At 63.2% G+C, this 55,701-nt stretch carries 56 protein-coding genes, 1 tRNA gene, 2 pseudogenes and 1 riboswitch (2 of these 60 running past the window's edge); of the genes and pseudogenes, 39 read left to right on the top strand and 20 right to left on the bottom strand.

The genetic code is table 11. The features are described 5' to 3' along the window. The 10 genes from rplO to bfr all read left to right on the top strand — a co-directional run. Positions 1-256, top strand: partial view of a 50S ribosomal protein L15 gene (rplO, locus tag R9B85_RS15030; protein ID WP_003257107.1) — the 3' portion only. Its footprint begins 179 nt before the window's first position; only the last 256 of its 435 coding nucleotides appear in the window; its start codon lies beyond the left edge, outside the window; it ends in the stop codon at positions 254-256. Then, positions 257-1,588: a preprotein translocase subunit SecY gene (gene secY, locus R9B85_RS15035; protein WP_003257108.1), complete on the top strand. Its 1,332-nt coding sequence runs from the start codon at positions 257-259 to the stop codon at positions 1,586-1,588. A gap of 28 nt (positions 1,589-1,616) precedes the next feature. After that, on the top strand, positions 1,617-1,733 hold the full coding sequence (gene rpmJ, locus R9B85_RS15040) for a 50S ribosomal protein L36 (RefSeq protein ID WP_002555468.1): 117 nt from the start codon (positions 1,617-1,619) through the stop codon (positions 1,731-1,733). A 131-nt stretch (positions 1,734-1,864) separates the two neighbouring features. Beyond that, positions 1,865-2,221: a 30S ribosomal protein S13 gene (gene rpsM / locus R9B85_RS15045; protein ID WP_003257112.1), complete on the top strand. Its 357-nt coding sequence runs from the start codon at positions 1,865-1,867 to the stop codon at positions 2,219-2,221. A gap of 18 nt (positions 2,222-2,239) precedes the next feature. Further along, positions 2,240-2,629 (top strand): 30S ribosomal protein S11, encoded by a 390-nt coding sequence (rpsK, locus tag R9B85_RS15050; protein ID WP_003255454.1) that lies wholly within the window; start codon positions 2,240-2,242, stop codon positions 2,627-2,629. 15 nt (positions 2,630-2,644) lie between these two features. Continuing rightward, positions 2,645-3,265: a 30S ribosomal protein S4 gene (gene rpsD, locus R9B85_RS15055; RefSeq protein WP_003257114.1), complete on the top strand. Its 621-nt coding sequence runs from the start codon at positions 2,645-2,647 to the stop codon at positions 3,263-3,265. 22 nt (positions 3,266-3,287) lie between these two features. Then, positions 3,288-4,289 carry a DNA-directed RNA polymerase subunit alpha gene (locus R9B85_RS15060; RefSeq protein ID WP_003255452.1) on the top strand — a complete coding sequence of 334 codons (1,002 nt, stop codon included), beginning with the start codon at positions 3,288-3,290 and terminating at the stop codon, positions 4,287-4,289. Between the two features lie 42 nt (positions 4,290-4,331). Then, a complete protein-coding gene (gene rplQ / locus R9B85_RS15065; RefSeq protein WP_003255451.1) occupies positions 4,332-4,718 on the top strand; it encodes a 50S ribosomal protein L17 in 387 nt (128 codons plus the stop codon). 172 nt (positions 4,719-4,890) lie between these two features. Beyond that, positions 4,891-6,330 (top strand): catalase, encoded by a 1,440-nt coding sequence (locus R9B85_RS15070; RefSeq protein ID WP_215521455.1) that lies wholly within the window; start codon positions 4,891-4,893, stop codon positions 6,328-6,330. 163 nt (positions 6,331-6,493) lie between these two features. After that, a complete protein-coding gene (bfr, locus tag R9B85_RS15075; protein WP_003257116.1) occupies positions 6,494-6,958 on the top strand; it encodes a bacterioferritin in 465 nt (154 codons plus the stop codon). 135 nt (positions 6,959-7,093) lie between these two features. Here bfr and uvrA read toward each other — a convergent pair whose 3' ends face one another. Next, positions 7,094-9,928 carry an excinuclease ABC subunit UvrA gene (uvrA, locus tag R9B85_RS15080; protein WP_166674209.1) on the bottom strand — a complete coding sequence of 945 codons (2,835 nt, stop codon included), beginning with the start codon at positions 9,926-9,928 and terminating at the stop codon, positions 7,094-7,096. 129 nt (positions 9,929-10,057) lie between these two features. On the opposite strand from uvrA, the gene R9B85_RS15085 reads away from it, so the two are divergent. Both R9B85_RS15085 and R9B85_RS15090 read left to right on the top strand, forming a co-directional pair. Continuing rightward, on the top strand, positions 10,058-11,452 hold the full coding sequence (locus R9B85_RS15085) for an MFS transporter (RefSeq protein ID WP_112254067.1): 1,395 nt from the start codon (positions 10,058-10,060) through the stop codon (positions 11,450-11,452). A gap of 9 nt (positions 11,453-11,461) precedes the next feature. Beyond that, the gene (locus R9B85_RS15090; RefSeq protein WP_003255446.1) at positions 11,462-12,007 is read left to right on the top strand and encodes a single-stranded DNA-binding protein; all 546 of its coding nucleotides are present in this window, start codon (positions 11,462-11,464) and stop codon (positions 12,005-12,007) included. 323 nt (positions 12,008-12,330) lie between these two features. Here R9B85_RS15090 and R9B85_RS15095 read toward each other — a convergent pair whose 3' ends face one another. Next, positions 12,331-13,725 (bottom strand): PLP-dependent aminotransferase family protein, encoded by a 1,395-nt coding sequence (locus R9B85_RS15095; protein ID WP_112254069.1) that lies wholly within the window; start codon positions 13,723-13,725, stop codon positions 12,331-12,333. Between the two features lie 316 nt (positions 13,726-14,041). On the opposite strand from R9B85_RS15095, the gene R9B85_RS15100 reads away from it, so the two are divergent. The 9 genes from R9B85_RS15100 (at position 14,042) to R9B85_RS15140 (ending at position 25,088) form a co-directional block, all read left to right on the top strand. After that, positions 14,042-14,827: a sulfite exporter TauE/SafE family protein gene (locus R9B85_RS15100; RefSeq protein ID WP_112254070.1), complete on the top strand. Its 786-nt coding sequence runs from the start codon at positions 14,042-14,044 to the stop codon at positions 14,825-14,827. Between the two features lie 22 nt (positions 14,828-14,849). Next, positions 14,850-15,611: an SDR family NAD(P)-dependent oxidoreductase gene (locus tag R9B85_RS15105; protein ID WP_112254071.1), complete on the top strand. Its 762-nt coding sequence runs from the start codon at positions 14,850-14,852 to the stop codon at positions 15,609-15,611. Between the two features lie 271 nt (positions 15,612-15,882). Then, the gene (fdnG, locus tag R9B85_RS15110) at positions 15,883-18,951 is read left to right on the top strand and encodes a formate dehydrogenase-N subunit alpha (protein ID WP_207879399.1); all 3,069 of its coding nucleotides are present in this window, start codon (positions 15,883-15,885) and stop codon (positions 18,949-18,951) included. Continuing rightward, a complete protein-coding gene (gene fdxH, locus R9B85_RS15115; protein WP_112254073.1) occupies positions 18,951-19,901 on the top strand; it encodes a formate dehydrogenase subunit beta in 951 nt (316 codons plus the stop codon). Before fdnG ends, fdxH begins: the two co-directional genes overlap by 1 nt. Continuing rightward, a complete protein-coding gene (locus tag R9B85_RS15120) occupies positions 19,898-20,554 on the top strand; it encodes a formate dehydrogenase subunit gamma (RefSeq protein ID WP_112254074.1) in 657 nt (218 codons plus the stop codon). The genes fdxH and R9B85_RS15120 overlap by 4 nt, the downstream gene beginning before the upstream one ends. Positions 20,555-20,558: 4 nt before the next feature. Beyond that, positions 20,559-21,479, top strand: a complete 921-nt coding sequence (gene fdhE / locus R9B85_RS15125; RefSeq protein ID WP_112254075.1) for a formate dehydrogenase accessory protein FdhE — start codon at positions 20,559-20,561, stop codon at positions 21,477-21,479. A gap of 160 nt (positions 21,480-21,639) precedes the next feature. Further along, complete coding sequence (gene selA / locus R9B85_RS15130; protein WP_207879702.1) at positions 21,640-23,067, top strand: L-seryl-tRNA(Sec) selenium transferase; 1,428 nt, start codon at positions 21,640-21,642, stop codon at positions 23,065-23,067. After that, complete coding sequence (gene selB / locus R9B85_RS15135; protein ID WP_423770334.1) at positions 23,064-24,986, top strand: selenocysteine-specific translation elongation factor; 1,923 nt, start codon at positions 23,064-23,066, stop codon at positions 24,984-24,986. The genes selA and selB overlap by 4 nt, the downstream gene beginning before the upstream one ends. Before the next feature lie 6 nt (positions 24,987-24,992). Further along, positions 24,993-25,088: transfer RNA gene (locus tag R9B85_RS15140), tRNA-Sec, on the top strand. Positions 25,089-25,213: 125 nt separating this feature from the next. Here the strand turns inward: R9B85_RS15140 and R9B85_RS15145 are convergent. Then, positions 25,214-26,203: an asparaginase gene (locus R9B85_RS15145; protein WP_207879698.1), complete on the bottom strand. Its 990-nt coding sequence runs from the start codon at positions 26,201-26,203 to the stop codon at positions 25,214-25,216. 71 nt (positions 26,204-26,274) lie between these two features. Next, positions 26,275-27,717, bottom strand: coding sequence for an alanine/glycine:cation symporter family protein (locus R9B85_RS15150; RefSeq protein WP_112254079.1), 1,443 nt, complete (start codon positions 27,715-27,717; stop codon positions 26,275-26,277). A gap of 179 nt (positions 27,718-27,896) precedes the next feature. Here R9B85_RS15150 and R9B85_RS15155 point away from each other — a divergent pair, with 179 nt between their 5' ends. After that, entirely contained in the window at positions 27,897-28,706 is an 810-nt protein-coding gene (locus R9B85_RS15155; RefSeq protein ID WP_112254080.1) for a helix-turn-helix domain-containing protein, read from the top strand. A gap of 7 nt (positions 28,707-28,713) precedes the next feature. On the opposite strand, the gene R9B85_RS15160 is transcribed toward R9B85_RS15155, so the two are convergent. Further along, a complete protein-coding gene (locus R9B85_RS15160) occupies positions 28,714-29,508 on the bottom strand; it encodes a TSUP family transporter (protein WP_215521451.1) in 795 nt (264 codons plus the stop codon). A 17-nt stretch (positions 29,509-29,525) separates the two neighbouring features. Next, positions 29,526-30,203, bottom strand: a pseudogene (locus R9B85_RS15165) (hypothetical protein). Positions 30,204-30,465: 262 nt separating this feature from the next. Here R9B85_RS15165 and R9B85_RS15170 point away from each other — a divergent pair. Together R9B85_RS15170 and R9B85_RS15175 are read left to right on the top strand one after the other, a co-directional pair. Next, positions 30,466-31,350, top strand: a complete 885-nt coding sequence (locus tag R9B85_RS15170) for a sugar nucleotide-binding protein (RefSeq protein WP_024086179.1) — start codon at positions 30,466-30,468, stop codon at positions 31,348-31,350. Further along, positions 31,343-32,275, top strand: coding sequence for an NAD-dependent epimerase/dehydratase family protein (locus R9B85_RS15175; protein WP_207879696.1), 933 nt, complete (start codon positions 31,343-31,345; stop codon positions 32,273-32,275). The genes R9B85_RS15170 and R9B85_RS15175 overlap by 8 nt, the downstream gene beginning before the upstream one ends. A 116-nt stretch (positions 32,276-32,391) precedes the next feature. Here the strand turns inward: R9B85_RS15175 and R9B85_RS15180 are convergent, their stop codons facing one another. Further along, positions 32,392-32,835: a winged helix-turn-helix transcriptional regulator gene (locus tag R9B85_RS15180; protein ID WP_112254082.1), complete on the bottom strand. Its 444-nt coding sequence runs from the start codon at positions 32,833-32,835 to the stop codon at positions 32,392-32,394. 103 nt (positions 32,836-32,938) lie between these two features. On the opposite strand from R9B85_RS15180, the gene R9B85_RS15185 reads away from it, so the two are divergent. Next, entirely contained in the window at positions 32,939-34,144 is a 1,206-nt protein-coding gene (locus R9B85_RS15185) for an MFS transporter (RefSeq protein WP_423770335.1), read from the top strand. Here the strand turns inward: R9B85_RS15185 and R9B85_RS15190 are convergent. From R9B85_RS15190 to R9B85_RS15210, 5 genes are all read right to left on the bottom strand, one after another. Continuing rightward, a complete protein-coding gene (locus tag R9B85_RS15190) occupies positions 34,132-34,815 on the bottom strand; it encodes an OmpW/AlkL family protein (RefSeq protein WP_112254084.1) in 684 nt (227 codons plus the stop codon). The genes R9B85_RS15185 and R9B85_RS15190 overlap by 13 nt on opposite strands. 109 nt (positions 34,816-34,924) lie before the next feature. Then, the gene (locus R9B85_RS15195; protein WP_112254085.1) at positions 34,925-35,407 is read right to left on the bottom strand and encodes a DUF3299 domain-containing protein; all 483 of its coding nucleotides are present in this window, start codon (positions 35,405-35,407) and stop codon (positions 34,925-34,927) included. Positions 35,408-35,569: 162 nt separating this feature from the next. Next, positions 35,570-36,835, bottom strand: a complete 1,266-nt coding sequence (locus tag R9B85_RS15200) for an ABC transporter permease (RefSeq protein WP_112254086.1) — start codon at positions 36,833-36,835, stop codon at positions 35,570-35,572. Then, on the bottom strand, positions 36,835-37,545 hold the full coding sequence (locus R9B85_RS15205; protein WP_112254087.1) for an ABC transporter ATP-binding protein: 711 nt from the start codon (positions 37,543-37,545) through the stop codon (positions 36,835-36,837). Before R9B85_RS15205 ends, R9B85_RS15200 begins: the two co-directional genes overlap by 1 nt. Beyond that, positions 37,546-38,124, bottom strand: a complete 579-nt coding sequence (locus R9B85_RS15210) for a DUF2796 domain-containing protein (RefSeq protein ID WP_112254088.1) — start codon at positions 38,122-38,124, stop codon at positions 37,546-37,548. A 130-nt stretch (positions 38,125-38,254) separates the two neighbouring features. On the opposite strand from R9B85_RS15210, the gene R9B85_RS15215 reads away from it, so the two are divergent. Beyond that, positions 38,255-38,599, top strand: coding sequence for a hypothetical protein (locus R9B85_RS15215; protein ID WP_112254089.1), 345 nt, complete (start codon positions 38,255-38,257; stop codon positions 38,597-38,599). 136 nt (positions 38,600-38,735) lie between these two features. On the opposite strand, the gene trxA is transcribed toward R9B85_RS15215, so the two are convergent. From trxA to R9B85_RS15230, 3 genes are read right to left on the bottom strand one after another with little or no spacing between them, the layout of a single operon-like run. Continuing rightward, a complete protein-coding gene (trxA, locus tag R9B85_RS15220) occupies positions 38,736-39,608 on the bottom strand; it encodes a thioredoxin (protein ID WP_112254090.1) in 873 nt (290 codons plus the stop codon). A gap of 31 nt (positions 39,609-39,639) precedes the next feature. Continuing rightward, positions 39,640-40,296 carry a class I SAM-dependent methyltransferase gene (locus R9B85_RS15225; protein ID WP_243432469.1) on the bottom strand — a complete coding sequence of 219 codons (657 nt, stop codon included), beginning with the start codon at positions 40,294-40,296 and terminating at the stop codon, positions 39,640-39,642. A gap of 15 nt (positions 40,297-40,311) precedes the next feature. Further along, a complete protein-coding gene (locus R9B85_RS15230) occupies positions 40,312-40,764 on the bottom strand; it encodes a YbaY family lipoprotein (protein ID WP_112254092.1) in 453 nt (150 codons plus the stop codon). A 106-nt stretch (positions 40,765-40,870) separates the two neighbouring features. On the opposite strand from R9B85_RS15230, the gene nrdR reads away from it, so the two are divergent. The 12 genes from nrdR (at position 40,871) to R9B85_RS15290 (ending at position 49,704) form a co-directional block, all read left to right on the top strand. Further along, on the top strand, positions 40,871-41,335 hold the full coding sequence (nrdR, locus tag R9B85_RS15235) for a transcriptional regulator NrdR (protein ID WP_003255402.1): 465 nt from the start codon (positions 40,871-40,873) through the stop codon (positions 41,333-41,335). Between the two features lie 2 nt (positions 41,336-41,337). Beyond that, positions 41,338-42,468 carry a bifunctional diaminohydroxyphosphoribosylaminopyrimidine deaminase/5-amino-6-(5-phosphoribosylamino)uracil reductase RibD gene (gene ribD, locus R9B85_RS15240; RefSeq protein ID WP_423770336.1) on the top strand — a complete coding sequence of 377 codons (1,131 nt, stop codon included), beginning with the start codon at positions 41,338-41,340 and terminating at the stop codon, positions 42,466-42,468. A gap of 42 nt (positions 42,469-42,510) precedes the next feature. Next, a complete protein-coding gene (locus tag R9B85_RS15245) occupies positions 42,511-43,176 on the top strand; it encodes a riboflavin synthase (protein ID WP_112254094.1) in 666 nt (221 codons plus the stop codon). A gap of 18 nt (positions 43,177-43,194) precedes the next feature. Then, positions 43,195-44,286, top strand: coding sequence for a bifunctional 3,4-dihydroxy-2-butanone-4-phosphate synthase/GTP cyclohydrolase II (gene ribBA / locus R9B85_RS15250; RefSeq protein WP_021783930.1), 1,092 nt, complete (start codon positions 43,195-43,197; stop codon positions 44,284-44,286). A 91-nt stretch (positions 44,287-44,377) separates the two neighbouring features. After that, entirely contained in the window at positions 44,378-44,854 is a 477-nt protein-coding gene (gene ribE, locus R9B85_RS15255) for a 6,7-dimethyl-8-ribityllumazine synthase (protein ID WP_003255395.1), read from the top strand. Then, a complete protein-coding gene (nusB, locus tag R9B85_RS15260; RefSeq protein ID WP_013970674.1) occupies positions 44,851-45,351 on the top strand; it encodes a transcription antitermination factor NusB in 501 nt (166 codons plus the stop codon). The genes ribE and nusB overlap by 4 nt, the downstream gene beginning before the upstream one ends. Before the next feature lie 18 nt (positions 45,352-45,369). Continuing rightward, positions 45,370-46,338, top strand: a complete 969-nt coding sequence (thiL, locus tag R9B85_RS15265; RefSeq protein WP_112254095.1) for a thiamine-phosphate kinase — start codon at positions 45,370-45,372, stop codon at positions 46,336-46,338. Beyond that, positions 46,335-46,838 carry a phosphatidylglycerophosphatase A family protein gene (locus R9B85_RS15270; RefSeq protein WP_004376077.1) on the top strand — a complete coding sequence of 168 codons (504 nt, stop codon included), beginning with the start codon at positions 46,335-46,337 and terminating at the stop codon, positions 46,836-46,838. The genes thiL and R9B85_RS15270 overlap by 4 nt, the downstream gene beginning before the upstream one ends. Before the next feature lie 16 nt (positions 46,839-46,854). Next, complete coding sequence (locus tag R9B85_RS15275; RefSeq protein ID WP_112254096.1) at positions 46,855-47,598, top strand: substrate-binding periplasmic protein; 744 nt, start codon at positions 46,855-46,857, stop codon at positions 47,596-47,598. A 260-nt stretch (positions 47,599-47,858) separates the two neighbouring features. After that, entirely contained in the window at positions 47,859-48,476 is a 618-nt protein-coding gene (gene ribA / locus R9B85_RS15280; RefSeq protein ID WP_003260612.1) for a GTP cyclohydrolase II, read from the top strand. Further along, the gene (locus R9B85_RS15285) at positions 48,473-48,892 is read left to right on the top strand and encodes an MFS transporter (RefSeq protein WP_075044459.1); all 420 of its coding nucleotides are present in this window, start codon (positions 48,473-48,475) and stop codon (positions 48,890-48,892) included. The genes ribA and R9B85_RS15285 overlap by 4 nt, the downstream gene beginning before the upstream one ends. After that, positions 48,892-49,704 (top strand): cobalamin-binding protein, encoded by an 813-nt coding sequence (locus R9B85_RS15290; protein ID WP_207879689.1) that lies wholly within the window; start codon positions 48,892-48,894, stop codon positions 49,702-49,704. The genes R9B85_RS15285 and R9B85_RS15290 overlap by 1 nt, the downstream gene beginning before the upstream one ends. Before the next feature lie 130 nt (positions 49,705-49,834). On the opposite strand, the gene dxs is transcribed toward R9B85_RS15290, so the two are convergent. The 4 genes from dxs to ribB form a co-directional block, all read right to left on the bottom strand. Next, complete coding sequence (gene dxs, locus R9B85_RS15295; protein ID WP_112254099.1) at positions 49,835-51,730, bottom strand: 1-deoxy-D-xylulose-5-phosphate synthase; 1,896 nt, start codon at positions 51,728-51,730, stop codon at positions 49,835-49,837. Between the two features lie 208 nt (positions 51,731-51,938). Then, a complete protein-coding gene (gene ispA / locus R9B85_RS15300) occupies positions 51,939-52,826 on the bottom strand; it encodes a (2E,6E)-farnesyl diphosphate synthase (protein WP_112254100.1) in 888 nt (295 codons plus the stop codon). Beyond that, positions 52,823-53,065: an exodeoxyribonuclease VII small subunit gene (locus R9B85_RS15305; protein WP_003255380.1), complete on the bottom strand. Its 243-nt coding sequence runs from the start codon at positions 53,063-53,065 to the stop codon at positions 52,823-52,825. Before R9B85_RS15305 ends, ispA begins: the two co-directional genes overlap by 4 nt. Before the next feature lie 207 nt (positions 53,066-53,272). Further along, positions 53,273-53,923 carry a 3,4-dihydroxy-2-butanone-4-phosphate synthase gene (ribB, locus tag R9B85_RS15310; protein ID WP_112254101.1) on the bottom strand — a complete coding sequence of 217 codons (651 nt, stop codon included), beginning with the start codon at positions 53,921-53,923 and terminating at the stop codon, positions 53,273-53,275. 80 nt (positions 53,924-54,003) lie between these two features. After that, a riboswitch (FMN riboswitch) is annotated at positions 54,004-54,145 on the bottom strand. Positions 54,146-54,236: 91 nt separating this feature from the next. Here ribB and R9B85_RS15315 point away from each other — a divergent pair. Next, positions 54,237-54,970, top strand: a pseudogene (locus R9B85_RS15315) (RtcB family protein). A 47-nt stretch (positions 54,971-55,017) separates the two neighbouring features. Here R9B85_RS15315 and R9B85_RS15320 read toward each other — a convergent pair. Then, positions 55,018-55,701, bottom strand: the 3' portion of a protein-coding gene (locus tag R9B85_RS15320; RefSeq protein WP_112254102.1) for an alpha/beta hydrolase. The gene runs 207 nt beyond the window's last position; the window shows 684 of its 891 coding nt (coding positions 208-891); its start codon lies off the right edge, out of view — the gene reads right to left on this strand; it ends in the stop codon at positions 55,018-55,020.

A 55,701-nucleotide genomic window follows, 5' to 3' on the forward strand; every position in this document is an offset into this window, starting at 1 on the left:
TCTGCCGAAGTTCGGCTTCGTTTCCCTGAAAGCCATGGACCGCGCCGAAGTGCGTCTGTCCGAGCTGGCCAAGGTGGAAGGCGACGTGATCTCCGTGCAATCCCTGAAGGATGCCAACGTGATCGGCCAGAACGTACAGCGCGTGAAAATCATGCTGTCTGGCGAAGTCACTCGCGCAGTCACCATCAAGGGTATCGCAGCCACCAAGGGTGCGCGTGCGGCTATCGAAGCAGCTGGCGGCAAGTTCGAGGAATAAATGGCTAAGCAAGGTGCTCTCTCTTCGCTCGGTAAGGGCGGGATGTCGGAACTCTGGGCTCGTCTGCGCTTTCTGTTCATGGCGATCATCGTCTATCGGATAGGTGCGCATATCCCGGTTCCTGGCATCAATCCAGACCGTCTGGCGGATCTGTTTCGGCAGAATGAGGGGACCATTCTTAGCTTGTTCAACATGTTTTCCGGTGGCGCGCTCGAGCGCATGAGCATCTTTGCACTGGGGATCATGCCGTACATCTCGGCATCGATCATCATGCAGCTGATGACGGCGGTCAGCCCGCAACTGGAGCAGTTGAAGAAGGAAGGTGAAGCTGGCCGTCGCAAGATCAGCCAGTACACCCGCTACGGCACCGTTATCCTGGCACTGGTTCAAGCCATTGGCATGTCCATTGGCCTGGCCAACCAGGGCGTGGCGTTTTCTGTAGGGCTGGGCTTCCATGTCGTCGCCGTCTCCACCTTCGTGGCGGGCGCGATGTTCATGATGTGGCTGGGCGAGCAGATCACCGAGCGCGGTGTGGGCAACGGTATCTCGATGTTGATCTTCGCAGGTATCGTTGCCGGTCTTCCGAGAGCAATCGGGCAGTCTTTCGAGTCTGCGCGCACAGGCGATATCAACATTTTCGCCCTGGTCGCTATCGGTTTGCTGGCAGTAGCGATTATCGGTTTCGTGGTGTTCATTGAGCGTGGTCAGCGTCGTATCGCCGTTCACTACGCCAAGCGTCAGCAGGGCCGCAAGGTCTTCGCTGCGCAGACCAGCCACCTGCCGCTTAAGGTGAACATGGCGGGGGTTATCCCGGCCATTTTCGCGAGCAGCATTCTGCTGTTCCCGGCTTCGCTGGGTGCCTGGTTCGGTCAGTCCGAAGGTATGGGCTGGCTGCAGGACATCTCGCAGTCGATCGCTCCTGGTCAGCCGTTGAACATTCTGCTGTTTAGTGCAGGGATCATTTTCTTCTGCTTCTTCTACACAGCGTTGATGTTCAACCCGAAAGACGTAGCGGAAAACCTGAAGAAGTCCGGTGCCTTTATTCCGGGTATCCGTCCTGGTGAGCAGTCGGCGCGCTACATTGATGGCGTTCTGACCCGTCTGACCATGTTCGGTGCTCTTTACATGATGGCCGTCTGCCTTCTGCCCCAGTTCCTGGTGGTGGCAGCAAATGTGCCGTTCTACCTTGGCGGGACCTCGTTGCTGATTGTGGTAGTGGTTGTGATGGACTTCATGTCCCAAGTACAATCGCACCTCGTTTCGCACCAGTACGAATCCCTGATGAAGAAAGCCAACCTGAAAGGCTACGGTGGCAGCGGTCTGCTGCGCTGATACGCCCCTAAGGTTCGAGGAGTCGGTAATGAAAGTTCGTGCATCGGTGAAAAAGCTGTGCCGTAACTGCAAGATCATCCGTCGCGAAGGCGTCGTACGAGTGATCTGCAGCGCGGAACCGCGTCACAAACAGCGCCAAGGCTGAGTGTGATCTGCGCTTCAAACCCAGCAGCTAGTGTGCTGCTGGGTTGATTATTCGTTTCTACAGCGATATTATCTCGCGCCCTATTTCTTGGCTTCCGGGGCGTAGGTAGCTGTCAATTGGAGTCCCACTGAATGGCCCGTATTGCAGGCGTCAACATTCCAGATAACAAGCATGCTGTTATCTCGCTGACCTACATCTATGGTGTCGGTCGCACTACTGCACAGAAGATCTGTGCAGACGCTGGTGTAAACCCAGCCGCTAAGATCAAGGATCTGAGCGACGAGCAAATCGAAACCCTGCGTGGCGAAGTCGCGAAGTTCACCACCGAAGGTGACCTGCGTCGTGACATCAACATGAAGATCAAGCGCTTGATGGACCTGGGTTGCTACCGCGGCCTGCGTCATCGTAAAGGTCTGCCGGTTCGCGGTCAGCGCACCAAGACCAACGCACGCACCCGTAAGGGCCCGCGTAAGCCGATCCGCAAGTAATCGCCCAGGAATATAGACATGGCAAAACCTGCTGCTCGTCCTCGTAAGAAAGTCAAAAAGACAGTGGTTGATGGCATCGCCCACATCCATGCCTCTTTCAACAACACCATCGTGACCATCACCGACCGTCAGGGCAACGCTTTGTCCTGGGCGACCTCCGGTGGTTCGGGTTTCCGTGGTTCGCGCAAATCCACCCCGTTCGCAGCCCAGATCGCTGCTGAGCGTGCTGGTCAAGCTGCGCTGGAATACGGTCTGAAGAACCTCGACGTTAACGTCAAGGGTCCAGGTCCAGGTCGTGAGTCCGCCGTTCGTGCACTGAACAGCTGCGGCTACAAGATCGCCAGCATCACCGACGTGACGCCAATCCCGCATAACGGGTGCCGTCCGCCGAAGAAGCGTCGCGTGTAATCAGGAGACAGATAAATGGCACGTTACATTGGTCCAAAATGCAAACTGTCTCGTCGTGAAGGCACTGACCTGTTCCTGAAGAGCGGCGTTCGCGCTCTGGAATCGAAGTGCAACATCGAAGCAGCCCCAGGTATCCACGGCCAGCGCCGTGGCCGTCAGTCCGACTACGGTACCCAGCTGCGCGAGAAGCAAAAAGTTCGTCGTATCTACGGTGTTCTGGAGCGTCAGTTCCGCGGTTACTACCAGGCTGCAGCCTCGAAAAAAGGCGCAACCGGTGAGAACCTGCTGCAACTGCTCGAGTGCCGTCTGGATAACGTCGTCTACCGTATGGGCTTCGGCTCGACTCGTTCCGAGTCCCGTCAGCTGGTTTCGCACAAAGCGATCAGCGTCAACGGTAAGACTGTAAACATTCCATCCTACCAAGTTCGTCCGGGTGACGTGGTCGCGGTTCGTGAGAAGTCGCTGAACCAGCTGCGCATTGTTCAAGCCCTTGAACTGTGCGCCCAGCGTGGCCGCGTTGAGTGGGTTGACGTGGATGCTGCTAAAAAGTCGGGCGTTTTCAAGAACGTTCCTGCTCGCAGCGACCTGTCTGCCGACATCAACGAGAACCTGATTGTCGAGCTCTACTCCAAGTAAGGGCTAGAAAATAGGTGCATCCATGCAGATTTCGGTAAATGAGTTCCTGACTCCCCGCCACATTGATGTGCAGGTAGTCAGTCCGACCCGCGCCAAGATCACGCTCGAGCCTCTCGAGCGTGGTTTCGGCCATACCCTGGGCAACGCGCTGCGCCGCATCCTGTTGTCCTCCATGCCTGGCTGTGCAGTAGTCGAGGCCGAGATCGACGGCGTACTCCATGAGTACTCCGCGATCGAAGGTGTTCAGGAAGACGTCATTGAAATCCTGTTGAACCTGAAAGGCCTGGCTATCAAACTGCACGGTCGTGACGAAGTTACGCTGACCTTGTCGAAAAAGGGTTCGGGGGTGGTTACCGCTGCCGATATTCAGCTGGATCACGATGTCGAGATCGTCAACCCCGATCACGTAATCGCGAACCTGGCGTCGAACGGCGCCCTGAACATGAAGCTCACCGTAGCTCGTGGTCGTGGTTACGAGCCGGCCGACTCCCGTCAAACCGACGAAGACGAAAGCCGTAGCATTGGCCGTCTGCAGTTGGACGCTTCGTTCAGCCCGGTGCGTCGTATCGCCTATGTGGTCGAGAACGCCCGTGTTGAACAGCGTACCAACCTGGACAAGCTGGTCATTGATCTGGAAACCAACGGCACCCTGGATCCTGAAGAGGCTATCCGCCGCGCTGCGACCATCCTGCAACAGCAGCTGGCCGCGTTCGTCGACCTCAAAGGTGACAGCGAGCCTGTCGTAGTCGAGCAGGAAGACGAGATCGATCCGATCCTGCTGCGTCCGGTTGACGACCTGGAACTGACTGTACGTTCGGCCAACTGCCTCAAGGCGGAGAACATCTACTACATCGGCGACCTGATTCAGCGTACCGAAGTAGAGCTGTTGAAGACTCCTAACCTGGGCAAGAAGTCCCTGACTGAAATCAAGGACGTCCTGGCCTCTCGTGGTCTGTCTCTCGGCATGCGCCTCGACAACTGGCCGCCTGCAAGTCTTAAGAAAGACGACAAGGCGACCGCCTGATCGTCGTAATCACCGAACGTAGTGTTTGGTAAGGAATGAATCATGCGTCATCGTAAAAGTGGACGTCACCTGAGCCGCACCAGCTCTCACCGCAAGGCTATGTTCCAGAACATGGCAGTGTCGCTGATCGAGCACGAGCTGATCAAAACCACCCTGCCGAAAGCCAAGGAACTGCGCCGCGTTGCCGAGCCGCTGATCACCCTGGCCAAGGAAGACAGCGTAGCTAACCGTCGTCTGGCCTTCGATCGTACCCGTTCGAAGTCCGCTGTTGGCAAGCTGTTCAACGACCTGGGCAAGCGTTACGCCACCCGTCAGGGCGGCTACCTGCGCATCCTGAAGTGCGGTTTCCGCGCTGGCGACAACGCCCCTATGGCGTACGTCGAGCTGGTTGATCGTCCGGTCGGCGGTGCTGTAGAAGCTGCTGAGTAAGACGTTCTGTCTGCTACAGAGAACCGGGCCTAGTGCCCGGTTTTTTGTATCTAGGTACATTGTTTATTTCTATTGATACAAGTCATGTAATGCATTTGTTCTTGTAACCTTGCTCGTCAATACTCTCTCCATAGCCGATTAGCCGGCGCTTGAAGACCGATAAGGAGAGCCCATGAGCAAGATTCTCACCACCGCCAGCGGTGCACCCGTAGCAGACAACCAGAATTCCCGTTCCGCCGGCCCGCGCGGCCCGCTGCTGCTCGACGACTTCCACCTGATCGAGAAGCTCGCCCATTTCAACCGCGAGAACATTCCTGAGCGCCGCGTACACGCAAAAGGCTCGGGTGCCTACGGCACCTTTACCGTTACCCGCGATATCACCGGTTACACCAGTGCCAAGTTGTTTGAACAGGTTGGCAAGCAGACCGAAACCTTCCTGCGTTTCTCCACCGTTGGTGGCGAGCGTGGCTCCGCTGATACCGAGCGCGATCCTCGTGGTTTTGCCGTCAAGTTCTACACCGAGGAAGGCAACTGGGACATCGTCGGCAACAACACGCCTGTGTTCTTCATCCGCGACCCGCTGAAATTCCCAGACTTTATCCATACGCAGAAGCGTCATCCGCAATCGAACCTGAAGAACGCCCAGATGATGTGGGACTTCTGGTCGCACTCTCCCGAGGCGCTGCACCAGGTGACCATTCTGTTCTCCGATCGCGGCATCCCGGACGGTTACCGCCACATGCACGGCTTCGGTAGCCATACCTACAGCCTGATCAATGCCAAAGGTGAGCGCACCTGGGTCAAATGGCACTTCAAGACCCAGCAAGGCATCAAGAACCTCGCACCGGCAGAAGCCGCACGCCTGGCAGGTACTGACCCGGACTACGCCCAGCGTGACCTGTTCGAAGCCATCGAGCGAGGCGATTACCCACGCTGGACCGTATGCATTCAAGTGATGAGCGAGGCCGAGGCCGCCAGCCGCGACGAGAACCCGTTTGACGTGACCAAGACCTGGTCGCAGAAGGACTACCCGCTGATTGAAGTGGGCGTGCTGGAACTCAACCGTAACCCGCTCAACTACTTTGCAGAGGTAGAGCAGGCCGCGTTTGGCCCGAGCAACATGGTGCCGGGCGTCGGCCTGTCGCCAGACCGCATGCTGCAAGGGCGGGTATTCGCCTACGCAGATGCGCACCGCTATCGGGTCGGTACCAACCACCAGCAGCTGCCAGTCAACGCGCCACGTTGCCCGGTCAACAGCTATCAGCGTGATGGTTCCATGGCTACCGGCAGTTACGGTAGCGCGCCGAACTATGAGCCTAACAGCTACAGCGATGCACCGAAGCAGTCGCCACGCCATGCCGAGCCCGCACTGGCCCTGAAGGGTTCCGCAGACCGCTACGACCATCGCGAGGACACCGACTACTACAGCCACGCCGGCGCGCTGTTCCGGCTGATGAATGATGAGCAGAAAGCCCTGCTGATAAGCAATATTGCCGGCACCATGGCAGGCGTAAGCGAAGACGTGATTCAGCGTCAGCTGCAATACTTCTTCAAGGCCGATCCGGCTTATGGCGAAGGGGTTGCCAAGGCTTTGGGCATCAATCTCGCCTAAGTCGAAGTGATAAGAAGAACCGCCCTCATTTGGGCGGTTTTTCAATGAATATCACTACTGTTTAACCGTTTTTTTGCTTCTTATTGCGCGGTTCTCAGTGACCGCAGGCAAAAGCTGGTTCACACTATGTGGCATAGACGTTTTCACATGGAGAAGCAGGGCGATGCAAGGTCACCCGGACGTAATCAACTACCTCGTTACGCTGCTGAAGGGCGAACTGGCGGCGCGCGACCAGTACTTCATTCACTCGCGTATGTACGAAGACTGGGGCCTGTCCAAGCTCTACGAGCGCATCAACCATGAAATGGAAGAAGAGACGCAGCATGCCGATGCTCTGATGCGTCGCATCCTCATGCTCGAAGGCACCCCTGACATGCGCGCGGACGACCTGGAAGTGGGCAGCACCGTGCCGGAAATGATCGAGGCCGACCTCAAGCTCGAGTACAAGGTACGCGGCGCGCTGTGCAAAGGCATTGAGCTGTGCGAGCTGCACAAGGACTACATCAGCCGCGACATCCTGCGCGCTCAGTTGGCTGATACCGAAGAAGATCACACCTACTGGCTGGAGAAGCAGCAGGGGTTGATCAAGGCAATTGGCCTGGAAAACTACCTGCAATCGCAGATGTAAATGTTGGGGGCGCTTTGCGCCCCTATCGCGACACAAGGCCGCTCCTACAGGCGATCGCAAATATTTGGATTTGCGCGATCGCTTGTAGGAGCGGCCTTGTGTCGCGATAGGGCTGCAAACCAGCCCCCATTACTGTTAAGCCCGATCCCGCTCCAGCAGCGGTTTCAGGTAATGCCCGGTATAGGACTGCTTCATCTCGCTCAGTTCTTCCGGCGTACCGCAGGCAATGATCTGCCCACCTTTCGAGCCACCCTCCGGCCCCAGATCCACCAGCCAGTCCGCGGTCTTGATCACATCCAGGTTGTGCTCGATCACCACCACCGTATTGCCGTGATCACGCAGGCGATGCAGTACGTCCAGCAACTGCTGGATATCGGCAAAGTGCAGACCCGTGGTCGGTTCGTCGAGGATGTACAAGGTCTTGCCGGTGTCACGTTTGGACAGTTCACGCGACAGTTTCACCCGCTGTGCCTCACCGCCCGACAGGGTGGTCGCCGACTGCCCCAGCTTGATGTAGGACAGCCCCACATCCATCAACGTCTGCAGCTTGCGCGCCAGCGCCGGCACGGCGTCGAAGAACTCGCGGGCATCCTCGATGGTCATCTCCAGCACCTCGTGGATGTTCTTGCCCTTGTACTTGATCTCCAGGGTTTCGCGGTTGTAACGCTTGCTCTTGCACACATCGCACGGCACGTAGATGTCCGGCAGGAAGTGCATCTCCACCTTGATCAGGCCATCGCCCTGGCAGGCTTCGCAACGGCCACCCTTGACGTTGAACGAGAAACGCCCCGGACCATAGCCGCGTGAACGCGACTCCGGCACACCGGAGAACAGTTCGCGGATCGGCGTGAAGATGCCGGTGTAGGTCGCCGGGTTCGAGCGAGGGGTGCGGCCGATCGGGCTCTGGTCGATATCCACCACCTTGTCCAGGTGCTGCAGGCCATCCATGCTGGCATGCGGCGCCGCTTCCAGGCTGCTTGCACCATTCAGGGCGGTGGCGGCCAGTGGGAACAGGGTGTTGTTGATAAGCGTCGACTTGCCCGAGCCGGACACCCCGGTCACGCAGGTCAGCAGGCCGATCGGGACTTCCAGATCGACGTTTTGCAGGTTGTTGCCTCGCGCGCCCTTCAGCTTGAGTTGCAGCTTCTTGTTGCGCGGCGTGCGCTTGGCCGGCACGACGATCTTCTTGCGCCCGGACAGGTACTTGCCGGTCAGCGAGTCGGGGTGGTCCATGACCTCCTGCGGCGACCCCTCGGCGACGATCTGCCCGCCGTGCACGCCGGCCCCAGGGCCGATGTCCACCACGTAGTCGGCCAAGCGGATGGCGTCCTCATCGTGTTCTACCACGATCACCGTATTGCCCAGGTCGCGCAGGTGGTTGAGGGTGGCCAGCAGGCGGTCGTTGTCGCGCTGATGAAGGCCGATGGACGGTTCATCGAGGATGTACATCACCCCTACCAGGCCGGCGCCGATCTGGCTGGCCAGGCGGATACGTTGTGCTTCACCACCGGACAGGGTGTCGGCGCTGCGGTCGAGGGTGAGATAGTCGAGACCGACGTTGACCAGAAACTGCAGGCGCTCGCAGATTTCCTTGAGGATCTTCGCCGCAATCTCGCCACGGCGACCGGTCAGGGTCAGCTTGCCGAAGTAGTTGCTGGCTTCACCGATCGGCAGGTTGGTCACTGCCGGCAGCGTTTTTTCGCCCACCCACACATGCCTTGCCTCACGGCGCAGGCGGGTGCCGCGGCAATCCGGGCAGGGCTGGGTGCCGAGGAACTTGGCCAGTTCTTCGCGCACGGTGGCTGACTCGGTCTCGCGGTAGCGACGCTCCAGGTTCGGCACGATGCCTTCGAACGGGTGCGAGCGCTTGACGATGTCGCCTCGGTCGTTCAGGTACTTGAAGTCGACGCTCTGCTTGCCGCTGCCCTGCAGGATCACCTTCTGGTGCTCGGCCGACAGTTGGCCGAATGGTTCCTCGAGGCTGAAGCCGTAATGCGCGGCCAGTGAACCGAGCATCTGGAAGTAGTACACGTTGCGTCGGTCCCAGCCGCGGATCGCGCCTTCGGCCAGGGTGAGCTCGGTATTGACCAGGCGCTTGGTGTCGAAGAACTGCTTCACTCCCAGGCCGTCGCAGGTCGGGCAGGCGCCGGCGGGGTTGTTGAAGGAGAACAGCTTCGGCTCCAGCTCGCTGATGGCATGGCCACAGACCGGGCAGGCAAAGCGCGCGGAGAAGATCGTCTCTTCGCCTTGCTCGTCATCCATCGGTGCCACCAGGGCGATGCCGTCGGCCAGCTTGAGCGCGGTCTCGAACGACTCGGCCAGGCGTTGTTGCAAGTCGGCGCGGACCTTGAAACGGTCCACCACCACATCGATGCTGTGTTTTTTTTGCTTGTCCAGCTTGGGTAGTTCGTCGAGCTCGTAGAGCTTGCCGTTGACCCGGGCGCGCACGAAGCCCTGGGCGCGCAGCTCGTCGAATACCGCCAGGTGCTCGCCCTTGCGCTCGCGTACCACCGGCGCCAGCAGCATCAGCTTGCTGCCTTCCGGTCGCTCGAGTACCAGGTCGACCATCTGGCTGATCGTTTGCGCCTCCAGCGGGATATCGTGGTCCGGGCAGCGTGGGGTGCCGACGCGGGCATACAGCAGGCGCAGGTAGTCGTAGATTTCGGTGATGGTGCCGACCGTGGAGCGGGGGTTGTGCGAGGTCGACTTCTGCTCGATGGAAATGGCTGGCGACAGGCCTTCGATGGTATCGACGTCGGGCTTTTCCATCATCGACAGGAACTGCCGGGCGTAGGCCGACAGCGATTCCACATAGCGACGCTGGCCTTCGGCGTACAGGGTGTCGAACGCCAGGGACGACTTGCCGGAACCGGACAGGCCGGTGATCACGATCAGCTTGTCCCGGGGCAGGGTCAGGTCGATGTTCTTCAGGTTGTGGGTGCGTGCCCCACGAATCAGGATCTTGTCCACTGCGGCCTCGCTTGGCGGGCATAAACAAAGAATTATACGGCCCCCTGCCAGTACGCGGCAAAGCGTCGCGTAGATGCCGTCAAGCTGTCGGACTGATAGAATCGCCGCCGGTTCACACGAGGTTAATCCATGCACGACACCCACAACGAGCGCATGAGTGGCGGCGAAACCCGCGCCGCTGGCGGCCTGGCCCTGGTCTTTGCCTTTCGTATGCTGGGCATGTTCATGGTCTTGCCGGTGCTGGCTACCTACGGCATGGACCTGGCCGGTGCCACGCCAGCGCTGATCGGCCTGGCCATTGGCGCCTATGGCCTGACCCAGGCCGTATTGCAGATCCCGTTCGGGATGATTTCCGATCGCATCGGCCGCCGGCCGGTGATCTACCTGGGGCTGGTCATCTTTGCCCTGGGCAGCGTATTGGCGGCCCAGGCCGACTCCATCTGGGGGGTGATTGCCGGGCGTATCCTGCAGGGCGCCGGGGCGATTTCCGCTGCGGTCATGGCGCTGCTGTCCGACCTCACTCGCGAGCAGCACCGGACCAAGGCCATGGCCATGATCGGCATGAGCATCGGCCTGTCGTTTGCTGTCGCCATGGTCGTCGGCCCATTGTTGACCAGCGCCTTCGGGTTGTCAGGATTGTTCCTCGCCACGGCAGGACTTGCCCTGGTCGGCATCCTGCTGATCGCCTTTGTCGTGCCCAATGCCCACAGCATTCTGCAGCACCGCGAGTCAGGTGTGGCGCGCCAGGCCATCGGCCCGACCCTGCGCCATCCGGACCTTCTGCGCCTGGACGTGGGTATTTTCATCCTCCACGCCATCCTCATGGCCAGCTTCGTTGCATTGCCACTGGCCTTCGTCGAGCGCGGCGGCCTGCCGAAGGAACAGCACTGGTGGGTGTACCTGACCGCGTTGTTCATCTCATTTTTTGCAATGGTCCCATTCATCATCTATGGCGAAAAAAAGCGCAAGATGAAACGCGTGCTGGCCGGGGCGGTCAGTGTGTTGCTGCTGGTGGAGGTGTTCTTCTGGCAGTGGGCTGACGGTTTGCGCGGACTGGTGATCGGCACCGTGGTATTCTTTACTGCATTCAACCTGCTGGAGGCATCGCTGCCTTCGCTGGTGAGCAAGGTGTCGCCTGCAGGTGGCAAGGGGACGGCAATGGGGGTCTACTCCACCAGCCAGTTCCTCGGCGCTGCCCTGGGAGGAATCCTCGGTGGCTGGTTGTTCCAGCACGGCGGGCTGAACATGGTGTTCCTCGGTTGTGCGGTACTGTGTGCCATCTGGTTGGTCGTCGCCTTGCGCATGAACGAGCCGCCCTATGTGACCAGCCTGCGCATGCCGCTGACGCCAGAGGCGGTCCGGGAAGCCGGCCTGATCGAGCGCCTGATGGCCGTGCCGGGTGTGACCGACGCCGTCGTGGTGGCGGAAGAAGCTGCCATCTATATCAAACTGGATACGAAAATTTTGGACCGTACGACCCTCGAGCGCCTGGTGAACCCGGCCTCTTCGGCGTGCGAAGCCTAGGAGAACGTTATGGCCCGTGGGGTTAACAAAGTCATTCTGGTCGGCACTTGTGGCCAGGATCCCGAAGTCCGCTACCTGCCCAACGGTAACGCCGTGACCAATCTGAGCCTGGCCACCAGCGAGCAGTGGACCGACAAGCAATCGGGCCAGAAGGTCGAGCGTACCGAGTGGCACCGTGTGTCGCTGTTCGGCAAGGTTGCCGAAATTGCCGGCGAATACCTGCGCAAGGGTTCGCAGTGCTACATCGAAGGCAAGCTGCAGACCCGCGAGTGGGAAAAAGACGGTATCAAGCGCTACACCACCGAAATCATCGTCGACATCAATGGCACCATGCAGCTGCTCGGCGGTCGTCCGCAGGGCCAGCAGCAGGGCGGTGACCCATACAACCAGGGTGGCGGCAACTACGGTGGCGGCCAGCAGCAACAGTACAACCAGGCTCCGCCACGCCAGCAGGCCCAGCGCCCGCAGCAGGCTCCTCAGCGCCCGGCACCGCAGCAGCCAGCCCCGCAGCCGGCGGCTGACTTCGACAGCTTCGATGACGATATTCCGTTCTGATCAGAGCGTTTGAGCGTCTAGCAGGACCAGAAACCCAGGGCAGTTGCCCTGGGTTTTTTCATTTGTGGGGAATGCAGAAGAGGAGGTGAGGGCTGCCAGGTGCTCATCTCCCGGCGAGTACATCACCGGTTGCTAATTTCAGCATTTGGTGATGAAGCTTTTTCATGGGACGTGCCCTGTGGGAGCGGGCAAGCCCGCGAAGCAGGCGACGCGATGGATGGCACCGGCTACGCCGGTGTTCGCGGGCGTGCCCGCTCCCACAGCGCTGCGTGGGTTTCTGCTATGGCGCAATCCTGTGAGGGCGGGTCCAATCAGCCAACGCTTCAATAGAACAACCGCGGCTCCGGGGAATCAAGCAAGCTGGCCAACTTGGTCAAGGCAAACCCCAGTTCCTCGCGCTTGGGCGCCATCAAGGCGATGCGCACGCCGCAGGTGGCGTGGCTGCGTTCTGGCAGGAACTGGCTGCCACTGACTACCGTGACGCCGTTGTTGCGTGCCAGGTTGGCGAACTCGTCGCTGGTCCACGGCTCCGGCAATTCCAGCCAGATGTGGAAGCTGTTCGGCTGGCTGCGGATCTTGTACTTGCCAAGAATCTCCCGGGCCATTTGCTGGCGCGCGGCCGCCTCCTCCTGTTGTTCCCGCACAAGCTGGTCGGCCATGCCACTGTTGATCAGGTTACTGGCCAGCTGCGCCATCAACGGTGACGGCATCCAGACACTGCTGCGTACCATCGACGACAGCCGCGAGAGGGTTTGCGGTGGGGCGTACAGATAGCCGATGCGCAGCGCCGGCAGCACACTTTTGGACAGACTGGTGAGGTACACCGAGCGCTCGGGCGCATACGCCGCCAGTGGCTGGTAAGCCGGTGCGGGTTCGAGAAAACCGTAGATATCGTCATCGACGATGAACAGGTCGAACTCGCGGGCGATCTCGGCGATGGCCTGGCGTCGTGCGTGGGGCATGATCGAGTTGGTCGGGTTCTGGTGGGTGGTGACGCACACCAGCAGGGAAGGGCGGTGCTCCAGGCACGCCGCGCGCAATGCCTCGGGAATCAGGCCGTGCTCGTCCATGGCCACGCCGCGCAGTCGGCGGCCCATGCTGTGCGCCAGGGAGATGATGCCCGGGTAGCAGAACGACTCGCACAGCACCACATCGTCGCTCTTCGACAGGCTGCTGATGGCCACCAGCAGGCCGTGCTGGGCCCCGGAAGTCAGCACCACCTGCTGCCAACGCGCCTCGGGCAGCCAGCGCTGGATCCAGGTGGCACCGGCCTGCTTGTGGGTCGCATGGCCGCCATCGGTGACGTAGTCGAGTACCTGCGCCAGGTCGGACGACGCAGCCAGCTCGATTATGGCTTCGCGCAGCCAGTCGGTCATGTGGGCATCGTTGGGCTTGATGATCGACAGGTCAATCTGGTCGCTCGCGTGCTCGGAAACCACGGGTTTTGCCTGGATGACCGGGGCACGGTTTTGCAAGTGTGGTTGCGGCAGTACGAAGGTACCGCGGCCCACTTCGCCCACTACCAAGCCGCGCTTGGCGGCTTCGTCATAGGCTCGCCCAATGGTGCCAGGGGTCACATCAAGGGATTCGGCCAAGTCCTTGAGCGTCGGCAAACGTTCGCCAGCCACCAGCCGGCCGCTGCCAATGTCTTGCTCCAAGGCATCGGCGATCATCAGGTAGACCGGCTGCGCCAGGTCGCTGTAGTGAGGAACCCACATGGAAAGCACCAGAATCTGCGAGAACGCCGAAGCCTAGCATGAAAGGACTGAGGGGTGTAATTCTCAGCCGCTGTGCATAAATTACCTTGATTACATCGGCCACGTTCCCCAGGTAGGTGTACTGCTCCGCAATCTGTACCGCTTGATCTCGAAGCGCCCGGTCAAACAATTATCAGAAAATTCATTAGATCCAATAAGTTAAGACTTTATTTGAAATGGGCTGCGTGATCGCGCAAAAAAACCAATTGAATCGATGTTATTTCTATAAATACAATCATTGAATCGATTCAATCGCCAAGGTAAGGGAAATACCGTTATGGAGCTGTTAGGCGCTTTCTGGGCGGAGCACTGGTTGCTGGCACTTTTCATGTTGGGCGCGATCGCCTTCGTCGCCGGCTTCGTCGATAGCATCGCCGGGGGCGGTGGGCTGTTCCTGGTGCCGGGCTTCCTGCTGGTCGGCATGCCGCCGCAAATGGCGCTCGGCCAGGAAAAACTGGTCAGTACCCTTGGCACCCTGGCGGCCATCCGCAACTTCCTGGCCAACAGCAAGATGGTCTGGCAGGTGGCGCTGGTCGGCGTGCCGTTTTCGCTGCTCGGTGCCTACCTGGGCGCACACCTGATCGTGTCGATCTCCCAGGAAACCGTGGGCAAGATCATCCTGGCGCTGATCCCGCTGGGCATCCTCATCTTCCTCACGCCCAAGGATCGCCCGGTCGAGGAGCGCGAACTGTCATCGCGGATGCTGTTCACCGTGGTCCCGCTGACCTGCCTGGCCATCGGCTTCTATGACGGCTTCTTCGGCCCTGGTACCGGCAGCATGTTCATCATCGCCTTCCATTACCTGCTGCGCATGGACCTGGTCTCCAGCTCGGCCAACTCCAAGACCTTCAACTTCGCATCCAACATCGGCGCCCTGGTGGCCTTCATCATGGCCGGCAAGGTCGTCTACCTGCTGGCGTTGCCGCTGGTGGCCTGCAACATCCTCGGCAACCACTTGGGCAGCGCCCTGGCCCTGCGCAAGGGCAACGAAGTGGTACGCAAGGTGCTGGTGTTCTCGATGCTCTGCCTGTTCACCAGCCTGGGCGTGAAGTACCTGGCCTGACCCCATCCATAGGAGAAAACTGATGAAAACCGCATTCGTAACCGGCGCCTCCTCGGGCTTTGGCCGCGCCATCTGCCGTACCCTGATCGGCAAAGGCTACCGCGTGATCGGTGGCGCCCGGCGCATGGACAAGTTGCAGGCGCTGGAAGCCGAACTGGGCGTCAACTTCATTCCGCTGACACTCGATGTGACCGACCCGGCGTCGCTCGAGGCGGCAGTCGGGCAAATCCGCGATGCTTCGCTGCAGATCGACCTGCTGGTCAACAACGCCGGGCTGGCGCTGGGCGTAGACCGTGCCCAGGCCAGCAGCGCAGAAAACTGGCAGCGGATGATCGACACCAACATTACCGGCCTGGCCATGGTCACCCACAAGGTCCTGCCGCAGATGGTGGAAGCCGACAGCGGCATGATCATCAACATCGGCTCGATCGCCGGCACCTACCCCTACCCGGGCGGTAATGTGTATGGCGCCAGCAAGGCCTTTGTCCGCCAGTTCAGCCTCAACCTGCGCGCCGACCTGGCAGGCACTCGCGTGCGGGTGAGCAATATCGAGCCGGGGCTGTGCTCGGGCACCGATTTCTCGGTGGTGCGCCTGAACGGTGATCTGGATGCCGTGCAGGCCCTGTACCGGGACGTGCAAGCGATCCTGCCCGAGGACATTGCGGCCACGGTGGCCTGGATTGCCGAACAGCCGGCACATGTGAACATCAATACCATCGAAATCATGCCGGTGGCCCAGAGCAGTGCAGCGCTGAACGTGGTGCGCAACCTGCCGCGCTGCTGATCGGCCGGTGGTGGATGGCACCGGCGTTGCCGGTGTTCGCGGGTGAACCCGCTCCCACAGGAAAGCGCGACGGCTTGGGCATGTGCAGTACCTGTGGGAGCGGGTTCACCCGCGAATCAGGCAACACAGCGCCCTCAGCTGACCCATGTCATCGCACCTTCCTGATTCTTGGCTAGTCTTACCTGTTGGCGGCCATCAACCGGCCGCCACCGTGACTACCAAGAGGCGCCGGCCATGTTCCGTGCGTCCACCATCTGATCAGGAGTGCACGATGGACCTGAACCGTCGGCAGTTCTTCAAGGTCGCCGCCGTCGGCCTTGGAGGCTCGAGCCTTGCGGCGTTGGGCATGGCCCCGACACCAGCATTCGCCGAGCAGGTGCGTCACTTCAAGCTGGCGCATACCAAGGAAACCCGTAACACCTGCCCCTACTGCTCGGTCGGCTGCGGCCTGATCATGTACAGCCAGGGCGATGCGGGCAAGAACGTCAAACAGAACATCATCCATATCGAAGGTGACGCAGATCACCCGGTCAACCGCGGCACCCTCTGCCCTAAAGGCGCCGGCCTGCTGGATTTCATCCACAGCCCGAGCCGCCTGCAGTACCCCGAGGTACGCAAGCCGGGCAGCAAGGAGTGGGTGCGGGTCAGCTGGGACGAGGCGCTCGATCGCGTCGCCGACCTGATGAAGCAGGACCGCGACGCCAACTTCATCGAAAAGAACGCCCAGGGGCAAACGGTCAACCGCTGGCTCACCACCGGTTTTCTCGCTGCCTCCGCCGCTTCCAGCGAGGCTGGTTACCTGACCCACAAGGTCGTCCGCGCAACAGGCATGCTGGGGTTCGATAACCAGGCTCGTGTCTGACATGGCCCGACGGTGGCAAGTCTTGCCCCGACGTACGGCCGTGGCGCCATGACCAACCACTGGTCCGATATCGCCAACGCGAATCTGGTCCTGGTGATGGGTGGCAACGCAGCAGAAGCGCATCCTTGCGGCTTCAAGTGGGTGACCGAGGCCAAGGCGCACAACAAGGCGCGGCTGATCGTGGTCGACCCACGGTTTACCCGTACCGCTTCGGTGGCGGACTACTACGCACCGATCCGTACCGGTACCGACATCGCCTTCATGGGCGGGCTGATCAATTACCTGCTGAGCAACGACAAGATCCAGCACGAGTACGTGCGCAACTACACCGACGTGTCGTTCATCGTCAAAGAGAACTATGGCTTCGAGGATGGCCTGTTCAGCGGTTACGACGAGGCCAAGCGCGTGTATGCCGACAAGTCCGGCTGGGGGTACGAGCTGGGTGAGGACGGTTTTGCCAAGGTCGACCCGACCCTGCAGCACCCGCGCTGCGTGTTCCAGCTGATGAAGCAGCACTACAGCCGCTATACCCCGGAACTGGCCAGCATGACCTGTGGCATGCCGCAAGACGCCATGCTGAAGATCTGGGAAGAGATCGCCACCTGCTCGATTCCGGGCAAGACCATGACGATCCTCTACGCGCTTGGCTGGACCCAGCACTCGATCGGCGCACAGATCATCCGCAGTGCGGCCATGGTCCAGTTGCTGCTGGGCAACGTCGGCATGCCGGGTGGCGGGGTCAACGCCTTACGTGGTCACTCCAACATCCAGGGCCTGACCGACCTCGGCCTGCTGTCCAACTCGCTGCCGGGTTACCTGACCCTGGCCGGCGATGCCGAGCAGGACTACGCCGCGTACATCGACAAGCGCGCCTCCAAGCCGCTGCGCCCTGGGCAACTGTCGTACTGGCAGAACTACGGCAAGTTCCATGTCAGCCTGATGAAAGCCTGGTACGGCGCCAATGCCACGGCGGAGAACAACTGGGGCTACGACTGGCTGCCCAAGCTCGATGTGCCGGCCTACGACGTGCTGCGCATGTTCGAGATGATGGGCCAGGGCAAGGTCAACGGCTACATGTGCCAAGGCTTCAACCCGATTGCCGCGTTGCCGGACAAGAACCGCGTCACCGCGGCGCTGGCCAAGCTCAAGTGGCTGGTGATCATGGACCCGCTGGCCACCGAGACCTCGGAGTTCTGGCGCAACGCCGGGCCGTTCAACGATGTCGATACGGCCAATATCCAGACCGAAGTGATCCGCCTGCCCACCACCTGCTTCGCTGAAGAAGACGGCTCGCTGGTCAACAGCAGCCGCTGGCTGCAGTGGCACTGGAAAGGTGCCGACGGTCCGGGCGAGACCCGCACCGACGTTCACATCATGAGCGAGCTGTTCCTGCGCTTGCGCCAACGCTACCAGGCCGAGGGCGGCGCCTACCCAGATGCGCTGATGAACATCAACTGGCCATACAAGGTCCCTGAAGAGCCATCCCCGGAGGAGCTTGCCAAGGAAATGAACGGCTGGGCGGTGACCGACGTCACCGACCCGACTGGCGCAGTGCTCAAGGCTGGCCAGCAACTCGCGGGCTTCGGCCAGCTCAAGGACGACGGCAGCACCGCGTCCGGCTGCTGGATCTTCGCCGGCAGCTGGACCGAGCAGGGCAACCAGATGGCTCGCCGTGACAACAGCGACCCGTACGGCATGCACCAGGTGCAGAACTGGGCCTGGGCCTGGCCTGCCAACCGCCGCATCCTTTACAACCGTGCATCCAGCGACCCGCAAGGCAAGCCGTGGGACCCGGAGAAGAAGCGCCTGGTATGGTGGAATGGCAAGGCCTGGACCGGCACCGATGTGCCCGACTTCAAGGTCGACTCGCCACCTGAGGCGGGGATGAACCCGTTCATCATGAACCCTGAAGGCGTGGCGCGGTTCTTCGCCATCGACAAGATGGCCGAAGGCCCGTTCCCCGAGCACTACGAGCCGTTCGAGACGCCGATTGGCATCAACCCGCTGCATCCGCAGAACAAGAAGGCTACCAGCAACCCGGCCGGACGGATTTTCGACTCGGTGTGGGACACCCTCGGCAAGCACGACGAGTTCCCTTACGCGGCGACCACCTACCGGCTGACCGAGCACTTCCACTTCTGGAGCAAGCATTGCCGGCTCAACGCTATCGCCCAGCCGGAGCAGTTCGTCGAAATCGGCGAGGTCCTGGCCAACGAGAAAGGTATCAAGGCCGGTGACCGGGTGCGTGTGTCGAGCAAACGCGGGCATATCGATGCGGTGGCGGTGGTGACCAAGCGGATTCGCCCGCTCAAGGTCAACAACCAGACCGTGCACCAGATCGGCATCCCGCTGCACTGGGGCTTCACCGGGACTACGCGGCATGGCTACCTGACCAACACCCTGGTGCCTTTCCTGGGTGACGGCAATACCCAGACGCCAGAGTCCAAGTCGTTCCTCGTCAAAGTGGAGAAACTCTGATGGCCAGCCAAGACATCATCGCCCGCTCGGCCACCACCACCGTACCGCCTTCGGTACGCCAGCAGCAGGAAGTCGCCAAGCTGATCGACACCACCAAGTGCATCGGCTGCAAGGCCTGCCAGGTGGCGTGTTCGGAGTGGAACGAACTGCGTGACGAGGTCGGCCACAACCACGGCACTTACGACAACCCCCAGGACCTCACTGCCGAGACCTGGACCCTGATGCGCTTCACTGAGCACGAGCGCGACGACGGCAACCTGGAGTGGCTGATTCGCAAGGACGGCTGCATGCACTGCGCCGAGCCAGGTTGCCTGAAGGCCTGCCCGAGCCCGGGGGCGATCATCAAGCACGCCAACGGCATCGTCGACTTCAACCAGGACCACTGCATCGGTTGCGGTTACTGCATCACCGGTTGCCCGTTCAACATCCCGCGCATCTCGCAGAAGGACCACAAGGCATACAAGTGCACCCTGTGTTCCGACCGCGTGACCGTGGGCCTGGAGCCGGCCTGCGTGAAAACCTGCCCGACCGGCGCAATCGTGTTCGGCACCAAGGACGAAATGAAGGTGCATGCTGCCGAGCGCATCGTCGATCTCAAGTCGCGAGGCTACGACAATGCCGGGCTGTACGACCCGGATGGCGTCGGTGGCACCCACGTGATGTATGTGCTGCACCATGCCGACACGCCGAAGCTGTATGCCGGCCTGCCGGATCAGCCGGTGATCAGCCCGCTGGTCGGGCTGTGGAAGGGCATCACCAAGCCGCTGGCGCTGCTGGCCATGGGCGCGGCGGTGCTGGCCGGGTTCTTCCACTATGTGCGGGTCGGGCCACAGCGGGTGGAGGAGGACGAACACCCGACACCTGCGGATGAAAGCGTGCAACAGGTGGACCCGTCGGTCCATGTCTATGATCCGACCAAGCCCGGTGGGCAAGGGGAGCAGCGACCATGAACGACAACAAACCCATCCTGCGCTACAACGCCAACGAGCGCAGCAACCACTGGGTCGTCGCGATCCTGTTCATCCTGGCTGGCCTGTCGGGGCTGGCGCTGTTCCATCCGGCGCTGTTCTGGCTCAGCCACCTGTTCGGCGGTGGGCCGTGGACGCGTATTCTGCATCCGTTCCTGGGTGTGGCGATGTTCGTGTTCTTCCTCGGCCTGGTGTTGCGGTTCTGGCGCGCGAACTTCATCACTGCCAATGATCGGCTATGGCTGCGGCGTATCGATCGGGTCATGCTGAACAGGGAGGACGGCGTGCCACCGATCGGCAAGTACAACGCCGGTCAGAAGCTGCTGTTCTGGACCTTGTTGCTGTGCATGCTGGTGCTGTTGATCAGCGGCGTGGTGATCTGGCGTGCCTGGTTCAGTCATTACTTCGACATCGGCGCCATTCGCCTCGCCACTTTGCTTCACGCCCTGGCGGCGTTCGTGCTGATCCTCAGCATCATCGTGCACATCTACGCCGGCATCTGGATCAAGGGCTCGATCGGCGCCATGCTGCATGGCTGGGTCAGCCGCGCCTGGGCGCGCAAGCACCATGAGTTGTGGTACCGGGAAGTGACCGGTGACAAGACGCCGGGCAATCACGGACGAAAAGAAGGATGAGCGCTTGAGCACGATACTCGAACCCGGGCAGATCGAAGCGTCGGCGGTGATGCCGCCGTTTCTGCACCTGCCCCCCGCCAACCTGTTCGAACTGCGCGCCGCGCGCCTGGAGCAGCTGGCCGAGGGCAATGCCCTTGGCCAATACCTGAAGCTGGTGGCTCGTTTGTGCCGTATCCAGCAGCAGCTTGTGGATAACCCGCCCGCTGGCATGCCGGTGGCCGAGGAGCGTCAGCGCCTGTGCATAAGTCATGGCTTGCCGCCGTTGGCCGCGGACAGTCTGGTGCGTGAAGGGCCGTGGCTGGTCTGGTTGCAGGCCTTGCTCGAACGCTTTGAGGGTGAAACCGGCGGTCCGCTGGGTGATACGTTGCAGGTGCTGCGCGGCAGTGATGGCGAGCAGCGCAAGGGCTGGGGCATCGCCTTGCTCGGCGGCCAGTACGACGCGGTACCCGCAGCGCTGGTCCCGTTCATTGGCGCGGCCTTGCAGGCGGCGTGGTCCAGCTGGCTGTTGGCATTGCCCGCGCCCGAACTCAAGCCTGCTGGCAGCCTTGCCCAGTGCCCGGCCTGCGGTTCGCCGGCGATGGCCGGGGTGGTGCGCAACCGTGGCAAGCACAATGGCCTGCGCTACCTGGCCTGTTCACTGTGTGCCTGCGAGTGGCATGTGGTGCGGGTCAAGTGCGTGTACTGCGAGTCGAGCAAGGACCTGCGCTACACCAGCCTCGACGATGACCGCCATGCGCCGGGCAAGGCGCCGCTGCGCGCCGAGTGTTGCCCGGGGTGCGACAGCTACCTGAAACAGAACTACCTGGAAAACGATGCGGCGGCCGAGCCGCTGGCCGACGACCTGGCCAGCCTGGCGCTGGACATTCGCCTGGACGAGGAGGGCTTTCATCGCCTGGCACCGAACCTGATGCTCGCGCCCGGATAGTGGCTGAGTGTCTACACTGTAAGACCGAGTCGCCTTCTTCGCGGGTAAACCCGCTCCCACAGGGCCCTCGCAGCTTTTTAGGCTTGCGCGGCCCCTGTAGGAGCGGGTTTACCCGCGAAGAGGCCAGTACAGACAACGGAATAGTCCAAGGTAGTACCGCATGTCCTCCAATCTAGCCAGCGACACCCCACGCCTGCCCTCCATCGACACCCTTTTGCGCCACCCAGCCTGTCTTCCGCTGATCGACCGCCACGGCCGTGACGCAGTCCTGGCCACCCTGCGCCAACTGCTCGACGACCTGCGCGACCCCACCCGCAACGGCCAGCTCAGTGCCGCCGAACTGGCCGCAGAAGTGCTGCTGGGCCGCACCGGCGAGCGCTTGGCCACCCAGCAACGCAGCCAGGTCCGCCGTGTGTTCAACCTCACCGGCACCGTGCTGCACACCAACCTCGGCCGCGCCCTGTTGCCAGAAGAGGCCATCGAGGCCATGCAGACCGCCGCCCGCTACCCGCTCAACCTGGAATTCGACCTGGCCACCGGCAAGCGCGGCGACCGTGACGACCTGATCGAAGGCCTGATCCGCGAGCTGACCGGCGCCGAAGCCGTCACCGTGGTCAACAACAACGCCGCCGCCGTGCTGCTGGCGCTCAACAGCCTGGGCGCGCGCAAGGAAGGCATCATCTCGCGCGGTGAACTGATCGAGATCGGCGGTGCCTTCCGCATTCCCGACATCATGGCCCGCGCCGGCGTGAAGCTGCACGAAGTCGGCACCACCAACCGCACCCATGCCCGCGACTACGAGGCTGCCATCAACCCACGTACCGGCCTGCTGATGCGAGTGCATTGCAGCAACTACAGCATCCAGGGCTTCACTACCCAGGTGCCCACCGCCGAGCTGGCGCGCATCGCCCACCAACAGGACTTGCCGCTGCTTGAAGACCTGGGCAGTGGCAGCCTGCTCGACCTTACTCGCTGGGGCCTGCCCGCCGAGCCGACCGTGCGCCAGGCCCTGGCTGACGGCGCCGATATCGTCACCTTCAGCGGCGACAAACTACTCGGTGGGCCGCAAGCCGGGATCATCGTCGGGCGCAAGGAGCTGATCGCCAGGATCAAGAAGAACCCGCTCAAGCGCGCGCTGCGGGTCGACAAGATCACCCTTGCCGCACTCGAAGCGGTGCTGGCGCTGTACCGCAACCCCGACCGCCTGGCCGAGCGCCTGCCCAGCCTGCGCCTGCTGACCCGCAGCCAAGCCGAAATCCAGGCCCAGGCCGAGCGCCTGGCGCCAGAACTCAAGGCCCGCCTCGGGGAGCAATGGGCGCTCAGCGTGGAGCCAGCGCTGGGCATGATCGGCAGCGGCAGCCAACCGGTGGCTCGCCTGCCGAGTGCAGCGTTGTGCCTGCGCCCGCAGGTGTCGAAGAAACTGCGCGGGCGCAGCCTGCATGTGCTGGAGCGGGCCTTGCGTGACTTGCCGGTGCCGGTGCTCGGCCGCATCGCCGACGACGCCTTGTGGCTGGACCTGCGCCAGCTGGATGATGAGGCCCAGTGGCTGGCGCAGTTGCCCGCCCTGCAACTGGGGCCGGTACAGTGATCGTTGGTACCGCCGGCCACATCGACCATGGCAAGACCGCACTGCTCCAGGCCCTGACCGGCCAGGCCGGTGACCATCGCCAGGAGGAGCGCGCCCGTGGCATGACCATCGACCTCGGCTACCGCTATGCGGCGCTGACCGAGGGGGCAGCGCTGACTGGTTTCATCGACGTACCGGGCCATGAGCGCTTTATCCACAACATGCTGGCGGGCGCCCACGGCATCGACCTGGTGCTATTGGTGGTGGCGGCCGACGACGGAGTGATGCCGCAAACCCGCGAGCACCTGGCGATCATCGAGCTGCTGGGCATCCCACAGGCTCTTGTGGCGATCAGCAAATGCGACCGGGTAGAGCCTGCCCGCCTGGCCGAAGTGCAGGCACAAGTCAGCGAACTACTGGCGCCGGGCCCATATGCCGGAGCGCGGCAGTTTCCGTTGTCGAGTGTGACCGGCGAAGGTATCGATGCCTTGCGCCAGGCCTTGCTGGCCGCTCAACAGTGTGTGCGTCAGCGCAGCGTGCGCGGCGGTTTCCGTCTGGCCGTCGACCGCGCCTTCGCCGTTACCGGTGCGGGTGTGGTGGTCACGGGCACGGCGCTGGCTGGGCGGGTCAGTGCCGGCGACACCTTGTTGCTGGGCAAGGCCGGCAAACCGGTGCGGGTGCGTGGCCTGCATGCGCAGAACCAGGCCGCGCTGGTGGCCGGGGCGGGCCAGCGGGTGGCACTGAACATCGCAGCAGAACGCCTGGCGGTAGAGCAGGTGCGCCGGGGTGACTGGCTGGTGCCCGAGTGGCTGCATGCGCCCAGCGTGCGGGTGGATATCGAGCTGAACCTGTTGCCGGGCGAGCCCCGGACCTTCGAGCATTTCAGTGCTGTGCACGTGCACCTCGGCACCCAGGACGTAACCGCGCGGGTGGCCTTGCTCGAGGGTGAAACCCTGGCTGCGGGCCAGCGCATGTTCGCCCAGTTGCTGCTCAACGCGCCGCTGCAGGCGGTACACGGCGATCGCCTGGTGCTGCGCGACCAGCGTGCCCAGCGCACTTTGGGTGGTGGCAAGGTGCTCGACCCGTTCGCGCCAAGCCGTCAGCGTCGCAGTGATGAGCGCCTGCACCAATTGCAGGTGCTGCGTGATGCCGAGGACCTTGAGCAGGCCCTGCCTGCACTGCTCGCTAGCGCACCAGGGGGTATCGACCCGCAGCGCCTGGAGCGGCAATTCAATCGCCTGCGCGAAACCTGGCAGTTGCCGGAACATGTACTGGTGGTGGCCACGCGGCAGGGCCAACTGTTGTTTGCCAGCGCCCGGTGGCAGGCGCTCAAGCGTCAGGTGTTGGAGCAGCTGGCGCGGTTCCATGAACAGGAGCCCGACCAGCTCGGCCCGGACCGCGATCGCCTGCGCCGCTTTGCTACCTTGCCGCTGGAGCGGCCCGCTTTTGTCAGCCTGCTGGATGAGTTGCTCGGGGACGGCGCAATTGCCAGCAGCGGGCCTTGGCTGCACCTGCCCGATCACAAGGTGCAGTTGAGCGAAGCCGACAGTGCGTTATGGGCGAGCCTGCAACCGAAGTTGCTGGCGGGGCAATACGATCCGCCCTGGGTCAGGACGCTGGCGAGTGAGGAAAATTGTGCCGAGGCCGATGTGCGCCTGTTGCTGCGCAAGCTGGCCCGGTTGGGCATGGTGCACCAGGTGGTGCGCGATCTGTTCTACCCCGAGGCGACGCTACAGCGCATGGCAGAGCTGCTGCTGGGGCAGGCAAGTGAAACGCCGATAGTGCAGGTTGCCGCGTTTCGCGATATGTTGGGCATCGGTCGCAAGCGCAGTGTACAGATTCTGGAATACTTCGACCGCATCGGCCTGACCCGGAGGGTGGCCGATCAGCGTCACATTCGCGCCGACAGCGCCCTGGCCCAGCAGCAGGCCAGGCACTGAGTTCAAGGAAGGCAATCGCGCCCGGTGGCGCGGCCGGGCTTCAAACCCGGTTGGGGACGGCAGCCGTTCCCGGGCAGGTTCGACTCCCGCTGCCTTCCGCCATTTTCTTTTGCCTCTCAGGGCCTCTTCGCGGGTAAACCCGCTCCCACAGAGCCTGCATAACCCTCAGGCTGATGCTATCCCTGTGGGTGCGGGTTCACCCGCGAAGAGGCCAGAGCAGGCAGCAGTCAGGCCCGCTCCCCACACAGATCCAGCGCAAACCAACGCTCCGCGCTATCGACATCCAGCCCGGCCCCCAGCAGCGCAACCATCTTGGCCAGCGCCGCCTCGCGGGTCATGCCGCCACCGCTGACCAGCCCGGCCCCGCGCAAGCGGTTACCGGCTGCATAGGTATCGAATACCACGGACCCTTCAGGGCACTGGCTGATCGCCGCCAGCATCACGCCGCGCTGGCGTGCCGCGCTCAGTACATCGAGCAATGCCTGGTCATCTGACGGCCCGGTACCGCTGCCGTAGCACTCAAGCAGCAACCCTTGCACGCCACTGCCCAGCAGTGCCTGCAAGTGCGCGGCCTGCAAGCCCGGGAACACCGGCACTACCGCCAGGTTCACCGGTTGGCGCGGGTGCTTGTAGCCAAGCTCGGCAGGGATCGCCGTGGCGCGCTCGCTGTCACGATGACGCGGCAGCGCGACAAAGGCGTCGAATGCCTCGCTGCGCAGTTTGGTCGCCCGGCTGCCATGCAACAGCTGGCCATGGAAGTACAGCTGCACGCCATCTTCCAATCCCTGTTCGAACTGGCGCAGGGCGCCGCACAGGTTACCCCAGGCATCGCTGTCTGCAGCGCCTGCCGGCAGCATCGAGCCAGTCAGCAGCACCGGTACCGGCAGGCCCAGCAGCAGGAACGACAATGCCGCCGCGCTGTAGGCCATGCTGTCAGTGCCATGCAGCACCAGCACGCCATCATGGCCAGCCACTTCTACCGCTGCGACGATGGCATCGCGCATCGCCAGCCAGTTGTGCTGCTGCATGTTGGCGCTGTCCAGCAGCGGGTCCAGTTCCTGCAAGGTCCAGCGCAGCTGTGGCGCATCGCTCATGTGGGCGAAGTGTTCACGCATGCGCGCTTCGAAACCACCTGCCGGCGCCAGGCCTTCGGGGGTTTCGAGCATGCCGATGGTGCCCCCGGTATAGAGTACGAGGAGATTCTTTACTGCTCGCATGGGAAGTATCCGTAGCGGTGAGCGGAGAAAGGTAAGCCGCCCACGGACGGGGCGGCTGGCAGGGGAGAATATCAGCGCTGCGTCTGGACTTCGCCGACTGCTTTGTGAGTTGCTGTTTCCGCCTGAGGATTGGCAGGCCAGGCATTGCGGTCCAGGTCCAGGTCGGCGAACTTGCTCGAGTCGAACACCGGCTGGTTGACACCGGCCTTGCGCTGCTCGTCGTAGTCGCGCATCACCCGCAGGCCGACCTTGAACAGCAGGGCCAGGGCAATCAGGTTGACGAAGGCCAGGCAGGTCATGGTGATGTCGGCAAAGGCGAACACGGTCGACAGGTCCTGCATCGAACCCCATACCACCAGCGCCAGCACCAGGCCACGGAACACCATCAGGACCACGCGATTGCGGCTGAGGAACTGCAGGCTGTTCTCGCCCAGGTAGTAGTTGTAGAGGATGCAGGTGAACACGAACAGCGACAGCGCCACGCTGACGAACACACGGCCCCAGTCACCCACTACGGCGGCCAGCGAGTTCTGGGTCAGGACGATGCCGTCACCTTCGAAGCCCGGGGTGTAGAAGCCCGACAGCAGGATCAGCAACGCGGTGCAGGTGCAGATCACGAAGGTGTCGAGGAACACGCTGAAGGCCTGGACCACGCCCTGGGCACCCGGGTGTTTCACCGCGGCCACGGCAGCGACGTTCGGCGCACTGCCCAGGCCCGCTTCGTTGGCGAACACGCCACGTTTCACGCCCATGACGATGGCGCTGCCGAGCAGGCCGCCGAATGCCGGGTCGAGGCCGAAGGCGCTCTTGAAGATGGTTTCCAGCATGGCTGGCACGTGCTCGATCTGGGTGCCGATCACGTACAGGGTCACGCCGATGTAGGCCAGGGTCTTGACCGGTACCAGCAGGTCGGACACCGCGGCGATGCGCTTGATGCCGCCGATGAAGGTGATGGCCAGCAGTACGGCGAGGACGATGCCGGTGTGCTTGGGGTCGAAGGCAAAGGCGTTCTGCAGCGAATGGGTCACGGTGTACGACTGCAGGCCGATGAAGGCGAAGCCGTAGGTGACCAGCAGTAGGATCGAGAACACGATGGCCATGCTTTTCAGCTTCAGGCCGTGCTGGATGTAGTAGGCCGGGCCACCACGGTACAGGCCGTCGCCATCGGCGCGCTTGTAGACCTGGGCCAGGGTGCATTCGAAGAAGCTGCTGGACATGCCCACCAGTGCGGTAACCCACATCCAGAACACCGCACCTGGTCCACCCAGGGTCACGGCAATGCCGACACCAGCGATGTTACCGGCGCCCACGCGGCCGGCCAGGCTCAGCATCAGGGCCTGGAAGGAACTCAGCTGGCCTGCCTGGCCACGCAGCGATTCTTTGAACACACCGAACATGTGGCCAAAATGACGGAACTGGACGAACCGGGAACGGATGGTGAAGTAGCTACCCAGCCCTACGATCAGCACAATGAGAAGTTTCCCCGAGAGGAAATCGTTGAGTACTTCGAGCATTGGAAAATGACCTCGATTCTTATTGTTCGTGTGGAAAGACCAGCGGACGGCAGGCGCACCGCTATTCGTTGGGGCGCATGGTTGGCTATGACAAGAGTGGTTACAATTTCGCGGCTTGCTCTGTTTTGGTGCAACTTGATGCTACACTTGCGCCATTCGCGTCACCTGAGTCCCCTGTCATGAGCGATCATTTCGCTACCAACCTCAAACTGGCCTGCAGCCACTACCGCTCTATCTCCGAAGTTTGCCGCCAGCTTTCGATAAACCGTGCGCAATTCAACAAGTACCTGAGCGGGCAGAGCCGCCCGACGGCTTACAACCTCAAGCGCATTGGTGATTTCTTCGGCGTCGAGGATTACGAACTGAATTTGCCACCCGAACAGTTCAGCCGCCTGATCGGTGCCCGCGTATCAACCCCGGCCGAGCAGCACGGCGATCCGATCAGCGAACTGTTCCGCCCGTTGCACGACCACGCGGGGAACCTGTCGCGCTATTGCGGCTATTACCTGGAGTATTCCAACTGCATGTCGGTGCCGGGCACGATCCTGGTGTCGCTGGTGCACCTGTGGGAAGAGCGCGGGCGCTTTCTGTTCGAGCGCCAGGAGCGCCAGGAACGCTCCAGCGCCACCGACCCCCATGCCGAGGTGCGTTGCCGCTACCTGGGGGCGGCGTTCCAGTTGCAGGACAGGATGTTTCTGGTCGACTACGAGTCGCTGACCTACAACGAGATGAGCCAGACCATCCTCATCCCCAGTTTCAAAAGCCGCATCACCCGCCTGAACGGCCTGAAGGCCGGCGTATCCAGCGGCGACCGGCGCAACCCTGCCTGCACCCGGGTGGTGTGGGAGTACCTGGGCGAGGAGATCAATCGCATCAATGCCTACCGGCAGGTAAAACTGTATCGGCCGGATGATCCACGCATAGATGACGATGTGCGTGAGCGCCTGAGCGTAGGGCCGTTGCGTAACAGTCTGTTCGAGATCGAGTGATGTATCGTCAGAGAACGAGTTGACGTAACCACTCGCCAATCGGGTTGCCTGGGTCGAGCAGCAACTTGGTTGCCATGATGCAGCAAACACAGACCAGCAATGGCTTGATCAGCCGGGGGCCAAAGTGCACTGCGCAGCGTGCGCCCAGTTGAGCCCCCACAAAAGCCGCGAACGCCATTGCCAGCGCCAGTGGCCAGATGATCGCCCCGCTGAGTGAAAAGACTGACAATGCGCCCAGGTTGCAGGCTGCGTTCAAAAGCTTGCTGGTGCACACGGCTTGTATCAGGTGCTGGCCCAGGAGGATCACGCAGGCCAGCATGAAGAACGAGCCGACACCGGGGCCGAAGATACCGTCATAAAAGCCAATGATCGGTGCTGCCGTCACGCAGAACAGGCTGGTCGATACCTTTGCCTTGCGCGCTTGTTCATTCGGCTTTGGGCTGAAGGCAAAGTAGGCGGCTATCAGGATCAGCAGGGGTGGGACGCACGCCTGCAGAACACTTTTGGGCACATAGGTTATCGACAAGGCACCCAACGCCCCTCCGATAAACGACATGGCAGCCATTGGGCTGCCTCGTCGCCAGTCGATCATGCCTTTGCGGGCGAAGGCGCACGTGGCCGAAACCGTAGCCGAAGCCGCCTGGAACTTGTTGGTGGCAATTGCCGCCAAGGGTTCGATACCGGCAATGAACAAGACCGGAAGTGTGATCAGGCCCCCGCCCCCGGCGATAGCATCGAAAAAGCCGGCCATCAGTGCCACCAGCGCAAGTGTCAGAACAAGCGTCAAGTCAAATTCGATCATTGAGAGTTTTCCTGTGATCAGCCACGCACCAGCAGCGGGTCTTCAGCGAGCACCAACGGTACTGCGAAGGGGGAGTATCCGAATTGACGGATGAGCAGGCGCCGGTTGTCCTGGACCATGTCGCGGCCGTGCAAGGCTCGGCTGTTGTTGATCAACAGTGCGCTGTCAGGCTGCAGGACAAACGCCAGTGGTCGTGCGCTATCCAGTGCTTTCTGAAAGGCGTCGAAAGCGCGCGCCGCTGCGCTGCAGGCGCGTTCATTCAGGCTAAAGCGATAGCTGTTGTAGCGAACAGAAAAACCACCATTGGGTTCGAATTGCAGCACTGAAACGGCTTAGCCTGCATTGCCCTGTCCGTGAGCGAAGCAGTCACTGCGGGTGAAGTCGAAAGACGTTGAAGTCAGCGCAAGTGTGTCCAGGCTACCCAGGCGTTCGATGATTTCCCGGAGCGGGAAGACATTCGTAGGTTCATTGGCGGGGTTCATCAAGGCAGATAGTTGGCCTTCGTTGAAGCGCTGGAGCAGCGCACGCTGATCCTCACTCAAGGCTTGCTCGAGTTGATGGGCGAATATACGAGCTTGAAGTGCTACGCCTTTGGCCTCCGGTCCACCCAGGTCAGCAATGGTCTGGCTTGCAAAGGTTATGGCCTTGCTTTGCTCCGGGCTGAAATCCAGGTATGCAACTTCCGAATGAGGCATTGAACGTTCCCTGTACTTGTTTTTGTGAAGCTCCCCGGCTGGCAAGTGGGGCGTCGACTATTCAATGCGGTTGTGCTGCTGCATGGAAGTCAGCTCGTTCCTGGTATTTCGTAGGAGATTTCTGCCTGTGGTGGTATTGAACGGGGAACTTTGGAATCACTACCGGCTGTGGCATCGAACGGGTCCGGTGTTGGACTTCCCCGCCCGGAAACCGCAAAATGGCCACTTTCCTTCAATCAACCTCTCCGGATCTGCTGACTCTATGCGTATGCGCCTAATGCTGTTGGGTGGTGGCAATGCCCTCGGGCAAGCGCTGATTCGTCTTGGGGCCGAGGAGGACATTGCATTCCTGGCGCCGCGCCCGCCTGAGAACGGCTGGACGCCGGCCAGCCTCACCCAGTTGCTCGACGATCATCGTCCCGATGCCCTGGTCAACCTGGCCTATTACTTCGACTGGTTCCAGGCCGAGTCGGTCAGCGAGCAGCGCCTGGCCCAGCAGGAGCGGGCTGTGGAGCGCTTGGCGGAGCTTTGCCAGCACCACCAGATCACCCTGGTGCAGCCTTCCAGCTACCGGGTGTTCGATGGTTCGCGGGCCACGGCCTACAGCGAAAAGGACGAGCCGGTACCGCTGGGCCTGCGTGGCCAGGCGCTGTGGCGCATCGAGCAGAGCGTGCGCGCGGCTTGCCCGCAACACGTGCTGTTGCGCTTTGGTTGGCTGCTCGACGAAAGCATCGACGGGGCGCTGGGCCGCTTCCTGACCCGCGCCGAGCAACCTCAGGAGCTGCTGCTGGCCGATGACCGGCGTGGCAACCCGACGCCGGTCGACGACGCCGCCCGGGTGATCCTGTCGGTGCTCAAGCAACTCGATTGCAGTGCGCCGCTGTGGGGCACCTACCATTACGCCGGCAATGAAGCGACCACACCGTTGGCGCTGGGCCAGGCGATCCTTGCTGAAGCAGGCCAGTACCGCCAGCTGGCCGTGCAGGCGCCGACGCCGCAGGCCCATGCCGCACGGCCGGATGCCAGCGAAGAGCCGCAGCACGCGGTACTGGCCTGCAAGAAAATCCTTCATACCTTCGGCATCAAGCCGCGTGCCTGGCGCGCCGGCTTGCCGCCTCTACTGGACCGTTTCTACCGCCATGGCTGACGCCCCCATCCTGATCACCGGCGGTGCCGGCTTCATTGGCTCCCACCTGTGCGATGCGTTGTTGGACAAAGGCTACGCCGTACGCATTCTCGACGACTTCTCCACTGGGAAGCGGGGCAACCTGCAGGTCGGCCACCCACGGCTGGAGCTGGTTGAAGGCGATGTCGCCGATGCCGAGTTGGTCACGCAGGTTGCGGCTGGCTGCAGTGCCGTGGTGCACCTTGCAGCGGTGGCCTCGGTGCAGGCCTCGGTGGATGACCCGGTGCGGACCCACCAGAGCAATTTCATCGGTACCCTCAACGTGTGCGAAGCCATGCGCGTGCATGGCCTGCGTCGGGTGCTGTTCGCCTCCAGTGCGGCGGTGTATGGCAACAATGGCGAAGGCGAGTCGATCGCCGAAGACACCCCCAAGGCGCCGCTGACCCCTTATGCGGTGGACAAGCTGGCCAGTGAACAGTACCTGGACTTCTACCGTCGCCAGCATGGCCTGGAGCCGGTGGTGTTCCGCTTCTTCAATATTTTCGGGCCGCGCCAGGACCCGTCCTCGCCGTATTCCGGGGTGATCAGCATCTTCTCCGAGCGCGCCGTGAAGGGCTTGCCGATCACGGTGTTCGGTGATGGCGAACAGACCCGGGACTTTCTCTACGTGGGCGACCTGGTGCAGGTGATGGTGCAGGCGCTGGAGCAACCGCAGGTCGAGGAGGGGGCGGTGAATATCGGCCTCGACCAGGCCACATCGCTGAACCAGTTGCTGGCGGCGCTGGAGAAGGTGGTGGGCAGTTTGCCGGCGGTCAGCTATGTGGCAGCACGTTCGGGTGACATTCGCCATTCGCGGGCGGATAACCAGCGCTTGTTGGCGCGGTTCGAGTTTCCGCAGGCGACGCCGATGGTCGAAGGGCTGGCGCGGCTGTTGGGCAAGGGCTGAAATCCCTGGGGGCGCTTTGCGCCCCAATCGCCGGCAAGCCAGCTCCCACAAGAGCGAGTCCGCGGTCCCTGTGGGAGCTGGCTTGCCGGCGATTGGGCTGCACAGCAGCCCCAGAATCACTCATGCCGCACCACTTTTCGCAGGCAATCCCCTGCCGCCAGCACCCGCCCATCCCGGGCCCGCACCTGCAGTGTTTCCAGCGCCTGCCCCGTATCACCATCCACCAACTCCGAACGCAACTCACCCGCCTCGAACAGAAACCGCTCCCCCCATTGCCTCAAGCCAACCACCACCGGAAACACCGATCGCCCTTTCTCGGTCAGCACATACTCCTTGTAGGCACTGCCATCCGACGCCGGCTGCAGCGTCAGCAGCCCGCTTTCCACCAGCCACTTCAGCCGTGAGGCGAGGATATTCTTCGCCAGCCCCAGGTTCTTCTGGAACTCACTGAAGCGCCGCAAGCCATCGAAAGCGTCGCGCAGGATCATTAGCGCCCAACGGTCTCCCAGTACCTCCAGGGCCCTGGCTACAGGGCATTGCGCATTATTTTCATCGAGCATGTGTGGGAGCCTTCTGTGATCATCTGGTTGCAGATTAAAACCACATTTGCTAAATAGCCAGTATGTGGTTTCAATTCGAAACCAGATTGACGAGGCCAGCCCGATGAACCCTACGCTGACACGCTGGATAACCCTGTTGCTGGCCATCACCAGCGCCATGGCCGTGGCGACAGTGTATTTCGCCCAGCCTCTGCTCGAGTCGATGGCCGCTGACCTGGGCGTGGCACAGCAGCAGATCGGTTGGGTTGTTGGCGCGACCCAGGCGGGCTATGCCCTGGGGTTGTTGCTGATTGTGCCGCTGGGGGACCTGATCGACCGCAAGCGCCTGTTGCTCGGGCAGTTGCTGTTCTCGGCCGTGGCGCTGATTGGTGTAGGCATGGCACCGAACTGGGCACTATTGCTGCTGGCCCTGGCCATCACCGGGCTGATGGCGGTCATGGTGCAGGTAATGGTGGCGCATGCAGCGAGCCTTGCCGCTCCCGGCCAGCAGGGGCAGGCCGTGGGTACCGTCACCAGCGGCATAGTGCTGGGCATTCTGCTGGCACGGCTGGTCTCGGGTGGCCTTGCCGACCTGGCTGGCTGGCGCAGCGTGTACCTGATCGCCGCAGGGCTGTTGTTGTTGCTGGCCCTGGTGCTGTGGCGCAGCCTGCCCACAGGGCAACCAGTGGCGCTGCGGTCTGGCTACCGGGCGCTGATCGTTGCCCAGTTCAGGCTGTACCGGAACGACCGGTTGCTGCGTCAGCGCGGGCTGTTCGGCGTGTTGATCTTCGCGGCGTTCAGCGTGCTCTGGAGTGCCATGGTCATGCCCCTGAGTGCTGCGCCACTGGCGCTGAGCCATACCGAGATCGGCCTGTTCGGCCTGGCGGGTGTTGCCGGCACATTGGCGGCAGCGCGCGCCGGTCGCCTGGCCGACCAGGGGATGGGGGAACGGACCACCGGGGTGGCGTTGGCTCTGCTGCTGCTGTCATGGCTGCCTACGGCCTTCGTCGGGCATTCACTGGTGGCGTTCGGGTTGGGTGTGCTGATGCTGGACTTTGCCGTGCAGGCGGTGCATGTCACCAACCAGAGCATGCTGCTCGCCGGGCGTGGCGCAATGGCCAGCCGGTTGATCGGCGCCTACATGTGTTGTTATTCGCTTGGAAGTGGAGCGGGGGCGGTGCTGGCGAGCTGGGTGTATGCCCATTGGGGTTGGGCAGCGGTGTGTGGGCTTGGGATGGGCATCAGCGCGGTCGCGCTGGGGTACTGGCTATGGCTGCAACGCGCGAGGGCGGCCGAAGCCGCCCTGCCGTGTTCAGGTCAGAACTTGTAGCCAAGGCCGACCATGTACACCCATGGGTCGACCTCGACGTCGACCTTGGTCTTGCTGTAGCCCAGTGCGGACGGGCCGTTGACGCTGGCCTTGGTGTCGATGTCGACGTACCAGACCGAGGCGTTGACCAGCAGGTTGTCGGTGATCATGTAGTCCATGCCCAGCTGACCGGCGATGCCGACCGAGTCCTGCAGCTTCAGGTTGCTGAAACCCTGCTGCTTGCGTGCACTGCTGAGGTCTTCATCGAAGAACAGGGTGTAGTTGATGCCGACGCCGGCATACGGCTGGAACTTGGAAGTCGGCTCCATCGGGTAGTACTGCAGCGACAGGGTCGGTGGCAGTTGCTTGATGTCGGCCAGCTTGCCGTCCAGGCCGCCGCCCAGGCCTTTGACGCCGACGGTGTGCTTGAACGGGGTGGCTGCCAGCAGCTCCAGGCCGATGTGGTCGGTGAGCATGTAGGCGAAGGTCAGGCCCAGCTGGGTGTCGCTGTCCAGGGTCGCCTTGGTGCCCGAGACTTTGTTGCCGTCGAATTTCAGGTCGCCGCTACTTTCGTTGGGAGCGGTGGTGATGGCACCGGCGCGGACGATGACATCGCCTGCCTGGTGGGCGTGGGCGACGGGGGCAGCGAGCGCCAGGGCCGCGAGGGCGGCGCTGAGCAAGGACTTGTTCATGGAAGCTCCCAAAGGACGTGAGTAATCGAGTAGTCCAATGGTACGGATGCGGTTAAACAGAAAGTTTGACCCAGCTCAAAGAAGCGTCGTCACGAATTCGAAACAGTTCTCATCTCAGCTCATAAGCGTATATTTTTTCGGCTTCCATCTGGTAGCCGGCGTCTGCCAGTTCGCTGCTGGAGGCTCTGACCTGCAGCTTTCCCTCGATCCAGTAGGGTTGGTAGAGGTCTTCTACGCGCACGCCCATTTCACTGAAAATATGCACGATCTGGTTCGAAGGTGGTGGTGGCACGTGGATGCACGCGCCGTAGTAGGGGACCAGCAGGAACTCGGTGGTGCGGCCTTCTTCGCTCACTTCCAGAGGCACGATGTAGCCGGGCAGTTTGATCTGCTGGCCGTCGAGGCTTTTTACTACCGGGGCATCGGGGGCCTGCTGGCGCGCCGGTGGGGCGGACTCGGCGGACAGCGCGTTGCTGAGTTGCGACATATCGTGCAGCGGGGCGAGTTGGGGCTGGATGAGCGGGGCGCCTTCGGGGATGAGGGCGGGCCAGTCCAGTTCGCGGGGCTCCGAGGCCCAGGCAGGCGATGCCATTGAAAGCAGCACAACCAGTAGAAGTTGTACTGCCTGTGCTGGCCTCTTCGCGGGTAAACCCGCTCCCACAGGTCTTGCGCAGGCCTTGAAGCTTTTGGTGGACCCTGTGGGAGCGGGTTCACCCGCGAAGAGGCCAATGAGATATTGGATCATTGCACGCCCTCAGAGGTGAATGGACAAGCCATCGGCCAGCGACTGCCGATAGGCCCGCCACGCCGGCACGCTGCCCATCAGCAGCGCGGCTCCCAGGATGATAGCCAGCAAAGTCCACTCATGAGCGCTCGGCATGGCCAGCGGCAAATACAAACCATAGTTGGCCTGCACATACCCCTGTGCCAGGGCGATACCCGCATACAGCAAACCAAGCCCGGCAGCGATCCCGACCGCCGCCAGCGACAGCGCCTCCAGCACCAGCAGCCCCGCGATATGCCACGGCCTGGCGCCAACCGAGCGTAATATCGCCATCTCCCTGCGGCGTTCATTGAGGCTGGTGAGAATTGCCGTAAGCATGCCGATCAGGCCGGTCAGTACCACGAACAGCGACACCACGAACAATGCCTGCTCCGCAGTGCCCATCAGGCTCCACAGCTCCTGCAGGGCTACCCCTGGCAGGATCGCCAGCAACGGCTCGTTGCGGTATTCATTGATTTCCCGCTGCAGGCTGAAGGTCGCGATCTTGCTGTTCAGGCCGAGCATGAATGCAGTGATGGCGGCAGGTTGCAGGTCCATGGTCCTCGCCTGCTCGGCGCTGATACGCCCGGCGCCACGGGCCGGCACGCCGTTGTGCCAGTCGATGTGGATGGCTTCCATGCCGCCCAGGCTGATATGCAGCGTACGGTCTACCGGCGTGCCGGTGCGCTTGAGCACACCGACCACGGTGAACGGCTTGTCGTCGTGCTTGACCAGGCTGATAGCTGCGACACCATGCGCCAGCACCAGCTTGTCGCCCAACTTGTAGTGCAATGCCTCGGCCACTTCGGCACCGAGCACCACCTCGAACGGATCATCGGCAAACGCGCGACCCTGGCTCAATTCCAGGTGCTGGCGGCGGCCGTACTGGTAATGGCTGAAGTAGTCGCCGGTAGTGCCCATTACCCGATAACCGCGGTGCGAGTCGCCCAGCGAGATGGGGATAGCCCATTTCACCCGCGGGTCTTTGGCGTAGTGCTCATAGCTGTCCCAGCGGATGTTGTTGGTGGCGTTACCGATGCGGAACACCGAGTACAGCAGCAGGTTCACCGAGCCGGAGCGGGCGCCGACGATCAGGTCGGTACCGCTGATGGTGCTGGCGAAGCTGGCCCGGGCTTCGGTACGGACCCGCTCCACGGCCAGCAGCAGGCACACCGACAGGGCGATGGCGAAGGCGGTGAGGAATGCGGTGAAGCGGCGGTTGGCCAGGCTGGCCAGGGCAAGGCGGAGCAGGTACATCAGGCCTCCCGGGGCTTGGCGGCACGGTTGAGTTCGGCCAGCGACAGGTGGCGGTCGAACAATGGCGCCAGGCTCTGGTCGTGGCTGACGAACAGCAGGCTGGCACCGGCGGCGCGGCATTCATCGAACAGCAGGCGGATGAACGCTTCGCGGGTGTCGGCATCCAGCGCCGAGGTCGGTTCGTCGGCGATCACCAGTTCGGGTTGGCCGATCAGTGCGCGGGCGGCGGCAACCCGTTGCTGCTGGCCGATCGACAGGCTGTCGGCGCGCCGGGCCAGCATGGCGGGGTCGTCCAGACCCAGGTGGGCCAGCAGCGTGCTGGCTGCCTGGTCGACACTGCCATGGCGCTGCTCGGCGCGGGCCTTGCGACTGCGCGAGAAGCGGCAGGGCAGCTCGACATTTTCGCGTACCGAGAGGAACGGCAGCAGGTTGAACTGCTGGAAGATATAACCGGTGTGGTCGACCCGGAAGCGGTCACGGGAGCCTTGGCCCAGGCTGCCGAGGTCCTCGCCGAGCAGCTGGATGCGGCCCTGGCCCGGCACGTTCACCCCACCCAGCAGGCCCAGCAATGTGGTTTTGCCACTGCCGCTGGGGCCCTTGAGAAACAGGGCCTCGCCAGCCTCAAGGCGGAATGCCGGAATATCCAGCAGCGCCGGCTGGCCGGGCCAGGCGAACACCAGGTCATGCAGTTCGATCAACGGCTGGCGCATTCAGAACGCGACCGCGGCCTTGGCCGGCGTGGTTTCCACGCCTTTCTGGCCATTGGGGCCAATCAGTTGAACGTTTATCTTCTGCGTGGCCGGGAAGGCCTTGAACAGCGGAGCGAGGTCCAGCTGCGCCAGTTTGTCGGGGTTGGCGCAAGTCAGCTGGTAATGGGCGCCAATGTCGCTGTGCTGGTGGCCATGCTCGTGCTCGTCACCCTCGTCGTCGGCTTTCGGGGCATCACCGAACAGCGGGCTTTCCAGTTCCTGCTGGTCTTCCTTGCAGCCGGCGGCAGCGGGCAGGCCGAACAGCTTCAGTGGCTGCTCCAGTTGCTGGCGCACCGCCGCGACCTTGGCCTTGTCGGCGTCGCTGCTCGCAGCATGTTCGAAGCCGACCAGGTTCATTGCCGGGCTGTCCAGCTCCAGCTCAAGGGTATTGCCATCGAGCACGGCATTGAGCTTGGCCACGCCATGCTCGTGGGCGCCAAGGGTGCCGTGGGCGTGGTCGTGATCATGGTCATCATCGTGGGCATGGGCCACGGCCAGGGGCAGCAAGGCGAAGGGCAGGGCGAGCAACAGGCGACGCATGGACGACTCCGGAGCGGGCGGGAAGGTTGAGTTATGTTATAACAACTTTTCTGCGCGCCGCCAGCCTGCATCACGCAGGTTTCATGTTGCGGTAGGATGGCGGCATTGACTTGGCTTCAGGGAATGCAGCATGAGAATTCGTGGACAGATTGGTGACTGGCCTGTGGATCTGACCATCGAGTTGGCGCCTGAAGAGTGGGCGCAACTGGGGCGGCAGGTCGAATTGCCCGCGGTGGCGCAGACCGCAGCAACGGAAACCGTGGCGACAACTCGCCAGGATGACGGGCAATGGATTGCGGCACGTGAGGTGTTGCGCCTGGCAGGGCAGATGAGCGGGCCGGAATTGCTGGATCGGTTGGAAGGGCTGGCGGGGAGTACGGCGGCGGGTAAGCGGCTGCTGGTGCGCTTGCGGCATAGCAGTGAAGTTAAGGTGGAAAGTGGCGTGGACGCGCCGGTGTATCACTGGGTGGGATAAATCTGTATTGCCTGTGCTGGCCTATTCGCGGGTAAACCCGCTCCCACAGGATTTCACAGCACTTGGGGCCTGTGCAGTTCCTGTGGGAGCGGGTTTAGCCGCGAACGAGGGCGAAGCCCTCGCAATGAGCCTCAGGTCAGAACATCGCCGCCGACAACTTGCGACGATACACGCCGACCAGCGGGTGATCACCGCCCAGCAGCTCGAACACTTGCAGCATCGCCTTCTGCGGCAACCCGTTCTCATAGCCACGGTTACGCTGGAACAGTTTCAACAACCCTTCCAGCGCCGCTTCATACTGCTGGCGCGCGAGTTGCTGGATGCTCAGCTGATAAGCCGCCTCGTCATCCTGCGGGTTCTGTGCCAGGCGGCTTTTCAGGTCGGCCACTTCCGGCAGGCTGGCGGCCTGGCGCAGGAAGGTCAGCTGGGCCTTGGCGCCGGCCAGCGCAGCCTTGTGCTCGTCGGTCTTGACCGCATCCAGCACCACCTGGGCTTCCCCCAGCTCCCCACGCTCGGCCAGGCAACGGGCATACAGGATCAGTGCCTCGGCATTGCTGTTGTCCTCACCCAGCAAGGCCTGCAACAGTGCTTCGGCCTCGGCAAAACGGCTTTCGGCAAACAGCCCCTTGGCCTGCTCCAGCGGCGATGCGCTCGGGGCGGCGGGCAGTTGCACGTGCGGCTCGAGCATGGCGCGGATAGCCGATTCCGGCTGGGCACCGGCAAAACCGTCCACCGGCTGGCCGTCCTTGAACAGCACCACGGTCGGCAGGCTGCGGATGCCGAACTGGGCAACCACCTGTTGCTCCACATCACAGTTGATCTTGGCCAGCAGCAGTTCGCCCTGGTACCCCTCGGCGATCTTCGCCAGCAGCGGCATCAATGCCTTGCACGGCGCGCACCACTCGGCCCAGAAGTCCACCAGCACCGGTTTGTGGAAGGAGTTCTCGATAACCAGTTGCTGGAAGGTGGCATCGGTAGCGTCGAAAATGTAGGACGTGTCTTGGGTCATCGCGACTCTCGCAAACTCGTTAATGCCACCACTATAAGGTGTCGCGGCTGGCGTGGTACAGGCTGACCCGGCGGAATTCGTGCGGCTCGGCCAGGTCCGGCAGGGTCAGCGCTTCCAGCACGCCCAGCTGCTGGTACAGCGGGTGGCTGAAGTCGCGCACTCGCGAGTCGGCCACCAGCGCCTGCCGCCCGCGGCCGAGGAAGGCATCCAGCAGCGGCAGGTTGGCGCGGTCGTACAGCACATCGGCCACCAGGATCAGGTCGAAGCGGTCGTCCTCGGTAAAGAAATCGCTGCTGTAACCCAGTTCCACTCCGTTCAGCGCGGCATTTGCGCGGCAGGCATCGAGTGCCAGCGGGTCGAGGTCGCAGGCCACCACTTCCAGCGCACCGGCGCGGGCGGCGGCAATACCGGCAATACCGGAGCCGGCGCCAAAATCCAGCACGCGCTTGCCGGCTACCCATTCCGGGTGCTCGGCCAGGTAACGGGCCATGGCCAGGCCGCTTGCCCAGCAGAAGCTCCAGTAGGGCGGTTCTTCAAGAATGCGCCGGGTCTCTTCGCTGCTGAAGGCACGGTCCATGTTCTGGTCGTCGATCAGCCAAAGCTTGAGGTCGCAGCCGGGCAGCTCGCTGACGACAAGACGCGCTTCGCCGATCAGGCCGCTGAGGGCCTGTTGCAGAGACTGTTGCAGGGACACTGGCGCCACTTACGGCGCCTTCTCGAAACGCAGCGGGCCGACGGCCTGGGTCTGGGCCTGGGTAATGCGTACCGGCGGCAGGTGCATGATCAGTTGGCCAGAGCTGCTGGCGCGGCCGCGCAACTCTACCCGGGCACCGGCGGGGAAGGCCTCGGGGTTGAAGCGCAGCTGGTAGGGCAGGGCCTGACCGGTGCCTGTGAGGTTGCTGCTGGCCAGCAGGCGCTGCGGGCGGTCGCGTTCGTCGATGACCAGCAAGGCCAGCTCCACGTCGGCACCGGCCGGGATTTCCAGCAAGGTGCCGCTCAGCTCGCGCTGGTAGGCCGGCAGCGGGCCCAGTACTGCGGCCGGCTTGGCCGTGCGGGCTGGCGTGGGTGCCGGAGGGGTGTCGGGCTTCGGCCTGTCGCTGCCGCAGGCGGCGAGCAGGGCGGCGCAGCACAGCACGACGAGCGCTCGGTAGTGCATGGGGTAGTCCTTCACGGGCAGATTTCCCATGGATGTTAACCCCTTTGGCTTGTCTTGCCAGTGGGATGCGCTACCATGGCCCTCCCTTTTTTTGTTGCCTGCCACCATGCACTGTCCCTTTTGCGGTGCCAACGACACCAAGGTCATCGACTCTCGCCTCGTCGCCGAGGGCGAGCAGGTGCGCCGCCGCCGCGAATGCGTCGCCTGCGGCGAGCGCTTCACCACCTTCGAAACCGCCGAGCTGGTGCTGCCCCGGCTGATCAAGCAGGACGGCACGCGCCAACCCTTCGACGAAGAAAAACTGCGTGCCGGGATGCAGCGGGCACTGGAAAAGCGCCCGGTCAGCGTCGAGCGCCTGGAAGCTGCGTTGGCGCATATCAAGAGCCGCCTGCGTGCCACCGGTGAGCGTGAAGTCAAATCGCTGGTGGTGGGCGAGATGGTCATGGCCGAGCTGCGCAAGCTGGACGAAGTGGCCTATATCCGTTTTGCCTCGGTTTACCGTCGCTTCCAGGACCTCGACGAGTTCCGCGAAGAAATCGACCGCCTGGCTCGCGAGCCAGCTAAAGAGTGACCATGCCCAGCCAAGCTGCCATCCTCGACGCCCACTACATGGCCCGCGCGCTGGAGCTGGCGCGCAAGGGCCTGTACACCAGCCACCCTAACCCGCGCGTTGGCTGCGTGATCGTGCGCGATGGCGAGGTGGTCGGCGAAGGCTGGCATGTGCGCGCCGGCGAGCCGCATGCCGAAGTGCATGCCCTGCGCCAGGCCGGTGAGCGTGCCCGTGGCGCCTGTGCCTATGTCACTCTCGAGCCGTGCAGCCACCATGGCCGCACGCCGCCGTGCGCCGAAGCGCTGGTCAAGGCCGGCGTGGCACGGGTGGTGGCCGCCATGCAGGACCCCAACCCGCAAGTGGCGGGGCAGGGCCTGCGGCGCCTGGCCGAGGCTGGTATCGAAGTGGCCAGCGGCGTGCTCGAGGCCGAGGCCCGTGCACTCAACCCCGGTTTCCTCAAGCGCATGGAGCACGGCCTGCCGTTCGTTCGCGCCAAACTGGCCATGAGCCTGGATGGCCGCACCGCCATGGCCAGTGGCGAAAGCCAGTGGATCACTGGGCCGGCCGCCCGCTCGGCGGTGCAGCGCCTGCGTGCCCGCTCCAGCGTGGTACTGACCAGCGCCGCCAGCGTGTTGGCCGATAACGCGCGGATGACCGTGCGCGGCACAGAGCTGGGCCTGGATGCCGAAACCACCGCCCTGGCACTCAGCCGCACACCGCTGCGCGTGCTGGTCGATGGCCGCCTGCGCCTGCCGCTGGATGCCCCGTTCTTCCAGGCTGGCCCGGCGCTGGTGGTGACTGCTGTCGCAGATGACCCGCGCTATGCCGCTGCCGGCCACGAACTGCTCAGCCTGCCGGGTGACAATGGCCAGGTAGACCTGCCGGCGCTGCTGCAGGCCCTGGCGACCCGTGGCATCAACGAAATCCTGCTGGAAGCCGGTGCCGGCCTGGTCGGCGCCTTCGCCCGGCAAGGTCTGATCGACGAGTATCTGTTGTTCGTCGCCGGCACTTTCCTCGGTTCCCAGGCCCGCCCGCTGCTGGACTGGCCACTGGACAAGATGAGCGAAGCGCCGCGGCTGAAAATTACCGAAATGCGTGCAGTGGGCGATGACTGGCGGGTCACGGCCATCCCCCTGCCGGCGCCCGGCGTATAATGCCGGGCTTGCCCCGCGCAAACCGTTTTTGAGGAAGACCCCATGTTCACCGGCATCATCGAATCCATCGGCACCATCCGCAGCCTGACCCCCAAGGGTGGCGACGTGCGCGTCTACGTCGAAACCGGCAAGCTCGACCTGGGTGACGTCAAGCTCGGCGACAGCATCGCCGTCAACGGCGTGTGCCTGACCGCCGTCGAACTGCCGGGCGACGGCTTCTGGGCCGACGTCAGCGTCGAAACCCTCAAGCGCACCGCCTTCATTGACCTCAAGAGCGGCAGCAAGGTCAACCTGGAAAAGGCCCTGACTCCCACCACCCGGCTGGGCGGGCACCTGGTCAGCGGCCACGTCGACGGGGTCGGCGAAATCATCTCGCGCAGCGATAACGCCCGCGCCATCCAGTTCCGCGTGCGTGCACCGAAGGAACTGGCCAAGTACATCGCCCACAAGGGTTCGATCACCGTCGACGGCACCAGCCTGACGGTCAACGAGGTCAATGGCGCCGAGTTCGAGCTGACCATTGTCCCGCACACCCTGTCCGAAACCATCATGGCCGACTACCGTGCAGGGCGTCGGGTAAACCTTGAGGTCGACCTGCTGGCCCGTTACCTGGAGCGTCTGCTGCTGGGTGACAAGGCTGCCGAACCGAACAAGGGCAGTGGCATTACCGAAAGCTTCCTGGCCGCCAACGGCTTCTTGAAATCCTGATTGAGAAGGGGGTGCCGCGTGGCGCTCAACAGCATCGAAGAACTGGTCGAAGACATCCGCCAGGGCAAAATGGTCATCCTCATGGATGACGAAGACCGCGAAAACGAAGGCGACATCATCATGGCAGCCGAGTGCTGCCTGCCTGAGCACATCAACTTCATGGCCAAGCACGCCCGTGGCCTGATCTGCATGCCCATGACCCGCGAGCGTTGCGAAACGCTGAAGCTGCCGCTGATGGCGCCGCGCAACGGCTCGGGCTTCGGCACCAAGTTCACCGTGTCGATCGAAGCCGCCGAAGGTGTCACCACCGGCATCTCCGCCGCTGACCGCGCGCGCACCGTGCAGGCGGCCGCCGCCAAGGATGCCAAGGCCGAAGACATCGTCAGCCCTGGCCACATCTTCCCGCTGATGGCCCAGCCTGGCGGTACCCTGGCCCGTGCCGGCCACACCGAGGCCGCATGCGACCTGGCGCGCATGGCCGGTTTCGAGCCGAGCGGCGTGATCTGCGAAGTGATGAACGACGACGGCACCATGTCGCGCCGCGCCGAGCTGGAAGTGTTCGCCGCCGAGCACGGCCTGAAGATCGGCACCATCGCCGACCTGATCCACTACCGCATGATCCACGAGCGCACCGTGCAGCGCGTCTCCGAGCAATCGGTCGAGAGCGAGCTGGGCGAGTTCAACCTGGTCACCTACCGCGACGCGGTGGAAGGCGACGTGCACATGGCCCTGACCCTGGGCAAGATCTGCGCCGAAGAGCCGACCCTGGTGCGCGTGCACAACATGGACCCGCTGCGCGATCTGCTGCTGGTCAAGCAGCCGGGCCGCTGGAGCCTGCGCGCCGCCATGGCCGCCGTGGCCGAGGCCGGCAGCGGCGTGGTATTGCTGCTGGGCCACCCGCTGGACGGTGACGTGCTGCTGGCGCACATCCGCGAAAGCGCGGGCGATGCACCCACCAAGGCACCGACCACCTACAGCACCGTGGGTGCCGGTTCGCAGATCCTGCGTGACCTTGGTGTGCGCAAGATGCGCCTGATGAGTTCGCCGATGAAGTTCAACGCGATATCCGGATTCGATCTGGAAGTTGTAGAATACGTGCCCTCCGAGTGACTTGAGGCGGCAATGACGCCCTCTGCTCGAGTCCAGACCCCTGTCGAGGCCGCTTGTATGCGGCCTCGCTCTTGAAGATGAGAATATCGGAATGACCCTGAAGACCATCGAAGGTACCTTCATCGCCCCCAAAGGTCGCTATGCTTTGGTGGTTGGCCGCTTCAACAGCTTCGTCGTCGAAAGCCTGGTAAGCGGTGCAGTTGATGCCCTGGTACGCCACGGTGTCAGCGAAAGCGACATCACCATCATCCGTGCCCCGGGTGCATTCGAAATCCCGCTGGTGGCACAGAAGGTCGCCCAGCAAGGCGCCTACGACGCGATCATTGCCCTGGGCGCCGTGATCCGTGGTGGTACCCCGCATTTCGAATACGTGGCGGGCGAATGCACCAAGGGCCTGGCCCAGGTGTCCATGGAGTTCGGTGTTCCGGTGGCCTTCGGCGTACTGACCGTCGACTCCATCGAACAAGCCATCGAGCGTTCCGGCACCAAGGCCGGCAACAAAGGTGCTGAAGCTGCCCTGTCCGCTCTGGAAATGGTCAGCCTGCTGGCGCAGTTGGAGGCCAAGTGATTAGCGACGAAAGCGATCGTTTCAACCCGCGCGATCCAAAACCTGCGGATGCCGGCAAGCCCTCGAAGAGCGCCAAGCGCCGCGAAGCCCGCAAGCTCGCGACCCAGGCGCTGTACCAGTGGCACATGGCGCAGCATTCGCTGAACGAGATCGAAGCGCAGTTCCGGGTCGATAACGATTTCTCCGATGTCGATGGCGCTTATTTCCGCGAGATCCTGCACGGGGTCCCGGCGATCAAGAGCGAAATCGACAGCGCCCTGAAGCCATGCCTGGACCTGGCACTGGAAGAACTCGACCCGGTCGAGCTGGCCGTGCTGCGTCTGTCCACCTGGGAGTTCATCAAGCGCGTCGACGTACCGTACCGCGTGGTGATCAACGAAGGTGTCGAGCTGGCCAAGGTCTTCGGTGCCACCGACGGTCACAAGTTCGTCAACGGCGTACTGGACAAGCTGGCGCCGAACCTGCGCGAAGCAGAAGTCAAGGCGAACAAGCGCTGATCCTGGCGCTTGCGAACCATGGGTGAGTTCGAGCTGATCAACCATTACTTCGCCGCCGCGCCCTGTGCGCAGGGCGGCGAAGGCGTGGCCCTGGGTATCGGCGATGACTGCGCCCTGCTGGCGCTTCCCCCCGGTGAACACCTGGCAGTGTCGACCGACACGCTGGTCGCCGGGGTGCATTTCCCTGCTGTCTGCGACCCGCTACTGCTGGGCCAGCGTTCCCTGGCCGTGGCGGCCAGTGACCTGGCAGCCATGGGCGCAACTGCCATCGGCTTTACCCTCGCCCTGACCCTGCCTGATGTAGGCCCGGACTGGCTGGCGGCCTACGCCAATGGCCTCAGCCGCATGGCCCACCGCTGCCGTATGAGCCTGATTGGCGGGGATACCACCCGTGGTCCGCTGAGCATCACCGTCACCGTGTTCGGCCGCGTGCCGGCTGGCCAGGCATTGCGCCGCAGCGGCGCTCGGCCAGGCGACCTGCTGTGTGTTGGCGGCACGCTGGGCAAGGCCGCCGGTGCCTTGCCGCTGGTGCTGGGTGAGCGCGAGGCGCCTGCTGCCCAGGCCGAGCCGCTGCTGGCCCATTACTGGTCGCCGATGCCGCAGCTTACCCTGGGCGAGTGGCTACGTGGGCGTGCAACGGCGGCGCTGGACATCTCCGACGGCCTGCTGGCCGATTGCGGGCATATCGCCAAGGCGTCCGGTGTGGCGCTTGAGGTGAACCTGGCCCAGGTACCAGTGTCTCCTGCTCTAGTGGCGTTCCTCGGTCGCGAAGCGGCATTGCAGGCAGCGCTCAGCGGTGGCGACGATTATGTACTGGCCTTCACCTTGCCGCCCGAAGCGCTGGCGCCTCTGGCGAACCTCGGTTTCATCGAGGTGCATACCATTGGTCGTGTGCTCGAAGGGCAGGGTGTGACCCTGCGTGATGCACAAGGCCGGGACATCACCCCCGAGCAGCGGGGCTATCAACATTTTAGGGAGACACCGTGACCGATCACCCCAACCAGGTGCCTGCGGAGTTCGTTCCGCCTTCGGTCTGGCGCAACCCGTGGCACTTCATCGCCTTCGGCTTCGGTTCCGGCACCTTGCCCAAGGCGCCGGGCACCTGGGGCTCGCTGGTGGCCATACCGTTCATTCCGCTGTGGCAGATGCTGCCCGACTGGGGCTACTGGCTGCTGCTTGGCGTAAGCATGCTGTTCGGCTTCTGGCTCTGTGGCAAGGTCGCCAATGACCTGCGCGTGCACGACCATGAAGGCATTGTCTGGGACGAGATCGTCGGCATGTGGATAACCCTCTGGCTGGTGCCGGAAGGCTGGCAGTGGCTGCTGGCGGGGTTCCTGATGTTCCGCTTCTTCGACATCCTCAAGCCGTGGCCGATCCGCTGGGTCGACCGCCATGTGCATGGGGGCGTCGGAATCATGCTCGACGATATCCTGGCCGGCGTGTTTGCCTGGCTGGGGATGCAGGTTCTGGTGTGGGCGGTTGCCTGATACAGGGAGCGTGTGGATGGCCATGAGGACGGTGCTGCTGGCAATGCTGCTGAGCCTTGCCCCGTGGGCGGCGGCTGCCGAAGGTGTGCCGAAGCAGATCCACCTGGTCAGCGAAGAGTGGCTCGACTACACCAACGCCGACGGTACCGGGGTGGCCTGGGATGTGCTGCGCAAGGTATTCGAGCCGGCCGGGGTCAAGGTGGTGACCCAGAGCGCGCCCTACAGCCGTGCGATCGGGCTGGTGAAGCGTGGCGAGGCTGACGCCTGGGTAGGCTCGTACAAGGAAGAGAACGACGACAACCTGTACCCGCGCTGGCATTTCGACATGGACCACATCTACGCCTTGGGGCTGGTCAACAAGCCTGTGCCTACCCAGCAGACCATAGGTCAGCACCGCCTGGCCTGGGTGCGTGGCTACGACTTCGGCAGCTACCTGCCCAATGTGCATGAGTTTCGCGAAGTCCAGCGCCGCGAAGGCATTTTACCGATGCTCGAGCATGACCGCGTGGACTACTACATCGATGCACTGACCGAGGTCGACTACGTGCTTGGCCAGGCCTCTCACCCCGAGCGCTTCCGCCGCAGCCATTTGGCCGAACTGCCGCTGTACCTGGCCTTTGCCCGCAACGACCAGGCCAAGGCCCTGCGCGACCTGTTCGACAAGCGCATGGCCGAGCTGGTGCGCAGTGGCGAGCTGAAGCCGATCTTCGAGCACTGGCAGCAGCCGTATCCGTTCAGCCCGGATAGCAAACCGCATTGAGACGCAGAGCGCCAAGGCATGTGCGGTCCCTGTGGGAGCGGGTTTACCCGCGAACACCGGCGAAGCCGGTGCCAGGCACCGCGCTGGCTTCTTCGCGGGTAAACCCGCTCCCACAGAAACCGCGTGGGGCACGGTTGATTGGTGGCCTAATAAGCATCGAACTTTTCGATCTTAAGCCACGGTATTCAGCCAGCCCACATCCCCCAACCTGCTGATACAATCGGCTCACGAGAAATTTCCTACTTATCCAGGAGCACAACGTGCCCGTCGTCTTTGTTGCCGCCTCTAAACTCCCGACTCCTTTCGCGACCTTCACCATGCATGGCTTCCTCGACGAAGCCACCGGCCGTGAGCACGTGGTGCTCAGCCTGGGTGACATCGCGGACGGCCAGCCGGTGCTGGGGCGCCTGCACTCCGAGTGCCTGACCGGCGATGCCCTGTTCAGCCAGCGTTGCGACTGCGGCTCGCAGCTGGAAGCCGCGCTACAAGCCATCGCCCGTGAAGGCCGTGGCGTGCTCCTGTACCTGCGTCAGGAAGGCCGTGGCATCGGCCTGCTGAACAAGATTCGCGCCTACGAGCTGCAGGATGGTGGCGCCGATACCGTCGAGGCCAACGAGCGCCTGGGCTTTGCCGCCGACCAGCGCGACTACGCCATGTGCCTGCCGATGCTGGAACACCTGGGCGTGAAGTCGCTGCGCCTGATGACCAACAACCCGCGCAAGGTCAAAGCCCTGACCGACATGAACATCGTCGTCGCCGAGCGCGTGCCGCTGCATACCGGGCACAACCCGCACAACCGCTACTACCTGGCGACGAAGGCCGGCAAGCTGGGCCACATGCTGGGTAACGAGCATCAGGGCGAGGTGCCCCAGGCGTGACCCGCGCCGAGGTAAAGCGGCGCCTGGCGCTGGCCTGGTGGCAATACCTGGCGGTCGGCCTGGTGCCGCTGCCAGTGATGGCCTGGGCTTTCGGTGGTGGTGATGCGCTGGCCTCGGTGCTGGCCATGCCACTGTTCATTGCCGGCGCGGCGACCATGTTCCTCAGCCTGCCGCGCTTCGGTGCCTACAAGCGCGCCCTCATCGCAACTTCAAAGGTGCTCGGCACTGGCGAAGAGCCCGCCGCCTGGATCGAGCTGGCGCGGGTGCGGCGCCTGGCCATGCTGTATGCCTGCTTCCCGGCCTGGGTCGCCGCTTTGTCGGTACTGGTCGGCCTCGAGGCGGTGCCACAGATCCTGTTGGCGTTGTCCACCGCAGTGGTGCTTTACCTCTATCGCATTCCACGCCAGCTCGGCTGATGCGCCTGCTGCCCGGTCTGTTGGCGCTGTTCGCCTGCGCCGCACTGGCCGGCGAACCCCTGCGGGTGGTCAGCCTGGCCCCGTCGATGAGCGAGATCATGCTCGAACTGCAGGCCGATGACCTGCTGGTAGGTGTGCTCGACGGTGGCGAACGGCCGGCGGCGCTGCGCGAGTTGCCCTCGGTGGGGCGCCTGGGCCAACTGAACCTCGAACGCCTGCTCAGCCTTCGCCCCGACCTGTTGCTGCTGTGGCCGGGCAGCGTGCCGCCGGCCCAAAGTGACCAGCTCAAGCGCCTGGGCATCGCCACCTTCAGCGCAGAACCCCATGATATCGACCAGCTGATCGAGCAGATCGAAGCCATCGCCGAACGTATCGGCCGTGCCGAACAGGGCCATCGGTATGCACAAGCCTTGCGTGAGCGGTTGCGTCAGCTACGCCAGCAGTACCGACGGGACGAGCCGTTGCAGGTGTTCTACCAGGTCTGGGACCGGCCGCTGTATACGCTCGGTGGCCAGCAGGTGGTCAGCGATGCTCTGGCCGTTTGCGGGGCGCGTAATGTTTTCGCCGATCTTACCCAGCCGGCGCCGCAGGTAAATGTGGAATCTGTGCTGCTGCGCAACCCGCAGGTCATTCTGGCGGGTAATGAAGCGCAGCTGGCGAGTTGGAAGGCGTGGCCGCAATTGCGTGCGGTGGCTGATGATCGTTTACTGGTGGTGCCAGACAAAGGCCTGGAGCGGCCCAGTGGGCAGATGGTCGAAGCTACGGCGCGGTTGTGTGCGCTGCTCAAGGCTAAAGCGCCGGCGGCCAAGTGAGCTTCTGCGAGGGCTGCGCCCTCGATCGCTGGCAAGCCAGGCTCCCACAGGGATAGCGCATGTCTTGAGGCTGGCGCGGTCGAGGTGGAGCTGGCTTGCCGGCGAATGGGCCGCAAAGCGGCCCCAGGGTTTACAGGCCTAGCCTGGCCATCCGAGCCTTCACCGAAGCCCCGATCCCGGCCGCATCCAGCCCACACTCAGCCAGCATCTGCGCAGGCTTGGCATGCTCGACATAAATGTCCGGCAACCCCAGGTGCAGCAGCGGTTTCACGATCGCCTCATTGGCCAGGAACTCACCAACAGCCGCACCGGCACCGCCCATGATGGCGTTTTCTTCGATGGTCACCAGCAGCTCATGGCTTGCAGCCAGTTCCAGCACCAGCGCCTCATCCAGCGGTTTGACGAAGCGCATGTCGACCACGGTGGCGTTGATCTGCTCAGCCACCTGCATGGCCTCGGCCAGTTGTACGCCGAACACCAGCAAGGCGACTTTCTCGCCCTGGCGACGGACCACGCCCTTGCCGATTTCCAGCGGCTCCAGGTCACCACTGATCGGCGCGTTCGGGCCGGTGCCACGTGGGTAGCGCACAGCCGCCGGGCCGTTGTACAAGTGGCCGGTGCTGAGCATCTTGCGCAATTCGTTCTCGTCGCTTGGGGTCATCACCAGCATGCCCGGGATGCAGCGCAGGTACGACAGGTCGTAGCTGCCCGCATGGGTCGGGCCGTCTTCGCCGACCAGGCCGGCGCGGTCGATGGCGAACAGCACGTCGAGGTTCTGTACCGCCACGTCGTGGATCAGCTGGTCGTAGGCGCGCTGCAGGAAGGTGGAGTAGATCGCCACCACCGGCTTGCTGCCCTCGCAGGCCATGCCGGCCGCAAGGGTCACGGCATGCTGCTCGGCGATCGCCACATCGAAATAACGCTCCGGGTAGCGCTCGCTGAAGTCGACCAGGTCGGAGCCTTCCTTCATCGCCGGGGTAATGCCCACCAGGCGGTTGTCGGCGGCAGCCATGTCGCACAGCCACTGGCCGAACACTGCGGAGTACTTCGGGCCGCTGGCTTTCTTTGGTGCGGCGGGTTTGTCGGCCGGCTCCAGCTTGGTGATGGCGTGGTAGCCGATCGGGTCGATCTCGGCCGGGGCGAAGCCCTTGCCCTTCTTGGTCACCACGTGCAGGAACTGCGGGCCCTTGAGGTCACGCATGTTGCGCAGGGTAGCGATCATGGTCGGCAGGTCGTGGCCATCGATCGGGCCGATGTAGTTCCAGCCCAGTTCTTCGAACAGCGTGCCCGGCACCAGCATGCCTTTGGCGTACTCCTCGGTGCGGCGGGCGATTTCCCAGGCGCCCGGCAGGCGCGACAGCACTTTCTTGCTGCCTTCGCGCATGCTCGCGTAGGTGCGGCTGGAGAGGATCTTGGCCAGGTAGTTGGACAGGCCGCCGACGTTGCGCGAAATCGACATGTCGTTATCGTTGAGGATAACCAGCATGTCGGCGTTGACTTCCTGGGCGTGGTTCAACGCCTCGAAGGCCATGCCGGCGGTCAGCGCGCCGTCACCGATCACCGCGATCGACTTGCGTTCGCTGTGCTGCAGGCGGGCGGCAATGGCCATGCCCAGTGCAGCGCTGATCGATGTGCTGGAGTGGCCGACGCCGAAGGTGTCGTACTCGCTCTCGCTGCGGCGCGGGAAGGCGGCAATGCCGTCCTTCTGGCGCAGGCTGAGCATGCGGTTACGGCGCCCGGTGAGGATCTTGTGCGGGTACGCCTGGTGGCCCACGTCCCACACCAGCCGGTCGTCGGGGGTGTCGAAGACGTAGTGCAGGGCGATGGTCAGCTCGATGACGCCCAGGCCGGCACCAAAATGCCCACCGGTCTGACCCACGGTGTAGAGCAACTCCTGGCGCAGTTCGTCGGCCAGGGTCTCCAGGTCGGCTTCAGCCAGCCGGCGCAGGCCGGCAGGCGTGTCAGCGCGGTCGAGCAACGGCGTGACCGGGCGTTCGCGGGGGATCTCTTGAAACGTCGTGGGCATCAGGCGAGTCGTTATAGGTGTGTGAAGACGCGGCAGTTTACCCCATTGTAGGAAATACTGCCCATTCAGACGGGTGTCGCATGGGGGCTGCTTTGCAGCCCATCGCCGGCAAGCCAGCTCCCACAGGTTGTTCACAATGCTCAAGGCCTGTGGGGGCTCTGTGGGAGCTGGCTTGCCGGCGATGGGCCGCCCAGCGGCCCCAATCAAATCAGTTGCGGCGTTCGACGATGTAGCGTGCCAGCGCTCGCAGCGGCTCGGCCTTGTCGCCGAACCCACTCAGTGCGACCAGCGCCTGGTCGCGCAGTTCGACCGCATAGGCCTTGGCCGCTTCCAGGCCCAGCAGCGCCGGGTAGGTCGGTTTGTCTCGGGCGATATCAGCCCCTTGGCGTTTGCCCAGGGTCGCGGTGTCGCTTTCCACATCGAGGATGTCGTCCTGCACCTGGAATGCCAGGCCGATGGCCTGTGCATAGGTCTGCAGGGCAGCCAGTTGCGCCTGTTCGGCGCGGGCGCTGGCCAGGGCGCCGAGGCGCACGCTGGCTTCGATCAGCGCACCGGTCTTGTGCCGGTGCATGAACTCCAGCGCCTGCTGGTCCAGCTTCAGGCCAACCGAGCCCAGGTCGATGGCCTGGCCACCAACCATACCTGCCGGGCCGGCCGCCTTGGCCAAAGCCTGGACCATGGCCAGGCGAATGCTGTCAGCCTGCGGGCTCAGGCGCGGGTCGAGCAGGGCGCTGAAGGCCAGGCTCTGCAAGCCGTCGCCGGCGAGGATCGCGCAGGCCTCATCGAAGGCTTTGTGGGTGGTCGGCTGGCCGCGGCGCAGGTCGTCGTCATCCATGGCCGGCAGGTCGTCATGCACCAGCGAGTAGGCGTGGATCAGTTCCACGGCGCAGGCTGCGCCGTTGGCCTGTTCGGCCGGGGCGCCCAAGGCTTCGCAGGCCGCGTAGGCCAGCAGCGGACGAACACGTTTGCCACCGTTCATCACGCTGTAGCGCATGGCGGCGTAAAGGCGTTCGAGTTCCTTGGTCGGGGCGACGAACAACGGCTCGAGGGCGGCGTCGACCCGGGCCTGGCAGCTGGCCTGGTAGGTGCCGATCATGCTTCCGGCTCCGCGTCGAAGGGCTGGGCAGCCAGCTCGCCATCGCGTTCCAGCAGGATCTGCACCTTCTGTTCGGCCTGGGCCAGGGCGCCCTGGCAATCGCGGGTCAGGGCGATGCCTTGCTCGAAGGCGGCCAGCGACTCTTCCAGCGACAACTCGCCGTTCTCCAGGCGCTCGACCAGTGCTTGCAGGTCTGCGAGGGATTGCTCGAAATCGAGGGAGGCTTTTTTGCGGGCCATGGCGACTGTCTCGGTGGCATTCAGAACGGCGCGACACTAGCAGAGCGGGGCGGGGGGAGCAAACTTCCGGCAGCCTGAGGTTGCACTTGCCGGCCTCTTCGCGGGTAAACCCGCTCCCACAGGTACTGCACCGGTTCCGAGTCTGCGCGGTCCCTGTGGGAGCGGGTTTACCCGCGAATGGGCCGCAAAGCGGCCCCGTGCGGTGGATCAGGCTGGCTCTGCTTCCAGCTCCAGCATGGCCTCACGGTACCGCGCCAGTTCTTCGATGGTCAGCACCGGCAGATTGTACTGCCGCGCATACACCGCCACCTGCTCGCCACGGGCCATCGTGCCATCGGGGTTCATCAGCTCGCACAGCACCGCCGCCGGGCGCAACCCGGCCAGGCGTGCCAGGTCTACCGAGCCTTCGGTGTGGCCACGGCGGGTCAGCACCCCGCCATTGCGGGCGCGCAGCGGGAACACATGCCCCGGGCTGACGATATGGCGTTGGTCGGCAGTGGAGCGCAGTGCCGCGCCAACGGTGGTGATGCGGTCCTGGGCCGACACTCCGGTGGTAATGCCTTCCGCCGCCTCGATGGTGACGGTGAAGCCGGTGCCGTGGCGGGCCTGGTTGTTCTGCACCATGGGTGCCAGTTGCAGTTCGTCGACGGTGGCCTCGTCCAGGCACAGGCAGACGATGCCGCTGCAATCGCGAATCATCATGGCCATGGTCTGCAGCGAGATGTTCTCGGCGGCGGCGATGATGTCCGCTTCGTCCTCGCGGTCGTCGTCGTCGAGCAGCAGCACAGGGCGCCCGGCCTGGAAGGCGGCGATGGCGGCGCTGACATTGGGGAATTGCGGGTGGTGCATGGTGGACATGAAACGCTCCTCGTGAATGATCGATGAACGTCTCGGGGCGAACAAAATGCGCGCGCAGGGGCGCCCGTATGGCCCCTGCCTGACGCCTTCTTTCATCCGGACTATGACCGTCGGCTCTGGAGTCTCACCAGATCTGCTGACCCCCGGCATGGCCGGGGCGCTCGCGGGCTCATCTTTCGATTTACCGCCGGTGGGGACTTTCACCCCGCCCTGAAGACCGGCCAAGCATACAGCACATTGCCACCCCGCAGGCAATCCACGGCTCTACGACCTTTGGCGGTATCATGCGGTTATGCATTCGAGGAACAGCCCCATGGATATTCTCCAGGTCGCCGACGGCAAGCCGGTAAAGTTGTGGACCGACGGCGTACCGGTGGAAGACGATGCCCGCAAGCAACTGCTCAACACGGCCAGGATGCCGTTCATCTTCAAGCACCTGGCGGTGATGCCGGATGTGCACCTGGACAAGGGCTCGACCATTGGCAGTGTGATCCCCACAGTTGGCGCGATCATCCCCGCCGCAGTGGGGGTGGATATCGGCTACGGCATGAGGATTACGCCAGGCAGAACCGCGAGCTGATGATGCTGGCGGTGGTCGGTGCGGCTCGCAAGGCGCTGGGCAAGCCGTTCGAGGCCAGCCTGGAAGCGGTGAACTGCCACCACAACTATGTGCAGCGCGAGCAGCATTTTGGCCGGGAAGTGCTGGTGACGCGCAAGGGGGCGGTGTCGGCGCAGAAAGGGCAGTTGGGGATCATTCCCGGCTCAATGGGGGCCAGGAGCTTTATCGTTCGAGGGCTGGGCAACGAGGAGTCGTTCTGTTCCTGCAGCCATGGTGCCGGTCGCCTGATGAGCCGGACCAAGGCCAAGAGCCGCTTCACCGGGGAAGATCAGCGGCGGGCCACGGCGCATGTGGAATGCCGCAAGGACAAGGAGGTGATCGACGAGATCCCCATGGCCTACAAGGACATCGATGCGGTGATGCGCGCGCAGCAGGAGCTGGTGGAGGTGGTGCACACCTTGCGGCAGGTGGTATGTGTGAAGGGCTGAAGAGGCATTGTGGGAGCGGGTTTACCCGCGAAGAGACCAGTGCAGGATTATCGAGACATCCCTTCAATCACCCGCTTCAGCGAGGCCGGTAACATCGGCCCATGCCCCAGCCCGTCAAATCGTTCGAACCGTACCTGCAACCCCGGCACCTTGGCCAGGTCTGCCGCCAGCTCTCGCGCCGCCCGTTCTCCATCGCCTTGCACCGGCATGCGGGGGTTAGCCGGCTCCTCACTCCCGCGCATCAGTAACAATCGAGGCCGGCTGCTACCCAAGCGCTGTCCAAGCCCCTGCGCCTCACGCACGATCGCACCATCATGCCACCACAGCGAAGGGCTGGCCGCCACATAGTCACTGAAAGCCCCAGGCCGGGTGAACAGCGCATGCAGCACGGCCAACCCACCGTAGGAATGTCCCCACAAAGTCTGCCGCTGCAGGTCGATCGGTGCCACACCCGCCACCAGCGGCCGCATGCGCTCGCTCAGCAGATCGAGGAACTCGTCCACGCCACCGCTCGGTTGCCCGGTCAACGGGTCCAGCTGCTCAGCCTGCCCAGGCAGCGCCGGGGTGTAGTCATAGGTACGCCCGACCCGCTCGATCCGCTGATCGGTCTGGTACCCCACGGCCACCAGCAATGGCGCCTGGCCGGCGGCAAGCTTGCCCAGCAGCAGGCTGTCCAGCGTCCCCAGCGCGGCATTGCCATCGAGCATCCACAGCACCGGGTAACCTGCCGC

Origin of the sequence: Pseudomonas sp. NLJ1, assembly GCF_049486705.1 — a bacterium.
Lineage (GTDB): Bacteria > Pseudomonadota > Gammaproteobacteria > Pseudomonadales > Pseudomonadaceae > Aquipseudomonas > Aquipseudomonas inefficax.

Bases quoted from the DNA above. Each gene is read 5' to 3' on its own strand.
- secY (WP_003257108.1), top strand. From the start codon at position 257: ATGGCTAAGCAAGGTGCTCTCTCTTCGCTCGGTAAGGGCGGGATGTCG.
- rpmJ (WP_002555468.1), top strand. From the start codon at position 1,617: ATGAAAGTTCGTGCATCGGTGAAAAAGCTGTGCCGTAACTGCAAGATC.
- rpsM (WP_003257112.1), top strand. From the start codon at position 1,865: ATGGCCCGTATTGCAGGCGTCAACATTCCAGATAACAAGCATGCTGTT.
- rpsK (WP_003255454.1), top strand. From the start codon at position 2,240: ATGGCAAAACCTGCTGCTCGTCCTCGTAAGAAAGTCAAAAAGACAGTG.
- rpsD (WP_003257114.1), top strand. From the start codon at position 2,645: ATGGCACGTTACATTGGTCCAAAATGCAAACTGTCTCGTCGTGAAGGC.
- R9B85_RS15060 (WP_003255452.1), top strand. From the start codon at position 3,288: ATGCAGATTTCGGTAAATGAGTTCCTGACTCCCCGCCACATTGATGTG.
- rplQ (WP_003255451.1), top strand. From the start codon at position 4,332: ATGCGTCATCGTAAAAGTGGACGTCACCTGAGCCGCACCAGCTCTCAC.
- R9B85_RS15070 (WP_215521455.1), top strand. From the start codon at position 4,891: ATGAGCAAGATTCTCACCACCGCCAGCGGTGCACCCGTAGCAGACAAC.
- bfr (WP_003257116.1), top strand. From the start codon at position 6,494: ATGCAAGGTCACCCGGACGTAATCAACTACCTCGTTACGCTGCTGAAG.
- R9B85_RS15085 (WP_112254067.1), top strand. From the start codon at position 10,058: ATGCACGACACCCACAACGAGCGCATGAGTGGCGGCGAAACCCGCGCC.
- R9B85_RS15090 (WP_003255446.1), top strand. From the start codon at position 11,462: ATGGCCCGTGGGGTTAACAAAGTCATTCTGGTCGGCACTTGTGGCCAG.
- R9B85_RS15095 (WP_112254069.1), bottom strand. From the start codon at position 13,725: ATGTGGGTTCCTCACTACAGCGACCTGGCGCAGCCGGTCTACCTGATG.
- R9B85_RS15100 (WP_112254070.1), top strand. From the start codon at position 14,042: ATGGAGCTGTTAGGCGCTTTCTGGGCGGAGCACTGGTTGCTGGCACTT.
- R9B85_RS15105 (WP_112254071.1), top strand. From the start codon at position 14,850: ATGAAAACCGCATTCGTAACCGGCGCCTCCTCGGGCTTTGGCCGCGCC.
- fdxH (WP_112254073.1), top strand. From the start codon at position 18,951: ATGGCCAGCCAAGACATCATCGCCCGCTCGGCCACCACCACCGTACCG.
- R9B85_RS15120 (WP_112254074.1), top strand. From the start codon at position 19,898: ATGAACGACAACAAACCCATCCTGCGCTACAACGCCAACGAGCGCAGC.
- selA (WP_207879702.1), top strand. From the start codon at position 21,640: ATGTCCTCCAATCTAGCCAGCGACACCCCACGCCTGCCCTCCATCGAC.
- R9B85_RS15145 (WP_207879698.1), bottom strand. From the start codon at position 26,203: ATGCGAGCAGTAAAGAATCTCCTCGTACTCTATACCGGGGGCACCATC.
- R9B85_RS15150 (WP_112254079.1), bottom strand. From the start codon at position 27,717: ATGCTCGAAGTACTCAACGATTTCCTCTCGGGGAAACTTCTCATTGTG.
- R9B85_RS15155 (WP_112254080.1), top strand. From the start codon at position 27,897: ATGAGCGATCATTTCGCTACCAACCTCAAACTGGCCTGCAGCCACTAC.
- R9B85_RS15160 (WP_215521451.1), bottom strand. From the start codon at position 29,508: ATGATCGAATTTGACTTGACGCTTGTTCTGACACTTGCGCTGGTGGCA.
- R9B85_RS15170 (WP_024086179.1), top strand. From the start codon at position 30,466: ATGCGTATGCGCCTAATGCTGTTGGGTGGTGGCAATGCCCTCGGGCAA.
- R9B85_RS15175 (WP_207879696.1), top strand. From the start codon at position 31,343: ATGGCTGACGCCCCCATCCTGATCACCGGCGGTGCCGGCTTCATTGGC.
- R9B85_RS15180 (WP_112254082.1), bottom strand. From the start codon at position 32,835: ATGCTCGATGAAAATAATGCGCAATGCCCTGTAGCCAGGGCCCTGGAG.
- R9B85_RS15185 (WP_423770335.1), top strand. From the start codon at position 32,939: ATGAACCCTACGCTGACACGCTGGATAACCCTGTTGCTGGCCATCACC.
- R9B85_RS15190 (WP_112254084.1), bottom strand. From the start codon at position 34,815: ATGAACAAGTCCTTGCTCAGCGCCGCCCTCGCGGCCCTGGCGCTCGCT.
- R9B85_RS15195 (WP_112254085.1), bottom strand. From the start codon at position 35,407: ATGGCATCGCCTGCCTGGGCCTCGGAGCCCCGCGAACTGGACTGGCCC.
- R9B85_RS15200 (WP_112254086.1), bottom strand. From the start codon at position 36,835: ATGTACCTGCTCCGCCTTGCCCTGGCCAGCCTGGCCAACCGCCGCTTC.
- R9B85_RS15205 (WP_112254087.1), bottom strand. From the start codon at position 37,545: ATGCGCCAGCCGTTGATCGAACTGCATGACCTGGTGTTCGCCTGGCCC.
- R9B85_RS15210 (WP_112254088.1), bottom strand. From the start codon at position 38,124: ATGCGTCGCCTGTTGCTCGCCCTGCCCTTCGCCTTGCTGCCCCTGGCC.
- R9B85_RS15215 (WP_112254089.1), top strand. From the start codon at position 38,255: ATGAGAATTCGTGGACAGATTGGTGACTGGCCTGTGGATCTGACCATC.
- trxA (WP_112254090.1), bottom strand. From the start codon at position 39,608: ATGACCCAAGACACGTCCTACATTTTCGACGCTACCGATGCCACCTTC.
- R9B85_RS15230 (WP_112254092.1), bottom strand. From the start codon at position 40,764: ATGCACTACCGAGCGCTCGTCGTGCTGTGCTGCGCCGCCCTGCTCGCC.
- nrdR (WP_003255402.1), top strand. From the start codon at position 40,871: ATGCACTGTCCCTTTTGCGGTGCCAACGACACCAAGGTCATCGACTCT.
- ribD (WP_423770336.1), top strand. From the start codon at position 41,338: ATGCCCAGCCAAGCTGCCATCCTCGACGCCCACTACATGGCCCGCGCG.
- R9B85_RS15245 (WP_112254094.1), top strand. From the start codon at position 42,511: ATGTTCACCGGCATCATCGAATCCATCGGCACCATCCGCAGCCTGACC.
- ribE (WP_003255395.1), top strand. From the start codon at position 44,378: ATGACCCTGAAGACCATCGAAGGTACCTTCATCGCCCCCAAAGGTCGC.
- thiL (WP_112254095.1), top strand. From the start codon at position 45,370: ATGGGTGAGTTCGAGCTGATCAACCATTACTTCGCCGCCGCGCCCTGT.
- R9B85_RS15275 (WP_112254096.1), top strand. From the start codon at position 46,855: ATGGCCATGAGGACGGTGCTGCTGGCAATGCTGCTGAGCCTTGCCCCG.
- R9B85_RS15290 (WP_207879689.1), top strand. From the start codon at position 48,892: ATGCGCCTGCTGCCCGGTCTGTTGGCGCTGTTCGCCTGCGCCGCACTG.
- dxs (WP_112254099.1), bottom strand. From the start codon at position 51,730: ATGCCCACGACGTTTCAAGAGATCCCCCGCGAACGCCCGGTCACGCCG.
- ispA (WP_112254100.1), bottom strand. From the start codon at position 52,826: ATGATCGGCACCTACCAGGCCAGCTGCCAGGCCCGGGTCGACGCCGCC.
- R9B85_RS15305 (WP_003255380.1), bottom strand. From the start codon at position 53,065: ATGGCCCGCAAAAAAGCCTCCCTCGATTTCGAGCAATCCCTCGCAGAC.
- ribB (WP_112254101.1), bottom strand. From the start codon at position 53,923: ATGTCCACCATGCACCACCCGCAATTCCCCAATGTCAGCGCCGCCATC.